The sequence below is a fragment of the Stappia sp. genome, assembly GCF_048261845.1.
Classification (GTDB): domain Bacteria; phylum Pseudomonadota; class Alphaproteobacteria; order Rhizobiales; family Stappiaceae; genus Stappia.
On the sequence record NZ_JBLXFR010000020.1, the window covers coordinates 1 to 48410 of the forward strand.

Below are 48410 nucleotides of genomic sequence, written 5' to 3' on the forward strand. Positions count from 1 at the left end.
CCGAGCCGGGCGAGGTTGTCACGGCCGGCCAGCCGGTGTTGCGCATCGCCCGCGATGCGGAGCGCGAGGTCGAGGTCGCCATTCCCGAGGCGCAGGTTGCCGCTGTTTCCCGCGCCACGCCGCGCGTCACCCTTTGGGCCGGGCCCGACCGCTCCTTCCGGGCCACCTTGCGCGAAATGTCGCCGGTCGCCGATGCGGCGGCGCGCAGTTTCACCGCGCGGTTTTCCATTCTCGATCCGGGGGCGGATGCGCGTCTGGGCATGACCGCGACCGTCCATCTCGACAGGCCGGCCGACGAGGGCGATGTCGCAGTGCCGCTCGCGGCGGTCTGGTATGACGGCAGCCAGGCCAATGTCTGGCATGCCGAGCCGGGTGCGGAAAAGGTCGAGCCGGTCGCCGTCACCGTGCGCCGGCTCGAGGCCGAGCGGGCCATCGTCTCGGGAGGCATCGCGACGGGAGAGCATGTCGTCAGCATGGGCGCGCACCGGCTTGATCCGGGGCTGCGGCTGAGGGTGGTCGTGCGCGATGCCGCCGGCCCGGTTCGCGTGGGGGCGCTGAGATGAGCGGTTTCAACCTGTCCGCCTGGGCGATCCGCCATCAGACGCTGGTCCTCTTCTTCATCTTCGTCACGGCCGCCGCCGGCATTTTCGCCTACAGCAACCTGGGCCGGAACGAGGACCCCGCCTTCACGGTCAAGGTGATGGTGGTCAGCGCCGTATGGCCGGGGGCAAGCGCGGCGGAGATGCAGGACCAGGTCGCCGACCGGGTCGAGACGCGGCTGCAGACGCTGCCCTGGCTGGCGCGGCTGGAGACCTATACCCGCCCCGGCTTCATGGCGACGCAGATCATTCTGGAGGATGCCACCCCGCCTGGTGAGGTCGAGGACCTGTGGTATCAGGCGCGCAAGAAGGTCGGGGACATTTCCTCCGAACTGCCGGCCGGCGTCCTTGGCCCCTTCTTCAACGACGAATATGCGGACGTCTACGTCCAGGTGCATGCGCTGAGTGCGCCGGATGCCACCTGGTCGGAGCTTTCCGATCTCGCCGAGATGGCGCGCCAGTCCTTCCTCTCCGTTCCCGGGGTCGAGAAGGTCCAGCTCTTCGGCGAGCAGGACCAGAAGATCCACGTGGACATCTCCTATGCCAAGCTGGCGACGCTCGGCATCCCGGCAAGCGCCATCTTCGATGCGCTGGCCACGCAGAATGCCGTCGTCCCGTCCGGTTCGGTCGATACTCCGAGCGAGACCGTGCAGGTGCGCGTCACCGGCAGCCTGAAGGGGGTCGAGGCGGGGGCCTCGGTGCCGGTCGAGGCGAACGGGCGCACCTTCCGGCTGGGCGACATCGCGACGGTCAGCCGGGGCGTGTCCGATCCGCAATCCTATGTCACCCGCTACAACGGCGAGGACGCGATCCTTCTCGGCGTTGCCATGGCCGAGGGTGGCAACGTGCTGGAACTGGGCGAGCTGCTGCATGACAAGGCGGCGGAAGTCCGGGCCCGGCTGCCGCTTGGCGCCGAGCTGCACGAGGTTTCCAACCAGCCGGACGTGGTCGAGGAGGCCGTCAGTGAGTTCCTGCTGAAGTTCGTGGCCGCGATCTCCATCGTTCTGCTGGTCTCCTTCGTCTCGCTCGGCTTCCGCACCGGCATCATCGTGGCGCTGTCCGTGCCGCTGACGCTGGCCGCGACCTTTGTCTTCATGATGCTGATGGGCATCGACCTGGAGCGTATTTCCCTCGGCGCGCTGATCCTGTCGCTGGGCCTTCTCGTCGACGACGCGATCATCGCCATCGAGATGATGGTGGTGAAGATCGAGCAAGGGTGGGACCGTGTCCGCGCGGCGACCTTCGCCTGGGAATCCACCGCCTTTCCGATGCTGACCGGCACGCTGGTGACGGCGGTTGGTTTCCTGCCGGTCGGCTTTGCCAAGTCCTCGGCCGGCGAATATGCCGGCGGCATCTTCTGGGTCGTCACCACGGCCCTGCTGGTTTCCTGGGTCGTGGCGGTGGTTTTCACGCCCTATCTCGGTCTCAAGCTCCTGCCGCGCTCGCTGGAGCGCCACGCCGCCGCACGCGGCGACGTCGACGAGGAGGCGATCTATCGCACGCCGTCCTACAACCGCCTGCGCCGCATGGTCACCGGTGCGGTGCGCTTCCGCCTGCCTGTGGTGCTTGCCACGGTCGGGCTGCTTGTCCTGGCCGGTTACGGCATGGGGCACGTCAAGAAGCAGTTCTTCCCCAATTCCTCGCGGCCGGAGGTGCTTGTCGAACTGAAGGGGCCGGAAGGCGCCTCCTTCGCAGCCACCGAACGCGAGACGCGGGAGATCGAGAAGCTGCTCGCCGAAAGTCCGCACGTCGATTACTACACCACCTATATCGGCGCCGGCGCGCCGCGCTTCTTCATCGCCTACAATCCGGCGCTTCCGAACCCGAGCTATGCACTGGTGTTGGTGCAGACCAAGGGCGGCGAGCACACCGACGCGCTGGTCAGTCAGCTGCAGAGCCGTTTCGCCGCGTCGGAAGGGGCGGTGCGCGGCCGCGCCAACAGGCTCGAGCTCGGCCCCCCGGTCGGCTACCCGGTGCAGTTCCGCGTGGTTGGCCCGGATCTCGACGTGGTGCGCGGCATCGCGGAGAAGGTGCGTGACGCGATGCGGGCAAGCCCCGACACGCGCAACACCGAACTGCAATGGGGCGAGAAGGTGAAGAGCGTTCGCCTGGAAGTCGATCAGGAACGGGCCCGTGCGCTCGGCCTGTCGACCACCGAAATCGGCCGCTCGCTGCAGACGCTGCTTGCCGGCTACGAGGTCACCTCGTTGCGCGAGGGGCGCCATGCCGTCGGCGTGGTTGTCAGGGCGGCGGAAAGCGAGCGCGCGGCCATCGGCGACATCTCCGACCTCGTGTTGCAGGTGCGCGACGGCCGGGCCATTCCGGTCTCGCAGATCGCGCGTGTCGAATATACGTCCGAGGATCCGATCCTGTGGCGGCGCAACCGGGAGACCGTGCTCACCGCGCGCGCCGATGTGGCACCGGGCCTGCAGGCGCCGGATGTCACCGCCGCACTCACGCCGGTAATGCAGGACATCGCGGCCGGCCTGCCGCCCGGCTACCGCATCGATGCGGGCGGCGCGGCGGAGGAATCGGCCAAGGCAAACACGGCGCTCGCCGCAGTGTTCCCCCTGATGCTGCTTGGCATGGCCGTCCTCATCATGCTGCAGATGCAGTCCTTCTCGAAGATGGCTCTGGTCTTCCTCACCTTCCCGCTGGGGCTGGTGGGCGCAGTCGCGGCGCTGCTCATCACGGACGCGCCCTTCGGCTTCGTCGCCATTCTCGGCGTCATCGCGCTGGGCGGCATGGTGATGCGCAACACGCTGATCCTTGCCGATCAGATCGAGCATGACCTGCAGGCGGGAGCGACCATGCGGCGGGCCATCGTGGAATCCACCGTGCGCCGCGCCAGGCCGGTGATCCTGACCGCGCTTGCCGCCGTGCTCGCCTTCATTCCGCTGACCTTCAGCATCTTCTGGGGGCCGATGGCGATCGCCATGATCGGCGGCCTGACGGTCGCCACCGTGCTGACGCTGATCTTCCTGCCGGCGCTCTACGCGTTGTGGTTTCGCCGCCGGCTCGACCGCACGGAAGCCGAGGTTCTTGCCGCGCGTGCGGGGACCCCGCCGGAGGACGCGGGCAAGGTCGATGGCGCAGCGCCGTCCGGAAGTGTTTCGTCCCGCAAGGACCCGGCCGACAAGGCAGAGAGTGCAACGGACCCCGCGCCGGCTCTGCCCCAGGCGGCGGAATGATGTCCCCCGTCATTCCGCCGCCGCCCTTTCCCCGGTCCGGTTGACGCCCGGACCGGTCCGGGCGCGGGGGGCACGGAAAACCGCCATGCGGGCCTTTCTGAGTGATAAATTGGCAACAGTCGTTTCGGAAACGAAGCGGCTGCATCTCGCTTTCTGATTGCATATTTTTTGTGCATTTGTCCGATGGCTGCGCGGGACGTTACAAAAATGTCGTCAAACATCCCGATTTGATCGTTGCCTGAAGCTTCCCTAAGGGAAGGCTTGCGCTACGGAAGCGCGTTTTGCGCCGGACTTGCATGAGCGGCTCGCACATTGTGCTGGCTTCAGCGCGATTGCGAAGCGGCGCCAACTTGCTCATCCTTGTCGAAACACCGCGAACAACGGGGCAATCGCTTCGCGGAAAGTATCGGGGAGGAGCAGGTCGAGTCATGCTTACACAAAAAGCATCCGTAATTCTTTCAGTGTCTATTGTATTCGGGCTTGTTGCATCCACATCGGCGCAGGCCGGCGGTTTTGCACTGCGTGAACAAAGTTCCTACTACCAGGGCATGTCCTTCGCGGGTTATGGCACGACGGGGCCGTCGATCTCGTCGATGTTCTGGAACCCGGCGACGATTACAGGCGCGGGCGAGGGGTTCACTTTCGAGACGCACAACACGCTGATCGTCCCCGATGTTGACATCAACGGCACGTTCACCTCGTCAGGCGCCGCGCTTCCCCCCTTCGGCGTCGTCCTGCCGAACAGTTCGGTTCCTTCCGGCGACATCGGTAACGACGCCTACATCCCGGCCTCCTACACCGCCTACAAGGTCACCGACCAGGTGTTCTTCGGCCTGGCGATCAACGCTCCGTTCGGTCTTGCGACAAAGCCGAACCAGAACTGGGCCGGCCAGTTCTATTCCCGTTCCTCCAAGGCCCAGTCGCTCAATGTGAATCCGATCATCGGCTACAAGATCAACGACAGGCTGTCGGTCGCCTTCGGCGTGCAGTTCCAGCATTTCGCGGTGTCGCTGAAGACGGCTGTCCCCAACGTGCCGGGCTTTCCGTCGGGGATCCTGGAAGGCGATGACATCGGCTTCGGCGTGACCGCCGGTGTCACCTACAAGCCGATGGAGGGCACCGAGGTCGGCCTCGGCTATCGCTCGGGCGTTACCCATACGCTCGGCGGCAGCATCCAGACCCCGGCCGGCACCAATGCCATCAACGCCAACCTGATCACGCCGGACATGGTCAACCTGTCGGTCAAGCAGCGCGTCACCGATGCCTTCCGCGTCTTCGGTACGGTCGAATGGACCAACTGGAGCCGTCTGAAATCCCCGCGCGTCACCCTGCAGGCGACCGGTGCCACGGTCCAGACCCTGCATTTCAACTATGATGACGGCTGGTATTTCGCCCTTGGCGGCGAGTATGACGTGACCGAGGACCTGACGCTGCGCGCCGGCGCAGCCTACGAACTCTCGCCGATCGACGATGCGATCCGTTCGACCCGTCTCCCGGACAATGACCGGATCTGGCTGTCGGCCGGTGCGTCCTACAAGTTCAACGAAGATCTCTCCTTCGACCTCGGCTACACCTACATCCACTCGATGGACACCGGGATCAATATCGGACCGGGGCACCAGGACTACAATCCGGCAGTCGGCACCTTTGTCGGCAACGCCGATGCCAGCGTGAACATCGTGTCGGCCTCCATGCGCTACCGCTGGGGCGGATCGAAGCATCGCGGCGAGGTCGATCCGGCGCGCGGCTACTGACCTCGCGCCTCTGGTTCCGAGCCGGAAAATTTCGATCAATTTTCGTGCAAAATTTCGAAAATCCGGGTCGGAACTTGTCGAAATTGCGCGGGGCGAAACAGCGCCGGCGGCCTCTCCGCCGGCGCTTTTTCTTGCGCTTCGCGGCTCAGAAGGCGGCCGGGTAGAGCCCGCCGTCGACGAGGATATTCTGACCGGTCACATAGCCGGCATGGACGGAACAGTAGAACGCGCAGACCTGTCCGAACTCGGCCGCCGTGCCGAAGCGCCCGGCGGGGATTTCCGCTGCCTGCGCCTGTCCGACCTCCTCGACGCTGCGGCCGGCGGTTTTCGCCGCCTGCTCCAGCCCGCCGCGCAGCCGGTCGGTGTCCATCTTGCCCGGCAGCAGGTTGTTGAGCGTGACGTTGCGTGCCGCGTAGGGACGCCCGACGCCGGCAAGAAAGGCGGTCAGCCCGGCCCGCGCGCCGCTGGAAAGGTCGAGACCGGCAAGCGGCATCCGCACCGTGATCGAGGTGATGTTGACGATGCGCCCGAACCCGCGTTCGGCCATGCCGTCGGCCACTTTCTGAATCATCTCGATCGGCGAGATCATGTTCTGGATGACACCGTCGATCATCGCCTGGCGGTCGAGTTCGCGGTAGTCGCGACGCGGCGGACCGCCATTGTTGTTGACCAGGATGTCGGGTTCCGGGCAGGCGGCCAGGAGCGCTTCCTGACCTTCACCCGTCGACACATTGGCGACGACCGGGGTCACGTCGACGCCGAAACGGGCGCGAATGTCGCTTGCCGTGGCGTCGAGGCGAACGGCATCGAGACCGTTGATGACGAGGTTGCAGCCGGCCGCTGCGAGGGCTTCGGCGCATCCGCGCCCGAGGCCCCGGCTCGACGCGCAGACGATGGCCGTGCGACCGGAAATTCCAAGATCCATGTCCGTTCTCCCTGAGTGACATGCTGCCGAGGCGGCCCTGACGGCCGCGTCCGCGGTTGCCGGGAGTGATAGCGGAGGGGGAGGGCGTGCGTCCAGCTGGACCCTGTCCGGCAGCAAGACGGGCGCGGTTCTTGCGCGGTGTCATATTTCTGAGACCGGAATCGCGCATCTAGACGCTCAAAGTCTTGTCAGGAGCATGCCATGTCCATCGAGCCGGCCCCGAGACATTACCGGGCAATTTTTCTGTCCGACATCCATCTGGGGACCCGGGGATGTCAGGCGGAGCTGCTTCTCGATTTCCTCAAGTACCACGACGCCGAGACCATCTACCTGGTCGGCGATATCGTCGACGGCTGGCGCCTGCGACGCATGTGGTACTGGCCGCAGACCCATAACGACGTGGTGCAGAAGCTGATGCGCAAGGGCCGCAAGGGCGCGCGCATCGTCTACACGCCCGGCAATCACGACGAATTCCTGCGCGATTTCCTCGGCACCCATTTCGGCGGCATCGAGGTGGTCGAGGAAACCGTCCACGAAGCGGCGGACGGGCGCCGCTATCTTGTCATTCACGGTGACCGGTTCGACGTGGTCGTGCGTCATGCCAAGTGGCTCGCCTTCCTCGGCGACTGGGCCTATGTCAGTGCACTCAATCTCAACACGGTGCTGAACGTTCTGCGGCGCCGTCTCGGGCTGCAATACTGGTCGCTGTCGGCCTGGGCCAAGCTGAAGGTCAAGAACGCGGTCAACTTCATCGGCAAGTTCGAGGAGACGCTGGCCGGCGAGGCCGAGCGGCAAGGGGTCGACGGGGTGATCTGCGGTCACATCCACCATGCCGCCGACCACAACGAGTTCGGTACCCACTATATTAACACGGGCGACTGGGTGGAGAGTTGCACGGCGGTCGCCGAGCATCATGACGGCACGTTCGAGATCATCCGCTGGGCGGAACGGGCGCGCGAACTGCCGGCTCTTGACGAGGCGCCGCGCGGCGCGCAGGCCGCCGCATGATGAAGTCGCTGCTCATCGTCTCCGACGCCTGGCACCCGCAGATCAACGGCGTCGTGCGCTCCATCGAGCGCACGGTCGAGGAGCTGCACCGCCTGGGCGTCAGGGTCGAGGTGCTGTCGCCGGCCGATTTCTACACCGTTCCGTGCCCGACCTATTCCGAGATACGGTTGACGCTGACCACGCCTGCGGCACTTCGCCGGCGGATCGAGGCCGGGGATTTCGAGCATCTGCACATCGCCACGGAGGGGCCGCTGGGTCTTCTGGCGGCGCGCGTGGCGCGCGGCCTCGGCCGGGCCTTCACGACCAGCTACCACACCCGTTTTCCCGAGTACCTTTCGGCGCGCATGCCGGTTCCGGTCTCCTGGTCCTATGCCTGGCTGCGCCGGTTCCACAATTCCGGCAATGGCTGCATGGTGGCGACACCGACGCTCGAGCGCGAGCTGCGCGCGCGGGGGTTCACCAATCTCATGCGCTGGTCGCGCGGTGTCGACCATGAGCTGTTCCGCCCACGCGAGGGCGAGCCGCGCGCCGTGGAACTCGCCAGCCGCGCCGGCCCGATCTTCATGTATGTCGGCCGGGTGGCGGTGGAAAAGAACATCACCGCCTTTCTCGATCTCGACCTTCCCGGCACGCGCGTCGTCGTCGGCGACGGGCCGCAGCTGGCGGAGCTGCGCGCCCGCTACCAGCAGGTGCTGTTCACCGGATCGAAAACCGGAGAGGAACTGGCCCGCCACTATGCGGCCGCCGATGTCGTTGTCTTCCCGAGCCTGACCGACACGTTCGGGAATGTGGTGCTCGAGGCGCTTGCCTGCGGCGTGCCGGTCGCGGCCTATCCGGTGATGGGGCCGCAGGACATTCTCGAAGGCACCGGCGCCGGCATCCTCGACGCCGATCTCGGGCAGGCGGCTCTGGCAGCGCTGGCGGTCTCCAGGGCGCGCTGCCGCGAGGTCGCGCTGACCTATCGCTGGGAGCAGAGCACCCGGCAGTTCATCGAGAACTGCAACGCGGCGGCGGCCAACGCGGCGATACCTGGCGCGGCCTGATCGGCAAAAGGCATGGCAAGCGAATGCCTTGCCCTTCTTCCGCGTTCCGCCATCGTGTACGGATAGGGTATCCCTTTTCGCTCCGGTGGAGGCTTCCATGGACAGTTTCGCAGTTGCCCCGTCCTATCAGGACATTGTCGATGCGCGGGCGCGCATTGCCGGCGAGGCGGCGCTGACGCCGCTGCTGCGCTCCGCCTATCTCGACGGGCTCGTCGGCGGCACCGTCCTGCTCAAGGCGGAGAATCTGCAGCGAACCGGATCTTTCAAGTTTCGTGGAGCCTACAACCGTCTTTCGCTGATCCCTTCGAGCGAGCGTTCACGCGGCGTCGTTGCCTGCTCCTCCGGCAATCATGCCCAGGGTGTTGCCGAAGCGGCGCGGCTTCTGGGCATGCCGGCGACCATCGTCATGCCTGAGGATGCGCCGGCGGCCAAGCTGGAGCGCACCCGGCGCTCGGGCGCCCGCGTCGTCACCTATCGGCGCGGGGAAGAGGATCGCGATGCGATCGCCGCAAGCCTCTGCGCGAAGAGCGGGGCGACACTCGTCCATCCCTACAATGATGCCGGGGTGATCGCCGGCCAGGGCACAATCGGCGCGGAAGTCGCCGAGCAGGCCGGTGCCATGGGGCTTTCGCCCGACGTGATGCTGACCTGCGTCGGTGGAGGGGGCATGACCAGCGGCATCGCTCTGGCGCTGGAAACGCTCCTGCCTGCCTGCGATCTCGTACCGGTCGAACCGGAAGGGTTCGACGATTACGGCCGCTCGCTCGTGGCTGGTGTCCGGGTTTCCAATGCACGCGCATCCGGTTCGATCTGCGATGCGCTGCTGACGCGCGAGCCCGGCGAACTCGGCTTCCCGATCACCAGCCGGCGGGCGCGCAGCGGCATTGCGGTCAGCGATGCCGAAGCAATGGCGGCCGTGGCCTTTGCGTTTCGCGAATTGAAGCTGGTCGTGGAGCCGGGCGGCGCGGTTGGTCTTGCCGCCGTACTTTCCGGAAAACTGCCGCTCGCCGGCCGATGCATAGCGTTGACGCTGTCGGGCGGCAATATTGACGCCGACATGATGGCTCGCGCGTTGGCCGACGGGTGAGCCGGGTTCTCAGTTGAAGGTTCGCTTGCCGCCTGGATGGCGCATGGTGCGGTAGCTGTACACCTCCTGGGCAACGCCCGAGGAGCCTACCCCCAGCCACTCGCAGCGGAATTTCAGGAACTTGCCATAGGTCTTGTGGCTCACGCCGGTTTCCTTCATCAGCATTGCCACCGCGCCGTCGGCCTGCGAGGCGAAGGTGTCGCGTACCGAACCGTCGCGCAGCGACAGGTGACGTGACACGAGCCAGACAATCGCGTCCATGTCCTTGCGATCGAGCAACGTCAGCAGGATGTTCTCGAAGCTGAGTTCGCCGGAGGCGATCTGGATGCGGATCTCGTGCTTCGAGAGCTGCTCGCCGCCGACCTCCAGTCCCGCGTCACGGTCGTCGGAAACGGCATGGCTGGCGATGCGGTTCAGCGTCTCGTCGTTGTCGAGGGCCTTCTCCAGTTCGGGCGGCATCAAGGGGCAGTCGGTTTGGGAAATCATGCGAAGATCTTCGCGGAAGCCCTCGTCCTGGGCGCAGCGTTGCGCCAAGGCACCGAGCAGGCGCTGGTCGGAGCCGGCGAGGATCAGCAGCGCCAGCAGGGCCCGCACCGCGAATTCCGATCCGCCGTTCTGCAGCAGGGCGTTGAGGACGGGGAAGGTGCCGCGTGCCACCAGCGAGTCGACCAGTTCCTTGGGCACGCGGATACGCCGGGCGATCGCCAGCCGGTGGTGGTCGCTGCGCTTGCGCGACACTTCGATCAGCTTCTCGGTGCTGACGACGGGAGAATGTTCCAGCACCGGCTCGCAAAGCTCGAAGGGCTCTTCGGCGAGTCGGTCGGCAAGTGGCTGGGTGATGCGCTCGGTGCGTGCCAGGCGAACGACAATGTCGAGCCGCACGGAATGTTCGAGCTGCTCGAAGACATCAAGGACGAGGCCGGAGAAGAGGTAGCGCTCCGCTTCGCTCGGCTCGCGCTCCAGCCTGTCGGCATACTGGGCACTTAGCAGGCGAACGAGTTCCGAGCGAGCCGATGGCTCACGAATACGCGCCAGTTCCTCCAGTTTGTCCCGGATCATGCCCCGTGGTCCGTTGTAATTGTTTCAATCCGAAACAGATAACGGCAAACAGGCCGTCCTCCAAAGAACAATCGTAACTTCAGATCGTTAAAATTACGTAGTATCTCTTCCCTAACGGCAGGTGCGCGACCTTCCGCGAGAGCCTTGTATTGACCTGTCCGGGAGCAGCGTCAGCTGAACAGGGACTGTTTTTCGCCCGGTGACAGCTGGTCCATCGGATCATCGCCGTCATCGTCGGGCGCGGGGCTTGCCGATTTTGCCGGCTTCGGGGCTTCTTCCGGCTCGACCTTGAACTCCGCTTCCCAGGCTGCGGTGTCCTCATCGTCGATCATGACGATGTCGTCCTGCGGGATGAAGTCGACGATGTCGTCTTCGTCCGTCGCGACGCTGGCTCCGGGACGCTCGAAGACGTCTGCTTCGGCGAAGTCGATGTCGTCGAACTCGAGGCCGGCCGTGTAGTCGGGATCGCCGGCGCCGGCATCGGCGTCGGGCGCGGTCTGGAAGACGTCGGCGGCGTCCTCGTCGGTGTTGTCGGCAGCCGCCGCGGAGGCGAACAGGGCCTCGATCTCGTCCTGCGAGGCGGTTTCCCCGGCAAAGACCGCGGCGTGGTCGTCGGCTGCGTTGTCCTGCGGATCGGTTCCGGCGAAGCCCGCCTTGTCGTCCGCGCGAGCCTCCTCGACCTCGGACTCCATGGCGCTGGCGGCCGCCTCGAACGGATCTTCTCCCGTGGCGTCAGCGTCTTCCGACAGACTGCCGAACATCTCGTCGACGGCGTTCTGGGAAACGCCCTTGCCTTCCATTTGGGGGCCGTTGAGCAGGTGCGCGTCGGGACGCTTGTCCTCGACGAATTTCGTGTCGGTGGCTGTGGCGTTTTCGATACCCCAGATCGAGATCATCAGGTTGATGCGCGATTCCAGGTACTGAAGAACCTGGACGATCTTCTGGGTGCGCTGGCCGGTCAGGTCCTGGAAGGAACAGGCCATGAAGATCTCGGTGGCACGCGCGTCGATGTCGTCGCAGCTGGCCTCGTCGGCACCGTTCTCGCGCAGTGTCCAGGCGGTTTCCTGGATGGCCTCGGCGGCGGCGAGGATCTCCTGGGTGGCGCTTTCCGTCTTGGTGACAATCGCGTCGAGTTCGTTCGAGGCCTCGATGAAGCGGTTGCCGTCTTCCTGCTCGTGCTTGATATTGGCGATCTCGCGCTTGGTGCGCTCGATGGCTTCCTGCATGTCGGCGATGTCGAGGCGGATGCGGTCGATGCTCGGCACCGCGCGCTCGCGGGTCATTGCCGTTTCCAGCCGGCCGATCGCCTCCAGCACCACCTGGGTGTCGGGCTTCTGGTTCCGTCTGGTGTATTCCTGCAGGAACCAGCGGCCGCGATCGGTATCCGTCAAGGCGGTCAGGATCGCGTCATAGTCGCTCTCCCGGATCGCGCTGGGCGTGCCAATGTCAGCCATCAATGTCGTTCCGCGTTCCTGAATTTCCCCGGTGCCGGCATGCCGACTGCGATGTCACATGCTTAATCGCCAAATCCTTAAAATAGGTATAGAACGCCAGTCCAACCGGAACACGGGTTCTCCATCCATGCCCCTGCGAGCCAGGGTTGCGGCGCTGTTCGCGGCCTATTTCTTCGGCCTCGGCCTGTTTCTCCCCTTCTTCCCGCTGGTGCTTGCCGAGGCGGGTCTGGGTGCCGGCGAGATCGGGACGCTGCTGGCCGTGCCGCTCCTGGTGCGGCTTGCGGCCAACCCGCTGATCTCCGCCGCCGTCGACCGTTTCGCCTCGCCAGGGCGGGCGATAGGACTGCTCAGCCTGTTGGCGGCAATCGCCTTTTCCGGGTTCTTCGTGGTCGAGGGTTTCCTCGCCAGCGCGCTTTTGCTGGTCGCGATTTCCATCGCCTGGTCGCCGCTGATGCCGCTTGGCGATGCGCTTGCCGCGCGGGTCGAGCGGGAGGGCGCCGGCGATTACGGCCGCATGCGGATGTGGGGATCGATTTCCTTCATCCTCGCCAACCTTGCAGGGGGCGCGCTGGTCGGGCAATGGACCGTGGAAGTTGTGGTCGGCGGTATCGTCGCAGGCCTTGCGGGCGCTGCCCTTGCCGGATGGTCCGTGCCGCTGGGGCGTGTCCGGGTCTCGGAGAACGAATCGGTGTCCATTGTTTCGCCCGACCTTGCCCTGGCCGGAGCCGAGGCGGAGGAAGCGGGCCGCCGACGCCGCCGGAGCGGCTTTGCTGCGAAGCTGAGCCTGCTGAAGGGGGAGGCGCGTTTTCTCGACACGGGCTTCCTGCTTGTCGTGCTTGCGGCGGGCTGCGTGCACGCGAGCCACGCTGCCTACTATGCCTTCAGCGCGCTGTTCTGGTCGGGGATCGGCCTTTCCGGCGCGTGGGTCGGCGGGCTCTGGGGACTTGGCGTGATCACCGAGATCGGCCTCTTTGCCATGTCGGCAAGGGTGAGGGCGACGCTCGGCGTCACCGGACTGCTGGCGCTGGGGATCGGCGGTGCCGTTCTGCGCTGGCTGCTGTTTCCGCTGGCGAGCGATCCGGTGTTCATTGCCGCCCTGCAATTGCTGCACGGGCTCAGTTTCGGCGCCACGCATCTGGGTGCCGTCGCCTTCGTCGCGCGCAATGCGCCGCCGCAATGGGCGGGAGCGGCGCAGGGCGTGATGTCGATGGTCGTCGGGGTGGTCACGGCGCTCGCCTCCACCGCCGCCGGTCTGCTCTATGCGACCGGCGCGGTCCCGGCCTTCGCGGCCATGGCCGGGCTCGCGGCGCTCGGAGGGGTCTTCCTCATCGCCGGACTGGCGGTGCGGCGCGGAGACTGAGCCCGCCTCGCGGCCGCGCCGGTGTCAGCCCCAGAGCGCCGGTTGCGGCGGATGCAGCGTGCTGCCCTCGAAAACGAGGCCCGGTTCGCGGTCCCTGGCCAGGAGCAGGGGGGCGTCGAGGTCGACATAGTCGGCCTCTTGCGCGACCAGTGTCGCAGGCGCCATGGCAAGCGAGGTGCCGAGCATGCAGCCGACCATCACCTTGAAATTCATCCGCCGCGCGGCGCGGGCCAGATCCAGCGCCTCGGTCAGGCCGCCGGTCTTGTCGAGCTTGATGTTGACCGCATCGTAGAGCGGCGCGAGCCGCTCCAGGTCGGCCGCCGTGTGCAGGCTTTCGTCGGCGCAGACCGGGATCGGCCGGTGCAAGGTCGCCAGCGCGCCGTCCGCGTCGGCGGGTAGCGGCTGTTCGATCAGCTCGACACCGGCGGCTGCGCAGGCGGCCATGTTGCGGGCGAAAAGATCCTCGGTCCAGGCCTCGTTGGCGTCGACGATCAGGCGTGCCTCGGGCGCGGCGGCGCGAACCGCGGCGATGCGCGCGTCGTCCCCCTCGCCGCCGAGCTTGATCTTCAAGAGCGGCCGGGTGCGGGCGCGGGCCGTATCGGCCGCCATCTTTTCCGGCGTGCCGAGGCTGATGGTGAAGGCCGTTGTCATCGCCGCCATCGCCGTTATCCCGGCAAGTCCGGCTGCCGGAACGCCAGCCTGTTTCGCCGCAAGGTCCCAGAAGGCGCAGTCCAGCGCGTTGCGCGCCGCGCCTGCCGGCATGGCGAGTTGCAATCCTTTCCGGTCGAGCCCGCCGGCGATCTCCGGGGCGAGGCGGGCAATGTCCTCCATCACCCCCTCCACGGTCTCGCCATAGCGGGCATAGGGCACGCATTCACCGCGTCCGCTGTGCGGCCCCGATGTCAGCGTCGCCACGACCACATGGGCGTGGGTGCGGCTTCCCCGGGCGATGGTGAAACCGCCCTCGATGGGCCAGCTGTCGGTGGCGACCGCCAGATCGACCGTCATGGCTGGCCGAACTCAGATGCGATCCGCTCGACGACGTTGTCGCAGCCGAAGCGGACGGGGTCGGTTGCGGGAAGGCCGTATTCGGCCTCCGTCTCGGCCAGCAGCCTGCGCGCCTCGTCCTCGCCAAGGGCCGCGGTGTTGATGCAGATGCCGACACAGCGGATATCCGGATTGGTCAACCGGCCGCAGGAGACGGTCAGGTCGATGACCTGCTGGATGGTCGGCAGCGGGGTCTTGACGCCGCGCATGTTGGTGCGGGTCGGCTCGTGGCAGACGACGAAGGCATCCGGCTGGGAGCCGTGCAAGAGGCCGAGCGTGACCCCGGCGAAAGAGGGGTGGAACAGCGAACCCTGGCCCTCGATCACGTCCCAGTGGTTTTCATCGGCAGCGGGAGAAATCCATTCCGCCGCGCCCGAGATAAAATCGGCGACGACGGCGTCGAGGGAGACGCCGCGGCCGGAGATGAAGATGCCGGTCTGGCCCGTGGCGCGGAAGTCCGCGTCGAAGCCCTTCGCCCGCATCGCCTGCTCGAGCGCCAGAGCGGTGTATTTCTTGCCGACGGAGCAATCGGTGCCCACGGCGAGAACGCGCTTGCCGCTGCGCTTCGTGCCCTTGCCGGTATCGAAACGCATGTCGGAATGGCGAACGTCGTGCAACTGGCGGCCGTTGCGGGCGGCCGCGTCGCGGATTTCCGGCACGGAGGCAAGCCGCATGTGCAGCCCGCTGGCGATGTCGAGGCCGGCATCAAGAGCCTCGACCACCGAGGCGATCCAATGGTCCGGCAGCACACCGCCGGCATTGACCGCACCGATGACCATCGTCCTGACGCCGGATTTGGCGGCTTCCTGCGGTGTCATGTCGGGCAGTTTGGCGTCCGCCTTGCACCCGTCCAGACGGAGCTGGCCGTAGCACCAGTCCCGGCGCCAGTCGACGATGCCGAGGCCGGTCTTGGCCGCCAGCGCATCCGGCACGTCGCCGAGAAACAGCAGATAGGGATGGGCGATTTCCATCGGGTGCTCCTGATACCTGAAGAATGTCCGGCCGGAACGGTCGGGAGAGGGCGCGTGTCCGGCGAGGGCTGCATGTCGCCGGCCCGCACGGCTGGACGCTTGCATCGGGGTCAAGGTATACGTGGGCGAGAGGAGGCTCGGCAAGGGGGTGCGGCGGCGGCGCGGCAAACCCTGCGGCAGCTTCCGCCCTTTGCCCGGCGGGGACCCGCCGAGATGGCATCCACGACAATGGCAGAGGCGGATGACGGTCCAGGCGGCGCAGGATTTTCCACGGATTTCGATCAGCGAACGGGAGGGCGACTGCCGGATCGTGGTCGAGGGGCCGTGGACGATCCGCAACAGCGAGGCGATGGAGCAGGCGATCGCGGGGATCGGCCTTCCGCGGGAGAACCAGGTCAAGCTCGACCTTTCGCAGATCAAGGGGCTGGATACGGCCGGAGCGTGGCTCATCCACCGCTTGCAGGCGGATATCGAGTTTCACGGAGGGCGGGTCGAGCGGACCGGCGTTCGCAGTTCCTATGAATCCCTGATCGGCGAGGTCGAGCAACACCACCCGCCGGCATGGAAGCCGGAACGCCACCCCCTGTCGCTGCTCGGTATCCTGGAGAAGACCGGGCGCGAGGTCGTCAATATCGGCACTGACGTCAAGGCCGTGCTGCATATTGTCGGGTCGCTGGTCAGCGTGCTTTCCGGGGTTTTCCTGCGGCCGCGCTGCCTGCGCCTCGTGTCGGTGGCAACCCAGTTCGACCGGGCCTGCATCGGCGCGGTGCCGATCGTGCTGCTTATGAGCTTCCTGATCGGGGCGATCATCTCGCAGCAGGGCGGCTTCTACCTGCGCCAGTTCGGTGCCGACATCTATGTGGTCGACCTTGCCGGCGTGCTGGTGCTGCGCGAGATCGGCGTCATCCTGACCGCGATCATGGTTGCGGGCCGGTCCGGGTCGGCCTTCACCGCCGAGATCGGCTCGATGAAAATGCGCGAGGAGATCGACGCGCTGCATGTCATCGGCCTCCGGGTGACGGAAGTCCTGATCCTGCCGCGCCTCTTCGCCCTGATCCTGGCCCTTCCGGTGCTCACCTTCCTGTCCAACCTGGCGGCGCTGTTCGGCGCCGGGCTGGTGAGCTGGATCTATCTCGACATTGCGCCGCGCGTCTTCATCGACCTGATGCAAGTGGCGGTTACCGTCGACACGCTGATGGTCGGAATCATCAAGGCGCCGTTCATGGCGCTGATCATCGGCCTGGTCGCCTGTGTCGAAGGCATGAAGGTGGAGGGGTCGGCAGAATCGCTCGGGCATCACACGACGATGTCGGTGGTCAAGGCGATCTTCATGGTGATCGTGGTGGACGGGCTTTTCGCAATCTTCTTTTCCTCGATCGGAATCTGAATGCAACCGGCAAGCGACAGCCCTTCCTTGCACAGGCCGACAACAACCGGCCACGAGAGTGCGCGCGAGGTCATCCTGAGCGCCCGCGGGGTTACCGTCGGGTTCGGCTCGACCATCGTCCTCCAGGATCTCGACCTGGACGTCAACGCGCGCGAAATCCTCGGCTTCGTCGGCGGGTCGGGCACCGGCAAGTCGGTGCTGATGCGCGCGATTCTCGGGTTGACGCCCAAGCGCGCCGGCACGATCGAGGTGTTCGGTGTCGACCTGCAGAAGGCAACGCCCGACGAGCGGCAGGACGTCGAGCGGCGCTGGGGGGTTCTTTTCCAGCAGGGTGCCCTGTTTTCGTCGCTCACGGTCCGGCAGAACATCCAGGTGCCGATGCGCGAGCACATGCGCATGTCGCAGCGACTGATGGACGAACTGGCGCTGCTGAAGATCGAGATGGTCGGCCTGCCACGCTCGGCCGCAGAGAAGTTCCCTTCCGAACTGTCCGGCGGCATGATCAAGCGGGCAAGCCTTGCCCGATCGCTGGCGCTCGATCCCGATCTCGTCTTTCTCGACGAGCCGACCTCCGGCCTCGACCCGATCGGTGCGGCCGCCTTTGACGATCTTGTGCGCAAGTTGCGTGATACGCTCGGGTTGACGGTCTACATGGTGACCCACGATCTCGACAGCCTGCATTCCATTTGCGACCGCGTCGCGGTATTAGGAGAGAAGAAGGTGCTCAGAGTCGGGACCATTGACGAGCTGATGAAGTTCGACAACGCTTGGGTCCAGTCCTACTTCAATGGCGAGCGGGCGCTGCGGCGGGTATGAGCAGGGACTGAAAAAGCATGGAAACCCGCGCGAACTACATTGCCATCGGTGCGTTCGTCTTCGCGACGCTCATCATCGGATTCGTTTTCATCTATTGGCTGGGAAGTCGCGCCGAAGGGCCCCGCGCCCTGCCGGTGAAGGTGATCTTCAACGGGGCGGTCACCGGCCTTTCGGTCGGCGGGGCGGTCAATTTCAACGGCATCAAGGTGGGCGATGTCGGTGACCTCGGCTTCGATCCCAAGGATCCCAGCGTCGTCATCGCGACGATCCGGGTGCGCCCGTCGACGCCGCTGCGCCGCGACGTCAAGGCTACGCTCGGCTTCCAGACACTGTCCGGCATCGCCTATGTGGATCTTTCCGGCGGCACCACCGATGCACCGCTGCTGCTCGATCCCGACGCCGACGAACCGCCGGTGATCCACGCCGAGCGGTCCGCCTTCGAGGACATTGTCGAGGGAGCACGCGATATCCTCACCCGCGCCGATACAACGCTCGCGGCCGTGGAGAAGGTTGTCATGGACAACCGTGATGAGGTGCACGAGATCATCGTCAATGCACGCGTGTTTTCCGATGCGCTGGCCAAGAATGCCGATGGCGTCGACAAGTTCATGTCGAGCGTGGCGAGCACAGGCGAGGCGTTGCAGAGCCTGTCCGGACGGCTCGAGGGGCTCGTCGACAGCGCCACGGCAATTGTCGATGCGGTGCCGCCCGAGAAGGTGACACAGGTCGTCAACGATGCGGCATCCGTCACCTCGAAGGTCGCCAATGCCGCCGACGGGTTTGTCGGCCTGGTCGGCGATGCCCAAGAGGCGGCGGAGGAACTGAAGCAGTTCGCCATGGGCCTGACACGCAGCCTTGGCGAGTTCGACAAGGTCATTGCCGCAGTCCGTCCCGAGGCGATTTCCGAGATTGTCGACGGGGTCGCGGCTTTCACCACGATCCTCAAGGACCGCTCCGACGATATCGACCGGCTCGTCGTCTCGACGACGCGCACGATGGAGAATTTCGAGAGCGTCAGCTCGGTCGCGGTGGAAAGCGAGGAGGACATCCGCAAGGTGCTCGCCGACGCGCGCGTGCTGGGCGAACAACTGGTCGAGACCGTCGGGCGGATCGACCGGATTGTCGCTGCCGTCGACCCGCAGAAGGTGGCGAGCGTCGTCGCCTCGGTCGAGGAACTCTCGGATGGGCTTGCGACGCGCACGCAGACCATCACGACCGCCATCGACAAGGCGGGCGAGGCGGTCGACAACGTGACCGAGTTCTCGCAGTCGCTGAAGGGGCGCGGACCGGAGATCGACCAGATTCTGGCCGATGCGCAGGAGCTTGCCGCAAAGCTCAATGCCACCGGCACCCGGATCCAGAGTGTCGTCGACAAGGTCGATGCCATGGTCGAGGGCGATGGCGAGGGGCTGGTCGCGGAAGCAACGCAGGCCGCTGCCTCGATCCGCAAGGTCGCCGACGTGCTGGCCGAGCGGGTCGGGCCGGTGACCAGCGGGCTGGAGCGGTTCACCACGCGCGGGTCGGCCGATTTCTCCAGTGCGATGGCACAGCTCAGCCGGACGCTGGTCGAGATCCAGCGCACCGTCGCCGATCTCAACCGCGATCCGCAGCGTGTGATTTTCGGTGGCGACGACAAGCCCACCTTCGGCGGGGCGCAAAGGCGATGAGAATGCAGACGGGGTGGGGCATGCGATTGGATGACGTTCGGCGTGGCGGCCTGAGGCGCGCCTTCTCGATGATCAGCCTCTCGCTGGCGCTCGCCGTTGCCGGTTGCGCGGGGTCGAGCGCGCCCGATGCCTATTACGGACTGACCACGCCGGCGGCGGCGGAGGCAGGCCGCGCGGGCCGCGCCGCTCGCGTGCAGGTGCTTGTTCCCGCGCCGCGCGCGCTGCAGGCGCTCGATACGTCCTCCATCGCGGTCGTCGATACGGGGCCGGTCTATACCTATTTCCCGAAAGCCGCGTGGACCGACACGCTGCCCAAGGTGGTGCAGGCGAAGATCGTCCAGTCGCTGGAGAACACGAGGGGCCTTCGCGGTGTCGGCCTGCCGGGCGAGGGGCTTCTCATCGACTATCAGCTGCAAAGCGACCTGCGCGCCTTCGAATTGCGCATCGACGGACAGGACCGCGCCGTCGTGGAAATGATGGTTCGCCTCGTCAACGACCGCAACGGCCGCACCAAGGCCTCCCGCATCTTCCGCACGGAGGTGCCCGCGAAGAGCACCAGCGTCACCGATGCGGTGGCGGCGATGAACGCGGCCGCCGACGCGGTGCTGCGCGAGATTTCCGCCTGGGTGCTGTCCAACGTCTGATTTTGCCGGCACCGGGAATGCCGGAAACGGGCGCCGGCGAAGATCTTCCGCCGCGCCCATTGTTTCTGGCAGTCCGTCCGGGTCCCGCCGACGTCATTTATTCCGCCGGGGCCGCCTCCGCGCGGCGCCAGAAGACCGTCACCTCGTTGCCCTCGGCGGGATCGTCCGGCACCAGCCGCGACAGGACCAGGCTGACGCAGGCCATCGCCGCGCCGATCAGGAAGACGGCGGCCGGCGAGACGAGCCAGATCAGGCCGAAGAGGGCCGGAATGAAAACGGCCGCGATGTGGTTGATGGTGAAGGCGACGCCTGCGGTCGGGGCGATGTCGGCAGGGTCCGAGATCTTCTGGAAATAGGTCTTCATGGCGATGGCGACCGCGAAGAATGCGTGGTCGATGACGTAGAGCGCCCCGGCCAGATGGGCGTTGGTGACGAAGGCATAGGTCACGAAGACGCCGATCAGCCCGATATATTCCACCGTCAGCGCGGTCTTCTCGCCGACCTTGCCGATCCATGAACCGATCTTCGGCGCCAGCAACATGTTGACCGCGCCGTTCAGCAGGAACAGGCCGGCCACCTCGTGCACGTCGTAGCCGAAGCGCTCGACCATCAGGAACCCTGCGAAGACGGTGAAGATCTGCCGCCGAGCCCCGCCCATGAAGGTCAGCGCGTAATAGAGCCAGTAGCGCTTGCGCAGCACCAGCTGCTTGCGCTGGGGCACGCCTTCGCGGAATTGCGGGAAGGCGATGACGAGGAAGGCGAGAACCACCAGCGTCAGCAGTCCGGCGATCAGGAAGACGGTGGCGAAGCTCAGGTTGAAGGTCTTCCAGGCGAGCAGGATCATGCCGTAGGCGACAAGCTGGGCGAAGGCGCCGACGGACAGGATCTTGCCCATGCCGGCCGCCGCCTTTTCCTTTGGCAGCCATTGCAGCGACAGCGACTGGTTCATCGTCTCGTAATAGTGGAAGCCGACCGACATGACGAAGGTGGTCATGTAGAAGCCCCAGGTGCTGGGGAAATAACCGGTCGCGGCCACGCCGATGCCGAGCAGGGCAAGAGACAGATAGGCGAGCGTCTGCTCGCGCAGCACGAGCAGCAGGTAGATGGCGGTGAAGGCGAGGAAGCCGGGGATCTCGCGGATCGACTGCTGGATGCCGATCTCGCGGCCCGTGAAGTCGAGCTCGTGGACCGCGAAATTGTTCATCAGGTTCCACCAGGCGGCAAACGAAAGCTGCATCGCCGCCGCCATGATCATCAGCAGAACCAGCGGCGAGCGCCAGCCCGTGCCGGTCGGCACGCCGGAGCGCGGCGGCGTGGCGGGCACGGCGGCACCTTCCTCGCTTGCCGCAAAGGCGGGTGTCGGCTCCGCCGCAACGGTGGAGGAGGTGCTGGGGGAACGGTCTGGCATCGGGGTCATCCGCAACAGAAGAAGAGGCAGCGCGATGTCGCGCCGGGGTCGGCTACGCTCGCGACGGGTGCCGGCCAGGAAGGGCCATGCCGCCATGTTGCCGTTTCTCTACCGCGAAAGGCTGCGTGCGTGTTATCGCTATTTTGACAATTTATGTTGGTGAAACGACGAATTCCTGCCCCCACCGCAGGATCCGGAAAGCTCCGGCAGTTTGCGGCGGGGGCAGGCTCTCGCGAAAGTTCGCCTGGTGTGTCAGGCGCCGGCGGCTTCCGCTGCCGTGCCTTGAGCCTTGGCGTCGACGCCGGCGATGACCGTGATCGCCGCCAGCACCAGCACGGAGCCGCTGGCGAGGAACACGCTCTGGACGCCGCTCAGGTCGAGGACCAGCCCGCCAATTGCCGCGCCGAGTGCGATGGCGAGATTGATCGCGGCGACCAGCAGGCCGCCGGCGCTTTCCGCTTCATCAGGCCCGGACCGGGCGATCCACGCGGACCAGGCCACCGGAACCGTGCCGAAGGCGAGACCCCACAGGGTGATCAGCACCAGATCGGTGGCAAAATTGCCGCCGATCGTGGCGAGCAGGAAGGCAAGCACCGCGATCGTCAACGGCGTGATGGCAAGCGTCATCAGCAATGAACGGGCGACCAGCATGCTGCCCAGATAATTGCCGATGAAGTTGGCGATGCCGAAGGCGAGCAGCGTTCCGGAGATCGCCGTGATGCCGATGCCGGTGACGGTTTCCAGAAACGGCCTGATATAGGTGAAGAGCGACATGTGGCCGCCGAATACCATGAGCACCGCCAGCATGGCGAGCGCGACCCGCTTGCGCGAGATCAGCTCGACCAGCATGCCGAAACGCGCCCGTCCGCGCGCCGGCAGCGAGGGCAGCGTCGCGAACTGGAATGCAAAGACGGCAAGACCGAGCCCCGCCGCGCCCGCAAAGGCGACGCGCCAGCCGAACATGTCACCGACATAACTGCCGACAGGTGCCGCGAAGATTGTCGCGGCGGCAACGCCGGAGACCATGATCGACAGGGCCTTGGGGACATTGGCCTCGGGCACAAGCCGCATCACGACGGCGGTCGAGAGAGACCAGAAGCCACCAAGTGCGGCGCCCAGCATCAATCGGCCGATCAACAGGATCTCGACGCTGGTCGAGAAGGCAACGACAAGGTTTGAAAGGACCAGCAGGGCGGAGAAGCCGAGCAGCACCCGGCGCCGGTCGATCGACCGGGCGAGGGCGGCGACGGAAAGGCTTGCGATGACGCCCATTACCGCGGTTGCCGTCACCGCCTGTCCCGCAAGGCCCTCGGAGATGCCAAGATCCTGGGCCATGTCCGTCAGCAGACTGGCCGGCAGGAATTCCGCGCCGACAAGTCCGAAGACCCCGAGGCACATGGAAAAGACAGCGGCCCAGGCAGCCGTCAGGGTTGCCACCGGAGCGCCGGCAGCAGTGTGTTCGCGATTCATTTGAAGTCCCCATCTTAGGAGCGAGATGGCTGATAGATGGGTAGCAATCCCGGACGATCCATGACACATATTCTGAAGTTATTGACCGAAAGTCCGGAAGTGTAACCGACATGACCAATTCATCGGACCCGATCGGCGAGTTGCTGATGGGCATGCGCATGCGCGGCGCGAGCTACGGCAAGTTGCATCTCCTGCCGCCGCTCGGAGCCGGGTTCTCGGCGTCGGCGGAGGCCCGCTTCCATTTCATTGCCGGCGGAAGAGGCTTGCTGCGGTCGCCTTCGGGAGAGCTGATTCCGCTTTCCTGTGGCGATGCGATCCTGCTGCCTCGAGGTGACGACCATGCCCTCGTCTCGAGACCGGACGCGGAGGTTCGTCCCATCGAGGCCTTTCGCACCGTTCCGCTCTGTCCGGGAATGTGTTCTTTCGAGGCGGGGGATTTGGAAACGTGCCCGGAGAAGGGCGTCCTTGTCTTTTCCGCCGCGATGCAGTTCGAACTGGACACGTTGCATCCGCTGATCGAGCTGATGCCATCGGTCCTGTGTGTCAGCTCCGTCCCGGGCATGGAGCCGGAGGTGCGGCCCCTGCTTGACGCCATGGAGCGCGAAATGACGGGGAGCCGTGCCGGAACCGCCGGGATCCTGGCAAGACTGGCGGAGGTGGTCGCCGCATCCGTGATCCGCAACTGGGTGGAATGCGGCTGCGGTGATGCCAGCGGCTGGGTGGCGGCGCTGCGCGACGAGCGGCTCGGGCGGGTGCTCGCAGCCCTGCATCGCGATCCGGGGCGCGAGTGGACGCTTGCCGAGATGGCGGGTGCGATGGGCAGCTCCCGCTCCGTCTTCGCCGAACGGTTTGCCGCTGCGACCGGCACCACGCCCTTGCGATACGTGGCGACACTGCGCATGCGACTTGCGGCGCAGTGGCTGTCGCGGGACCGGATGTCGATCGACCAGGTCGCCCGCCAGTTGGGTTACCAGTCACAGGCCGCCTTCAGCCGGGCCTACAAGCGCGTCACCGGCCAGTCGCCGGGCCAGGCGCGAAAGGTGCGTTGAGAGAGGAGACGGGTCATGCCGTTGCCTGCCGAATATTCGAATGCGTCGGCCGTGTTAGACCGGTTTCTGGAAGACGCGAGGAAATGACCGGCCAGGTGCAGGCCTTGCGGCGACATCGCAATTTTGCGCCTGATACGGCGATTGCCGGCGTCGCATGCGCAGTTCGCAGCCATGTCGAGGGGCAGGCTTTCGACCGGGCGCCTGCCGGCCTTCCCGCGGAGGCAGCCGAATTCTGGGCGGTGTCCGATTGAATGCGGCACCGGCTGACGTGTCCGCTTGCCTATGAGGAGGCCGGCTCCTCGTAGGCCCATACGCGGAACTCCTTCAGGATATGGGGCCCAAAGGAGTTGATGAGGGGTATGTCGGCCGCATCCCGGCCTCGGGCGACAACCACGCGGCCGATACGCGGAATGTTGTTGCGCGGATCGAACGTGTGCCACTCTCCCTCGAGAAACACTTCGATCCAGGCACTGAAGTCCATCGGATCGACCACCGGCACGCCGATGTCGCCAAGATAGCCGTTGACGTAGCGGGCGGGAATATTGAGGCACCGGCAGAATGTCAGGGCGAGGTGGGCATAGTCACGGCAGACGCCGACACGCTCGTGAAACGCTTCGAAGGCGGTGCGGGTTGCTCTGGCCTGCATGTAGTCGAAGCGCAGGTGATCTTGCACGAAGTCGCAGATTTCCTGCACCCGCCCCCATCCCGGAGATACGGATCCGAACCTGTCCCAGGCGATCTGGCTGAGCTGGTCGGTTTCGCAGTAGCGGCTGCCCATGAGATAGGCGAGGCAATCGTCGGGCAGTTCCTGGACCGGCAGTTCGCGGGCGTCATGGAATGCCCTGTCGGGGAGACCGGTGTCCTTGACGCTTGCTTCGCCGCCCAGCGTCAGTTCGCCGGCAGGTGCAACGAGCCGGCGGCAGCGGTTTCCGAACAGGTCGCGATAGGTACTCGTTGCCAGCTGGGGAGAGGTGAAGAAGGTCTCTGCTCCCCTGATATCGGGCGCCCGCGCCGCGTCGATCGACAGCAGGCATACCAATGCTGTCTGCTGTGCGAATTCCAGCCTGATGTCGAAACCGCAGCGAATGAGCATTGCCAGGATCAGTCCCTTCTACCGGAAGTCCGCGGCGTTCAGTGTGTAGGAGGTGCGGCGACGGTTGGTGTGAACCTCCCGCGCGACGTCGTGAATAGCGGTGCGACGCCGGTCGAAGGCCGACAGGCAACCGGCTGGTGACGTGTCGAGCCGGCCGGTTTCGCTGCCCAGCTTCTCCAGCGCGTCGGCTTCTATGAAGAAGGGGACCTCGAACACGCCGTCATGGCCGATGAAGCGCACGCCTTTGCGACCTTCGTCGAAGCTCCGGCTGGGATTGGGAAAGCTCAATGTCATGAGAGACCTCCGGTCCTTCGCCAGGTCGCCAGCAGGAATGCCGAAAGCCCGCGCCGCGGCTTTGCTTGCGCGGCGTGGCGATGAGCGCGGTTTCTGGTGTTGCGATCATTGAGGAACAGCATGCCGTCGGTCGCATCGGAATGACTGAGACCGGTCATGTTCCGGCCGTTGGAAGTCGCCGGGATCCCTGTGTAGACGTGATAGATTGTCCAGGTCCGGTCCTTCTCGATCCGTCTGCCGAAATGCTGGTCCATGCGGGCGGGCCGGGATGCGCCACCCTCGTTTTCCCAGATGGCGATGGCCGCCACGTTTGGCTGGCGGTCGGGCTCATGTTTCACGGTTTTCATCATTGTCATTCTCCGGTTGGCCGTGACTGTTGCTGAAAAGGCAGGAATGAAGCGCCGCGCCCCCGGCTTCGGTGATCGTCATGCCGTCCGGTCGCTGCGGCATTCCGAGCGTATCGAGCAGGCGTCCGGCGATCGCGATCGCATCGTCCCGATCCACGGCATCCACCGTCTCGCGCCCGACAACGGCATGCGCCTTGTCCGTGTCGCGGACCCGGAAGAATTCAATGACGACTTTCATTGCCTGCTCCTGAAACGGCCGACCGGACCTTCAGGCCTTGCTCTTTTCGCGCTGGCCGGTCGAGGCCGAGATCACCGAGAGCTTGATCCGATTGGCAAATGGCGCTTCCGGTTTGGCTTCCGTCTTCGTCTGCTTCGGTTTGCGGATTTCCCGGTTGCTACGCTTTTGTCCCTTGGCCATGCCCAAACGTCCTTTCCATCAAGGTTGCCTTCGCGTTGAGGCCTGCCGTGTCGACGAGCTCCAGCTCGTCCTGGAGCGCCACCCGCTCGTGATTTTCCTCGGCATTGCGGATCCGGTACTGCGGGGCGCCGGCGGATGCCGGCATCATGCCGGTGATGCGGTAGACCTGCGTCTGTCCGGTCGTGTTGCCTATCGCGCTTTTCAGGCGGACGGACTGCCCGATACTCAGGAGATGCTCTCCTGCATCACCCGCGGACTGGCTGGCATGGCGTTGCCGAAAACTTGCCGTGGTCATTGTGGATCGTCCTTTTCACTTATGGCATCGACAGTTGCGGGATCGACCCGCACCATCTGTTGCGTTGTTGCCTTGGCGCCGATCGCCGGCAAATGGATGAAGGTTCCGACCCTGCGCCAGGCGGTCCAGGAAAGTCCCTCGATCAACTCGTCCTCCCGGTCGATCCGGTACTCGCCGGGCGGTTGGGCGTCGGCAAAACCGTCGAGCCGAAAAGGGGTCGGGAAGTGGAGGATGCATTGCGTGGTGCGGGTGGTCATCTTGTCGACCTTCAGGGTGCCCGCAAAGAACGAGTCCGGTCCCCTCCCTTGCGAGCGGGCGGACAGGAAGCGCTCGCCGTGTCAGCGGCGAATTCGCTGTTCTTTTTCGGGGTTTTATTTTTAATTCTTCGATTTCTATTATGATTTAGAATTAAGCCTTAAATGAGGCGACTTGATAATTCTTTCTTTTATTGGGGTTTCACTTTGAGTTTTTCTTTTCTTGAAGAGTGCAGTGCGATTTTTCCGTGTGTCGCCTCCGGTTTGCCGGATCGCGTTGCAAGCGGCGCCGCGGACGGGGCATGGCACGGCCGGGACGTTGCCTGTATGCTGGCACCCACCGGTGTCCCGGTACCTGAGGTCCCCAGATGCCTACGGTCCCATGATCCATCCATTGCGACAGACGAAGTTCCCGGAGGAACATCCGGACCCGATCATCTCCTATGTGGGGACGGAGCCGGCCGGCGCGGTGACAAGGCCCCATGCGCACGGGCGGGCACAGCTCTTCCATATCCTGCGCGGCTCGGTGACTGTGGCGACGCAAGGGGGCAGTTTCGTTGTGCCGCCGGAGCGGGCGATCTTCATTCCGCCGGGCGTCCTGCACCACTCCAGCTATCACACGGAGACGGAAGTCCGTTTCCTGTACATGCGTCCCGAAGGGCTTCCGGCGATGCCGGAGGAGCCGTTCGTGGTGCAGGTGACGGCGCTGCTGCGGGAGCTGATCCTCGCTTTCATGGCCTGCGCACCGGACTATGACACAGGCGATGCGACCGGGCGGCTGGCCGCCGTTCTGGTCGACCAGATCGCCGCCTCCCATGTGGCGCCGCTGCATCTGCCGATCCCCGAGGAGCCGCGTTTGCGCGAGGCGATCCGGCCATTGATCGAGAACCCGGCGGCCGGTCTTTCCGCCGCAGACCTGGCGGGACGGGCAAATCTTTCGTTGCGCTCTTTCGAGCGGCATTTCCCGGCTGCGACGGGACTTTCCTTCCGCGCCTGGCGACGGCAGGCGAAGCTGATGAAGGCGGTCGAGTGGTTGTCGCAGGGAATGGCGGTCGGGGAGGTGTCGGACAGGCTCGGCTACGAGGGGCCGAGCGCTTTCGTCGCCACGTTCAAGAAATCCTTCGGGGTAACACCGGGACGTTATTTCAGCCGCTGAAGCAGGCATGGAAGGGCAGTGAGAGCGGAGACCTTGCCGCCTTGAGCCATTCGCCGATGGTGCCGGAACTATTTCCGCAGAAGGTTGCAAGAAGCCGTGCCGGGGTTGCCGGAATGTCGGTTCCCGCGGATCCCGTCGCCAGATCACGCGGCCGTCGGTTCCATTCAGCCTGCCGGTGGATTCGTCTCCAGCCTGACTAGGCGGAGGGCTCCCGCGAGGCGGTCTTTTCCAGCAGATAGCTTTCCAGCGTCCTGCCGGCATCCACGATATGCCGGGATGTTTGCTGCAGGGCGGCTTCCGTGTCGCGGCGATAGCAGGCATCGAGGATGGCTTGATGCTCGTCCGACGATTTCACAAGGTAATCCAGCCGTGCCAGCGTGAAGCGCATGTAGCGGTCGGCGACATCGTGCAGGCTCGAGATATGGGCAAGCAGACGGGGTCTCTCGCACGGCGCATAGAGCGTGAGGTGGAACGCCTTGTTGAGGCGCCCGAACTCGGCAAGGCCAGCGTTGGCGATCCGGTCCTGCAGCGCCGCGGCCTTGTCGATCTGCGCGTTGGAGAGATGCGGAAGGGCGAGGCGCATGGCCAGCAACTCGGCCGCCTCGCGCATCTCGAAATTCTCCCGCAACTCGTCCGCGTCGATCGGGGCGACGATGGCGCCGCGATTGGGCGCCAGTTGAACAAGCCCCTCGCCGGCCAGCACGCGCAAGGCCTCCCGGATGGGCATCCGGGAGGTGCTGTAGGTCCTGGCGAGTTCTTCCTGGCGCAGGGTGCTGCCCGGCTTCAGCTCGCCGGCGATGATCGCCTGGCGGATTTCCGTCACCAGAAGCTCGGTCCGGTCGCCTTTTCGTGTGTCGCTGCTCGTCATGCGGCAAAGGCCTAGCAGGCGCATGATTGACAGACAAGACGAGATCATGCATGTCATGTCGATATCTTGGATCCAAGATGGAGTCTTGTATGACTGTATCTCGACTTGCGCACATTCCCGGCATCGGTGTCGACAGAATGGGAAATGCGGCGGATGCCGCCGGGGCCGTTGAAATGCTTCGGCTGGAAAATCTCGACACCGATATCGCGCCGCCGCAAGCGGCCATCGAGGCGACGCTGGCGGCTGTCCGCCGGGACGACGCAAACAGCTATCTGCCGTTCCTCGGCATTCACGACCTGCGCCGGGCTGCGGCACGGAGGGTCTCGGCGACGGCCGGGCGCGATTACGACCCCGAGAGCGAGTGCATCGTTTCGGCCGGAGGCCTGTCCGGCGTGCTCAACGTGCTCCTGGCAGTGCTGGAGCCGGGCGACGAGGTTGTCATCACGGACCCGGCCTATGCCGGTCTTCTCAATCGCATCAGGCTTGCGGGCGGGGTGCCGCGTCTGGTGCCGCTTCAGGTGGAGGACAGGCGCTGGCGACTGGACCTGGAAGCCTTGCAGGCGGCGGTCAACGGCAGGACGCGGGCGATCCTCACGATGAGCCCCTCGATGCCGAGCGGCATCGTGCACACACATGAGGAATGGACGGCAATTGCGGCGGCTGCCGAGCGTGCCGGCGCGTGGATCATCCACGACGCGGCGATGGAGCGGATCCTCTTCACCGGCGAACCGGTGATGCACCCGGCATCCTTCGGCAATGTTGCGGAGCGGGTGATCACCATCGGCTCCGTTTCGAAGGAGTACAGGATGATCGGCTGGCGCGTCGGCTGGATCGTCGGGCCGGCACCGATCATGAAGGATGTCGGCCTTGTCAGCCTGAGCAATGTCGTGTGCCAGGTGGGCATCGGCATGCCGGGGGCAGCCGCCGCGCTCACGGCGGAGGACGATGGTGTTGCCGCCGCGACAGCCGAATGGCAGGCGCGACGCGACGCGATCGTCGGCGAACTGGCGGACCTGCCGGTGGTCATACCGGACGGGGGCTGGTCCTTGTTGATCGACACCAGGGCCCTCGGCATGGATCCGGCCGATGCCTCCGCGCGTCTCTTCCGTGACGGGGCCATCGCCGCGACACCGATGACCGGCTGGGGCGAGGAGAACAGCGCCGGGCGCTATCTGCGTTTCGTCTATGCCAACGAACCGGTCGCCCGGTTGCGGGGCTTGCGCGAACGGGTTCGCAAGGCGTGGCTCCTGTGAGCGTGCGGCGCATCGAGGCGGGAGCAAGAATGAGCCAGGCCGTGGTGGCGGGCGGCTTCGTCTTTCTCAGCGGGCAGGTCGGGGAGGGCGCCGACGCCCGCGAGCAGACAAGGAATATCCTGGACGGGATCGACGGCTTGCTCGATCGTGCGGGCACCAACCGTGCGTCGATCCTTTCGGCCAATATCTGGCTTGCCGACATGGCGGATTTCGATGCGATGAACGCGGTGTGGGATGCCTGGGTGCCGGATGGGGGGGCTCCTGCCCGTGCCTGTGTGCAAGCCGCTCTCGCCTCGCCGCGGTTCAGGGTCGAGATCGCGGTGATTGCGCTTGACAGGGAGGTCTCGACATGACGGCTCAATCCGTGTCCGAGCGGTTTCCCTGGCTTGCGGGTGCGCCGGTCTGCGACGGGCTTTGGCCCTGGTCGTCGGCGTTCCTGCCGCCGGGGGCCGATCTTGCGGCCCAGATCGGACGGTATCGTGCCGCCGGTTTCACACATGCCTCCTTCACCGTGTCCAGTGGTCGGGAGACGGAGGTCGACGCGCTGACCAATCTCGGCCGGCTTTCTGGCGAACTGGCAGCGGCGGGTGTGACAGTCGCGCATGACCGGGCTGCGATCCGGGCGGCGCAGGCAGAAGGCCGGTTCTCGGCCTCCTTCCACTTCCAGTCAGCGACGCCTCTTGCCCGTTCGCCCGATCTCGTCGACGCCTTCCTTGCTGCGGGCGTCCAGCGTTCGATCCTCGCCTATAACGAGGCCAATCTTTTCGCCGACGGGTGCCATGAGCCACGCAATGCGGGGCTGTCGGCGGCGGGACGCGATCTCATCCGGCGTATGGACCTTGTCGGAATGCGCGTCGACCTCAGCCATTGCGGCGCACGCACCACCTTCGATGCCCTGGAAGCGGGCTTGCGCACGCCGCCGCTCTTTTCGCATTCGAACGCGCGGGCGTTGTTCGATCACGAGCGCAACATCACCGACGACCAGATCCGCGCGGCGGCAGAGGCAGGGTCCTATATCGGGATCAACGGGGTCGGTTTTTTCCTCGGCGCGCAAGGGGCGGAAATCCCGCGAGAAATGGCCCGTCATGCGGCGCATGTGGCGGAGATCGCCGGCTCGGCCGAACGTCTCGGGCTGGGTCTCGATTTCATGTATCTGGAGGGAAGCGATTATGGCTTCTACCACGCGGCCCGTGCACGCTGGCCACGTGGCTATCCCGAACCGCCCTGGAGTTTCTTTCAGCCGGAACAACTCGGCGACCTCGTCGCGGCCCTTCTCGCGGCCGGGTTCACTCAAGATGAGGTGCGGGGACTCCTGGGCGAGAACTATCTCCGTCACGTCGTAGGCGGTTGATCCCGGGGCCGTGACCGTCAGCATTCCGCAACCCGGACCTTGCGGGGTGCGACGGGGGCTGCCCGGACATGTCCGGGCAGCCCTTGGCTCTTTCAGGCGATGCAGGCGACGGTCAGGCGCTCCGGACCTGCTGCAGGAACCGGGCCACTTCCTTGCGCAACAGTTCGGCTTGCCCCGTCAGGTCATCGGCCGACGAGAGCAGCCGTCCGCCGGCATTGCCCGTTTCCTCGGCGGCGGCACTGACGTCCGCTATGTTGCCGGTGACGTCCTGCATGCCGACGGCCACCTGCTCGATGTTGCAGGCGATCTCGCGCGTCGCGGCGCCTTGCTGGATGACGGAGGTGGAGATGGAGGTCGCGACCGAGCGGATTTGCGTGATCGTCTCGCTTATGGCCTTGACCGACCCGACGGTACACGATGTCGCGCCCTGTATCCCTTTTACCTGAAGGCGGATGTCCTCGGTTGCCCGCGCCGTCTGGTTGGCGAGGCTTTTCACTTCGGCGGCAACCACTGCGAAGCCCTTGCCGGCCGCCCCTGCACGGGCGGCCTCGATGGTGGCGTTGAGGGCCAGAAGGTTGGTCCTTTCGGCAATATCGGTAATCAGCGCGATGACCTCTCCGATCCTTTCGGCTGCCTGGGCCAGTTCCTTCACCCGGGAGTTGGTCGCCGAGACATTGTCCACGGCGTGTTGCGAGATCGTCTGGGAATCCGAGACCTGGCGGTTGATCTCGGCGATCGAGCTGGAAAGTTCCTCGGCGGCGCCGGAGACGGCCTGGACGTTGGCCGAGGCCTCTTCAGCCGCCGATGCGACGATGGCCGAGCGCTCGGATGTCCCGGAGGCGGCGGTGGACAGGGTCCGCGCGGCGGTCAGCATCTCGGAGGCCGCCGAGGCAACGGAGTTGACGATGCCGCCGACCGCTTCCTCGAAGTCGAGCGCGAGTTTCTCTCGCACGACCCGCCGTTCATTGGCACTGCGCGCCTCGGCCTCCGCCTGGGCGGCCTCGAGCCTCTTCATTTCCAGGGTGTTGTCCTTGAAGACCTGCATGGCTGCTGCCATGTCGCCGATTTCGTCTCGACGTCTTGTATAGGGGACCTGTGTCGCCAGGTTGCCGTCGGCAAGCTGACGCATTGTTGCGCTCATTCGGCCGATCGGACCGGAAATGGTCCGCGCGAAGAAGAAGCCGATGACAGTCATCACCACCACGATCGCGATGCCGGCGAGCAGCAGTCGTTGCTCCATGGCGTCGACAGGCCGCTGGATCTCCGACTTGTCGATTTCTGCAATGACCGCCCAATTCGCGTCCTGAAAGTGGAGAGGCATATAGGCCGTGAGTATCGGTTCGCCGCGAGCATTCGTCGACGAGGCGATGCCGGTTTCCCCGGCTAGGGCGGCCATCACCGGAGCCGTTTCGGCCGTGCGCGCGAGGATCGTCGTCGGCTCCCCCTCAGTGCGGAACCGACTTTCGGAGCGAACGAGGAAGTCCTCGCCGACAAGATAGGTTTCGCCCGTTTCGCCAAGCCCGGCTGAACGGCTCATGATCTCGTTGATCCGGTCGACAGGCATCTGGAGAATGAGCGCGCCTTCCAACTTGCCCCAGTCTCCAATAACCGGCATGGCGATGAAACTGGCCGGCTGGTTGTCCACGGGCTCATACGGGGCAAAGTCCGAAAAGGAAATCTGACCGGCCTTGGCGCTGCCGCGAACCTTGCGGAATGCCGAGGCGATCGCGGTGTCACGCCACTCTCCCGATCTCAGGTTTGTCCCGAAGTCACCGTGTTTGGCGACAGAATAGACGACATTGCCGGAGGCATCCGCCAGGAGCAGGTCCCGATATCCGCGACGCTGCATGAAATCACGAAACCAGGGGTGGTAGATCGCGTGCAGGTCGGAATAGGCGCTGCCATCCTCCGCCTTGTCGAGTTCAAGCCGCTTGTGTTCGGTTGCCGCCGATCCGCTTCCATAGGCATCTCGCAGCGCCTTGTTGGGACCTCCGAGCGAACCTCCCGCGGTTTTTTCGTAGGCATCGCCGAAACCGGCGATTGCGTCCCGTACCATTGTGTTCGCGGCCATGATCTGGAGATCGTCCTCGATGCTGGCCAGATATTCGTGAAGTTCGCCATGATGCGTCGTGACAACCGTTGCAAGGGCCTGACGTGAGGTGTTCTGCAGCTCCGTGCGAAACGCCTGATAGCCCAGAATGCCGGAGGCGAGAGCGGCAACAGCAACCGAGGCCGCAATCAGACCAGGTACCTTTTGGGAGATTCGTAAGGAAATCATTGGGCGAAGGTCCGTGTGCTAAGGGATATGCGCGGACCTTGGATTTTTCAGGTAAAAATACAGTCAATGATCTTGTCATCAAACTGTCAAACTTCTTCAAACTCAAAATTGTTGTAGTATTATAATGTATATTATCTGGTTAATTTGTGTGACAATTACTTTGTACTTCAAAGCGCCCTTTTGTTGTCTGCTTAACGCGCCAGTTCCTTCATCGCGGCCTCAAGCCCTTCCAGGGTCAGGGCGTAGTGGCGCCCGTCCATCAACTCGCGGATCATCCGGATCGAGTTGGTATAGGCCCAGTGCCGCTCGGCAACGGGGTTGAGCCAGACACTTCTGGAGTAGTGGTCGGTGAGGCGTTTCATCCAGACGGAACCGGCCTCCTCGTTCCAGTGCTCCACCGAGCCCCCGGCATAGGCAATCTCGTAGGGGCTCATCGAGGCGTCGCCAACGAAAATCAGTTTGTAGTCGGGCCCGTATTTGTGCAGCACGTCCCAGGTCGGAAGCCGCTCGGAATGGCGTCGCGCGTTGTTTTTCCAAAGGTATTCGTAGGGGCAGTTGTGGAAGTAGAAATACTCCATGACCTTGAACTCGGTGCGGGCGGCCGAGAACAACTCCTCGCAGACGCGGATGTGATCGTCCATCGATCCGCCGATGTCGAAGAACAGAAGCACCTTTACCGTGTTGCGGCGCTCCGGGCGCATGTGGATGTCGAGCAGGCCGCGATGCGCGGTGGCGCGAATCGTGTGATCGAGATCGAGCTCCTCGGCCGCGCCCTGACGGGCAAAACGGCGCAGGCGCTTCAGGGCGACCTTGATGTTGCGGGTGCCCAGTTCCACCGTGTCGTCGAGATCGCGAAAGGTGCGTTTGTCCCAGACCTTGACGGCGCGCCGGTGGCGGCTCTCGTCCTGGCCGATGCGGATGCCTTCCGGGTTGTAACCATAGGCGCCGAAGGGCGAGGTGCCGGCCGTGCCGATCCATTTCGATCCGCCCTGGTGACGGCCCTTCTGTTCCTTCAGTCGCTCGCGCAGCGTTTCCATCAGCTTGTCGAAACCGCCGAGCGCCTCGATCTGCTCTTTTTCCTCTTTCGTGAGGTGCTTTTCCGCGAGTTTTCTCAGCCATTCCTCCGGCAGTTCCCGCGCCTCGGTGCCGGTGCCGCCGGCGCCCAGGTCGAGCCCATTGAAGGTCTGGCCGAACACCCGGTCGAACTTGTCGAGATTGGCCTCGTCCTTGACCAGGCAGGTGCGGGCGAGGAAGTAGAAATCCTCGACCTGCTTGCCGGCAAGGTCGGCCTTCAGCGCCTCGAGCAGCGTCAGGTATTCACGCAAGGAAACCGGCACGCCGGCGCTGCGCAGATTGGCGAGGAAGGTCACGAACATGGCGGGAGATTAGGGGCGCGGCCGACGGATGTCGAGATGGCGCGGGCGACTTCGGCAGTCGCGGGCCGGTCCCGCGCGCCAGCGGGGCGCGGGACCGGATTGCAGGGCGCTACAACGCCTGCTTGCCGATTTCGGCAATGACGCCGGCGAGGTTCGTCGACGGCAGTTTCAGGGACACCTTGCCACCTGCCCCTTGCAGGGACTTGAATGTCATTCCGAGGCGGGTTTCGCCGATGATCGAGGCCAGTGTTCCCACCGATACATCGTTCACCTCAATGCTGAACTCACCGTCGAAGGCCGCCGGGTCGACCTTGTGGACACTCGATTCACACCACTTGGTGCATGCCCCGGTGCCGTGGTTGTAGATCGCGCCGCAGCCGCCACTGCAGGAAATGGAGCAGCCGTGTCCGGCATCGCAATCAGCCATGTCATCGTCCCCCTTGAGATGTCTTTGTCAAAACGCTTTGCACAAAAGTCTGCGATGTCCGCCAAGCCAACGGACCACAATACGACCGAAAATGGTCGCCTGCTTAAAATACACTATAAACGTGCTGTTGAGAAGTTTTTGACCCTGCGTAAGCCTCGCGGAGGCAATGCGGCATGACACGCGCCTTGCAGACAGGAACCAACGCGTCAGGCGGTCTCAAGGCTCTCGACCGGGGCGCCGCCCCTGCTCGTCGAGTCTTTCTTCGCACTTCTTGTCATATCGAACGCCATCCCCGTCAATTCTACGGGGTCCGGTTGCGCGAGGTATCGGGCGCCTTGCCCGACGCAGTGTCGAGAAGCGCGCGGGTCTCCGGGTCCGACTTGAAGAGTTCTCCCATGACATCGGAGACACTGGGACCGCCACGGTCGATGAAGGGAGCCGGGCGGCAGACCTCGATCGCGGCAATGCCGACGCGGGCGGTCAGCAGCCCGTTGATCACGCCTTCGCCAAGGCGGGCGGAGAGGCGGGCGGCCAGTCCGTGACCGAGGAGTTGCGAGACGAGACTGTCACCGGCGGCCATGCCTCCGGTCATTGCCAGATGGGTCCCGACATGTCGCGCGAGCCGCAGGAAGCCGATCAGACCCGGCCTGCCGCCATAGAGCGCCGACAGGCGGCGCATGATGCGCAAGTTCTCGATCAGCACCACGGCCAGGTCGAGGGCGGCGCGCGGCGAGACGGCGGTGACGACGGAGACACGTTTGACGCTTTCCTTGACGATGCGCACGGCGCGCGCGTCGAGCGCTTTCAGGAGATCGCGCTCGGCCAGAAGCACAAGATCGCGTCCGTCGATCACTTCGCGCACGTGACCGGCGAGCGCCGCGCGGCCATGCGCGGTGTCGGGTCGTTCGGCATAGAGCGCAATCAGGTCGCGAATGCCGGCACGTCCGGTCTCGCCATCGTCGCGGGCGGCGGCATCGGCAAGGGTCGCGCGCAGGCTTTCGATGCGTTTCAGCCGGAAGATGCCGATGATCTCGCGCAGCACGAGGCCGATGGCGGCGGTGGCGGCGAGTGCGGCAAGGGCCAGGCCCAGCCATCCGAGCCAGTCGGTGCGGGCGAAAAGGTCGCGGATCAGGGCATCCACCGACAGCCCGACGGCAAGCGAGACGAGCCCGCCCAGGCCGATGGAGAACCAGCGTCCCCAGCGCGGACCCTTGCGTGTTGTCGCAGAGGGTGGCAGCGGGGCCTCGCCTGTCTCGCGCTGCGGAACGATGCGGGCTTCCGAGGCGCCGGCCACGCCTTCGTCATCGGGATCCATGCGCACGCGCGCATCGTCCAGACGGAACGCGGCGGGCTTGCGGGGGGAGCGCGGCGTATTTCCGGGGCTGGTCATGCGAGCCGGTCTCCGATCAGGAACTGCAGGGCCCGGTCGAGCCGGATGTGCGGCAGGGAAAGCTTGATCCCCTCCGCCGTCACCTGCAATTCCGGCGGGCGGAAACGGACGAAGCGAACGCCGCCCGGGGCGGTCTGCGCATCGAAGATGGCCGAAGGATCGTCCGGCAGGTCACCGGGAAACAGCGCGATCTCGGTCTTGCCGTCATAGACTTCGCCATTGACCCTTTCACCGGAAAGCGGGGTGCCGAGGATCGCGGGCATGGTCTCGCCGGCATGCGAAAGGCTTGCCTCTCGTGTTGCGCGGATGGCGGCAAGCGCGAGCACGTCCACATCGGCGCCGCTGTACTCGGCCCGTTCAATGGCGCGCGCGACAAGCCGGCGCAGGATCGCCTCCAGCCGGTCGTGGTCCGACCGGTTGAGATGATCGGCCTTGGTCGCGGCAAAGAGGATGCGGTCGATCCGGCGGGTGAATATGGAAAACAGGCGGGAGACCTTGCCGGGCCGGAAGGCGGCCAGGATCTCGGCAAGCGCGACCTCGAGATCGGCAAGCGCCTCGGGACCGGCGTTGAGTGCGTTAAGCGCGTCGACCAGCACGATCTGCCGGTCGAGACGGGCAAAGTGGTCGTGAAAGAACGGGCGTACGACGTGCTTCTTGTAGGCCTCGAAGCGCCGCTCCATCATCGCCCCCAGGGATCCGGGCCGGAGCGGGCCGTCATGATCGGCGAGGTCGAGCGGGGCAAAGGTGAGGGCGGGCGACCCTTCGAGATCGCCGGGCATGAGGAAGCGGCCCGGCGGCAGCATGGAGAGCGCGCGTTCGTCTTCCCGGCAGGCGCGCAGGTAGGTGGTGTAGAGGCCGGCGAGCCGACGCGCCTCCTGTTCCTCTGCCTCGGCCGCCGGGCCGGTCTCGGCGAGTGCCGCGAGATAGTCGGCGGCAATCGTTGTGCGGCCGGCCTCCCGTGCACGGGCGAGCGCCTCGGCAGAAAAGGTCCGGAAGTCCTTGTCGAGCAACGGCAGGTCGAGCAGCCATTCGCCCGGATAGTCGACAATGTCGAGATGCAGTTTGCCGCGTCCCAGCGTGCGCGACAGGAAATGAGCGGATTCGAACTCGATCGTGAGCCGCAATTCGGAAACCTGCCGCGTCGATTGCGGCCAGACCCGCTCCTTCAGCAGCGTGTCGACATGCGCCTCGACGTCGAAGCGCGGGACGTTGTCATCGGGCTGGGGCTCGAGATAGGCGCGGGCAAGGCGACCGCCGGCGGCAGCTTCCAGAAGCGGCAGCCTGCCGCCATGGACCAGATTGTGCACGAGCGCAGTGATGAAGACGGTCTTGCCGGCACGAGACAGGCCGGTCACGCCGATGCGCAGGGTTGGCGTCCCGAGCGACCCGGCGGTCTCCGCGAGGTTGTCCAGGGAATAGCGCACCTCGTCCGTGAGGCGGTTCAGCAGGCTTTTTGGCGTCACGTTCTTTCTCCGCACGCCCATGTGGGGAGAGGGGAGAAGGCATGCAAGCGCGGGCATGCCGGCGGCCGTCTCATGCCTCCGGCTTGGGGGCGCCGTCATTGGCGGCCGCAGGCACTGCCGACAGCGTGGTCGCCCCGGCCAGCAGGCGGGGCAGGCAGAACGCGACGACGCGACCGAGGCCAGGCTCTATGGCCGACCAGTGCTTGGCGTCGAAGTCGATGACGGTCAGGGCGGCTGTCGGATATTTTTCGGAGATGGCGGTCTTGAGCGCGGGATTGCCGCCGCCGATCAAGTCCAGCGCTGTCTCCTGGGTGGCCGGATTGTGGCCGACGACCAGAAGGGTGCGACTGCCTTCGCCGGCTGTCCGGATCGTCTCCAGATAGTCATAGTCGGACTCGTCATAGAGTTTGCGCGTCAGCCGGATGTCGATCTCGCCCTGCAAGGAGGGCAGGATGAGGGCCAGTGTCTCCCGGGTGCGCTGGGCCGAGGAACACAGGATGCGATCGGGATTGAGCCCGTGCCGGGCCATGTGCGCTCCGACCTCGGGCGCGGCCTGCCGGCCGCGATCATTCAGGGGGCGCTGGAAGTCGGACAGGCCGGCCTGGCCCCAGTCGGACTTGGCGTGTCTCAGCAATAGCAGGCGCAGCATGTCAGGCAGATTCCCCGGACGCGGTTTCGATGACCGATTTTAATCACATGCGGGCGTCCGCGTCCGGGGAAGTTTGATGTCCTGAGACGCATGGTTGTCATGCGATCTCATCGTCGGCATTCCGGAACTCCAGAATGTCGCCGGGCTGGCAGTCCAGCACCTCGCAGATGCGCTCCAGCGTGTCGAAGCGCACACCCTTCACCTTGCCGGATTTCAGCAGGGAGACGTTCTGCTCGGTGATGCCGATGCGTTCGGCGAGTTCGCGCGAGCGCATTTTCCGGCGTGCCAGCATGACGTCGAGATTGATCACGATCGGCATGTCTGCGGCCTCATATGAACTGGCGGTTTTCATCCGCGACGATGGCTGCTTCCTCAAGGATCCAGCCAAGGACAACAAGCAGCAGACCGAAGACAAGGACGGTGAGGTCGTCTGCATGCAGACCGACGGCCATCTCGCGCTTGCCGGGGGCATTGGCCCAGGAAACGACAATGCTGCCAAGAATGCCGATCACGATCGTTGTCGGAGCGAATGCGGCGACGACGATGCCGATCCGCTTGAGCCTCTGTCCGCTTTCGGGGGCAAGGGCAGCGCCCCGGGCAAATCCCTGGAACAACCGGTGCAGAACGAACAAGGCGGTGATCACGAGAGCGAGGGGAACCAGGGACAGGAGGATCGCCAGCACGCGGGTGATCGGCGTCAGGACTGCCTCACGCGATGTCGACAGGCCCTCGATCAGCATCCGGTCGAGATTCGACGGGTCGAACAGGATGAGGCCGAGGACGGCGGCCGGGCCGGCAATCATGAGGAACAGGGTCAGCCAGGACAGCGCGCGGCTGACCCTGGCAACTCGTTCGAGACGGGGATTGTATCCGGTGCGAAGTGCGGGTTGAAACGTCATTCGATAATTCCTTCACAATTCAGTTTACAAACTTAATGTTACACAATAAAAAATGCGCGTCAATCGTGAAAGTGATTTCTTCCTTTCAGCACCGGAGCTTCCATGCGCAAACATCACCTTCTTCCCCTGAATGCCCACAAGGTCGCTCTCCTGGCGATCATTCTCGTCGCCGCCTCGCTGGCGGCCTCCTGCGGGCAGGTTCCGCTGGCCAGCCTGATCGGACTGCGCAGCTTCGATCTGGAGACGACCGATCCGGCCCGTCTGCGTATCGCGGTGCGACATCCCGACTGGATCGAGGTGCCATCCGAAGGTGCCGTCATGCACATCGAACAGCGCAGCAAGGCGTCCGGAGCGCTCATCATGAGCGAGCAGATTGTGTTTCGGCACAGCGTGGCGGACGAGGACCTCGCATCCCTTGGGAGCGAACGTCGACGCGGCAGCGTCATTCGGGTCTTCCGGGTTGCGCCGCGTGATGTGGAACGGATGCGGGCCGTGCAGAAGGCGATCCGCGACCGGTCGAACGACAAGACATCGGGGGTGGAGGGGCGTCTCAGCGTGGCTGTCACAGGCTGCCGGTTGGGACCCATGCCCGAGGGGGAGGTCAAGGTGTCGACCTATCTGGCCGCAAGCGAGCTTGACGGGTTCCTGCCGCTGGCCAGGGATTTCGACCTGCGGTCGTCGATGATCGACGCCGGTGCACCGCAAGACGACCCGATCGCTCCCTGTCCGCAGGCACGGGAGAAAGCCTGACCGGGCTTCCGCTCACGGCGGGGCGCTGGAGGGGTCAGGGCGCTTTTTCGGCGAGCAGTTCGGCAAAGGCGGTGACCAGCGGGCCAATGGCCTCAGCCTGGCCGGGGAGCGAGTAGGCGATCCACAACGTGTAGTCGGTGTTGCTCGTGCGAAACCGCCACAGGCTCTCGCAGCGACTGGCGCCTTTCTCCTGCCCGGTCAGGAAGGAGATGGCGGCGGAGGCGGCTCCGGTTGTCTTCAGCAAGGGGAAACCGGCCGCGATGTAGCGCTCCCGAAAGGCCCGTGCGGCGATCGCGCCATTGCCGGAAGGATGGCTGCGCACGATGGCCGAGATGCCGGCCGGATTCTGGTAGATGCAGCCCGCGACCCGGTCGGACGAGCCGGAAAGGATGCGGATGCGATTGAGGCTTGCCACCTGGTCAGGGCAGGTCAGGCCGGTGAAATGGTGCATGCCGCGGGTCACCACTTTCCAGCCGGCTTCCGTCGAGCGCTGCTGGGCAAGCGCCGGAGGCGGGGATGCTGCGACGGCAAGGGCAAGGACGAGAACGCCGGCGGAGAGGAACCGGGGGAGCATGCGCGAAGACGCGGGCCGCCTCCTGGTTCTGCCGGGTCCCCTTGTCCGCATTGCCGCTAGCGCCCCTCGCGCCGGTTGAGAAAGGCCAGTCGCTCGAAGAGATGGACGTCCTGCTCGTTCTTCAGAAGCGCGCCATGCAGCGGCGGGATGAGCTTGCGGGCGTCGCGTTCGCGCAGGTCGGCAGGGTCGATGTCCTCGTTGAGAAGCAGCTTGATCCAGTCGAGCAGTTCGGAGGTCGAGGGTTTTTTCTTCAGTCCCGGCGTGTCGCGCACATCGTAGAATATCCTGAGCGCCTCGCGCAGCAGTTCCGCCTTGAGGCCCGGAAAGTGGACCTCGACGATGTCGGTCATCGTGTCTGCATCGGGAAAGGTGATGTAGTGGAAGAAGCAGCGGCGCAGGAAGGCGTCGGGCAGCTCCTTCTCATTGTTGGAAGTGATGATCACCACCGGGCGCTGCCGCGCGCTCACCATCTCGCCGGTCTCGTAGACATGGAACTCCATGCGGTCGAGTTCCTGCAGAAGATCGTTGGGGAACTCGATATCCGCCTTGTCGATCTCGTCGATGAGAAGGACCGGACGACGGTCGGCGGTGAAGGCCTCCCAGAGCTTGCCCTTGCGGATGTAGTTGGAGATGTCGTGCACCCGGTCGTCGCCGAGCTGGCTGTCGCGCAGGCGGGAGACCGCGTCGTACTCGTAAAGCCCCTGCTGGGCCTTGGTCGTCGACTTGATGTGCCATTCGATCAGGTCGGCATCGAGAGCGCCGGCGATCTCCTGGGCGAGAACCGTCTTGCCCGTGCCCGGTTCGCCCTTGACCAGAAGCGGCCGCTGCAAGGCGACAGCCGCGTTGACCGCTATCCGCAGGTCCTCGGTGGCGACATATCCGGACGTACCCTCAAAACGCATTGAAATCCCCGCATCACGACTTTCTTGCGCTGCACAGTATGAGGCGGGCAGGGCATGCGCAAGACCTGCCCGGAACAGCCCCCGGCCCGGCATTTGTTGCCGAGGTGAGAGGGACAAAGCTGCCGCCGCGACGCCGGATGCTTGCCGTCCCTTGTTCTTGGGGCAAGCAAAATCAATGGCTTGTGGGTCTTCGTGAAACTGGCACGTTGCTTGCCAGCAACAATCGCGAGACCGGTGTCCGCTGTGGCGCCGTCATGCCATCCGATCCGTCTGGAGGTTCACATGGGTGTTTTTGGTGCATTGAACGCGGCCGTGTCCGGCCTTTCCGCGCAGGCCTATGCGCTGGAGAACATCTCAGGCAACATCGCAAATTCGGCGACCGTTGGTTACAAGCGGCTCGACACGTCCTTCTCGGATCTTGTCGGTGGTGGTCGCGGGTCGCAGCCGAGCCAGCTCGCCGGCACGGTGTCGGCCAGTTCCCGGGCGACGAACGGGATTCAGGGCGACCTGCAGCAGAGCCAGGTCGACACGTACATGGCCATCAACGGCAGCGGCTATTTTGTCGTTCAGGGCCGCGCGGGCGAGGTCGACGGACGGTCGATCTTCACCGGCAACGATCTCTACACACGCCGTGGCGACTTCGAGGTCGACAAGGAAGGCCGTCTGGTCAATGGCGCCGGCTACTATCTGATGGGCCAGCCGATCGACCCCGTCACCAAGAACGTTGCCGGTTCGGTGCCTTCGATCATGACCATCGACAGCTCCGTCATTCCCGCCGTTGTCACCGATCGCATCAAGTACGAAGGCAACCTGCCGACAACGCCGCAGACCAGCACCAAGCTGGCCGGCGGAGCCGATACGCTCGACCCGTCGCTGACCAAGGCCTCGACCGGCGCGGCTCCGGATGCCGCAGCAGTCGGCCAGACGGTCGGTGCCGATGCGATCTCCGCCGATGACGAGGTGACCTTCCTCAACAGCTCGATCGCGGGCGAGGCGATCACGGTCTACAATTCGAGCGGCACGCCGGTGAACGTGCAAATGCGCTGGGCCAAGACCTTTGAGGATGACGGAGCCCAGTCCGACACCTGGTCGCTCTACTACCTCTCCGATTCCAAGGCGACCGGTGCAGGTGCGAAGTGGAGCAAGGTGTCCGACGCCCAGTTCGGCACCGACGGGCGCATGACGCTGCCGGCGACGGACTCCATGGCCCTTACCGGCCTCACGGTCGACGGACAGACGGTCGGTAACGTGACGCTCGACTTTGGCACGGGCGCGCTGACGCAGTTCGCGGATGCCAACGGCAATGCCAAGATCTCCAAGCTGACCCAGAATGGCTATCCGGCCGGTGACCTGGCCGGCATTTCGGTCTCCGAGGCCGGCCGTCTCGTTGCCTCCTACTCGAACGGCCGTACCCGCGAGCTCTATGAGATCTCGCTGGTTTCCTTCTCGGGCGAGGCGTGGCTGGAGCGCGTCAATGGCGGCGCCTTCGAGGTGACGCCGGAATCCGGCGAGCCGATCTCCGGTGCGCAGGGCAATATCGTCGGCAAGCGTCTCGAGGCGTCCAATACGGACATCGCCGACGAGTTCTCGAAGCTGATCGTGACCCAGCAGGCCTACTCGGCCAACACCCGGATCGTCAGCTCGAGCGACGAAATGCTCCAGGAAGCGATCAACATGATCCGCTGACGCGGGTCGCGAACTGACCGGCCGGCGTCTCGCCGGCCGGCCGTCCTTTCACGTCGACGCGAAAGCCGGGCAAGGCCATGGGACTGGGTAGCGTTCTCAATACCGCACTGATCGGGCTCGGTTACAACCAGCGACAGCTGGATGTGACGGCGGGCAACATCGCCAATGCGGACACTGTCGGCTACACGCGCAAATCCCTGACCGCGTCGGTCAGTTACGACGGCAACGGCCGGGTGACCGGCCTTGATGCCGACAGCATGCGCCGCTACCTCGACCTTGCGGTGCAGACCCAGTACCGCACCTCGCTGGCGCAGAACAACTACGCCTCGGTTTCCCAGCAATACACCGCCCGGCTCGATACGCTGTTCGGAACCATCAAGGATGACGGTTCGCTGCCGAACACGGTGAATTCCTTCATCTCGTCCATGTCCAACCTCGTGTCCGGCCCGGAGGATTATTCCAACCGGCTGGAAGCCTTGCGCACGGCCCAGGCGATGGCCAGCAAGATCAACGCCATGTCCCAGGAAATCCAGGACATGCGGCAGGAGGTTGAATACCAGATCTCGGACCAGGTCGACCGGGTCAACGAGCTGCTCACCAACCTGCAGGCGATCGACCGCAAGGTGGTCAGCAACTCGCAGGACGGCGACATGCCCGTCGGCCTGATGGATCAGCGCGACATGATCCTGGAGGAGCTGTCGGGCTATATCGACATCACGGTCAAGCCGACCGAGCAGGGCGGCGTGCGCGTTCACATGGGTGGCGGCACGCTGCTCTACGACGTCGACGTGATGAAGCTGAAGTTCGATGCGCGCGGCAATGTCAACGCCAACGCGCTCTACTCGATCGACCCGGCCGACCGCGATGTCGGCACGCTGGTGCTCGAGAATTCGGAAGGCAGCCAGATCGACCTGCTGGCGACGCGCACACTGCGCACGGGCTCTCTTGCCGGTCTCGTCACCATGCGCGACGAAACCCTGACAAATGCGCAGACGCAGCTCGACGAACTTGCCGGTTCCCTCGCACGGGCCTTTTCCACCCATGTGCAGGACGGCACTGCCTATCCGTCCGCCGGCACCCAGACGGGCTATGAGCTCGATCTTGCCAACATGCAGCCCGGCGACAGCCTGACGTTCGATGTCAAGGACATCGCCACCGGGCGCACCAAGTCGGTCACCATCTACCGAAGCGACGGGCCCGAGCCTCCGGCGCTGACGGCGACCAAGGATTCCAACGACATCTTCCTGGCCGTCGATTTCTCGAGCGGTAATTACGGCACGATTGCCGCGAACATCCAGAGTGCGCTCGACGGGGATCCGCGCATCGGCGCCGGCGTCTTTGCCGCCGCCAATCCGGGTGGGTCGACCCTTCGGCTGGAGAGCACGGCGCCTGGCGCGACGCGGATCGAAAGCCTGTCGGCGAACGAGACGATCTCCGACCTTTCCGCGCATGGCGACGCCTTCGCGCTGTTCGTCGACGATGACGGCAGCCCTTTTACCGGCATGGCCGACGGCCGGCCGAACACCACGGGATTTGCCTCACGCATCCGGGTCTCCGAGGCGCTGCTCAACGATTCCTCGTTGCTGGTGGAGTATGCGCCAGGTGTCGCCAATGGCGATCCGACACGCCCCCAGGCCGCCCTCGACAAGCTGAAAAACACCAAGGTCGCGTTTTCGCCCGGTACCAGGATCGGCGGATCGAACGCGGTCTATACGGGATCGATCAGCGACTTCGTAACGGCTGCGGTCACTCACCAGAGTGGCCGGGCGGCGCAGGCGAAGGCAACGCTGGCCGGTCAGGAAGTGGTGACCTCCAACCTGAAGACACGTCTCGACAACGCCTCGAAGGTCGATGTCGACCAGGAACTGGCGCAGCTTGTCACGCTGCAGAACGCCTATGCCGCCAACGCACGGGTCATGCAGGTGGTGCGCGAATTGTACGATATCCTGATGCGGAGCTAGCGAGACGCGATGTCGATCAATCCCTATGGCAGCCTCAATTCTCCGCGCTTGGTCAATTACCTGACCAGCATGCGTGCGCAGATGGACGACCTTCAGCGGCAGCTGGGCACCGGCCTCAAGTCGGAGACCTATGGCGGCCTCGGCTCCTCGCGCGTTCTCGACCTGCAGCTCAAGCAGCAGCTCTCGGAGGTCGGCGTCTACAAGCAGACGATCCAGATCGCCGGCTTGCGGCTCGACACGATCGACAAGACCAGCGAGCGGCTGGAGGAGATCCGCATCGAGGCGAAGGCGACGACCGATCAGAACAATTTCGAACTGTTCAGCAATGGCCGTACCTCGTCCCAGACGGCGGCGGAAATCTCGCTTCGCGAGTTCATGTCGCATCTCAACACCGATGTCGGCGGACGCTACCTGTTCTCGGGAAAGACCGCCGATACCCTGCCGGTGCAGAGCCTCGACCATATTCTTGCGGGCGACGGCAACTATGCTGGCCTGAAAACCGTCGTCGGGGAATACAACCAGGCGGACCTTGGAGCGCTTGGCAACGGCCGCATGACAACCGCGCAGGTCGGCACGCAGGTAACGCTTGCCGAGGACGGAACGCATCCCTTCGGCTTCAAGATCGACAATGCCTCGTCGGGCCTCAGCAACGTGAATGTCACGCAGAATGCCGGCCCGCCACCCTCAATGGATGTCGACTTCACCGGGCAGCCGCAACCGGGCGAGGCGATCCGCGTCTTCCTGACATTGCCGGATGGATCCCGGAGCGAGATCACGCTCGGGGTGGACGGCGGACAGGACGATCCGGAGTTCACCTTCTCGCGGGGCGCGACACCGGCCGACACCGCGGCCAATTTCAAGACCGCCCTCGACGGTGCCTTGCAGAAAGCGGCGAACACGGAACTGAAGGCCGCCTCGACGACACGCGCCTCCGAAGCCTTCTTCGACACGGCGCCAAAGTCTCCGGTGCCGCCGGGCTACCTGCCGCAGGCACGGGTGGTGCCGAATGCCGGCGACTTCACCACCGCGACCACCTTGCGCGACGGAACGGCGGACACAGTTGCCTGGTACACGGGCGACAACTCGCCCGGCAATCCGCGCAAAGACTCCAGTGCGACGATCGACGAGAACCTGAAGATCAACTATGGCGCCCGTGCCAACGAGGATGGCTACCGCCTTGTTGTCCAGTCGCTTGCCGCCTTCGTCGTCTCCGACTTCTCCAGCAACAGTCCGGACAACCAGGCCTTCTACGAACAGATGGCGCAGCGGTCCTATGGCGGACTGACGCCGGCCGGTGCCGAAGCATCCGGCATTCGCCAGAACCACATGGAGTTCGCCGCGGCACAGCGCACACTCAAGGATGCCGAGACCCGGCACCGGGTGGAGGAGGGGTCGCTCAAGGCCTTTGTCGACGAGATCGAGGGCATCAACCAGGAAGAGGTCGCGGTCAGGCTGCTGACGCTCAGGACCCACCTGGAAGTGAGCTACCAGGCCACCAGCATGACACTGCAACTGTCCCTGTCCAACTATCTGTAGGCGCTGAATCGGTCGGGAAAGCCGGCGTCCAGCTTGCCCTTTCTCTTCTGTTCTCCACCATATTCAAGCGGCCCGGCGGGATCTTTCTTCGCCGGGCTTTTCCGTTCGGCTGTCGCCAGGAGGCGGTGTGTCGTCGGCAACGGGCAGCATTTGGTGTGTGGTTTCAGGCCAACGCAGAACGCCGGCACGAGGGCCGGCGTTTCAAGTGCTCTTGGCGCTGTTCCGGAGCGTCCGGCCGCGCTTCGTCTTCAGGTGCCGCGCAGGCCCTGGGCGATGTTGCGGTTGATCTGGATCAGCGTTGTCAGGCGATCCGGGCTCGGGTTGGTCATCACGTCAAGCGTATGCTTGAGGATGAAGGCTCCCAGGGAACCGAGGTTCTGCTTGATCTCGATGGGCAGCGGATTGTCGTTGCTTGTCACCGACGTGGCCAGGATCGTCCACAGGCGGCGATTGTAGGACAATGCCTCGTCCAGCGTTACCGGGCTGTCCCCGCCCCAGTCATCCTTGACCGCCTGAAGCCGCGCTGCTGCCTTGAGCAGCAAGGTCGCCTCCAGCTCCCTCGGGTTCACGGTCGATTGCGTCGTCTGCTGATATGCTGCGTTGGCCAGATTGTGCATGTTCGATCAGTTCCCGTTCGTACTCGACCAGTTCCCTCGCTCGTCTCAAGGCAGCATAGAGAGAGCCGGTTAAGATCTCATTGTTGACAGCGTCCACAAGGCCGATTGTGCTGGGTGCAGCCTGGATGAAGTCATTGACAAGCTCGAAGTAGACTTTCCGGTGTCGCTCAATGTCCTGATTGAGGTACATGAGCTGAACTGCCAAGTAGATCCGCTTCGCGGGCGTGTTCGCCGTTTCCGCTGTGTAGATATCTTTCTCGCGAAGAATCGGTTCCTTGCCCTCAATGAAGATATGCGTGCGATGATCCCCGTTTGTTATCACGGTGGATCCGACGATGAACCGTTCCTTGGGTCTCAGTTCGATCTTCAGTGCCATGAATAAATACTCTCACAAGGTTATGATTCAAGCAACAAGTAAGTGCTCTCAAAATAGAAAGGGCGGCGAGTTTTCTCGCCGCCCGGAAATATTTGCCTAGTATTTCTACTAGAACAGACGCAGGACCGCCTGGTCGGCCTCGGAGGACAGCGACAGGGCCGTGGTGGACAGCTGCTGGCGTGTCTGCAGGGCGAGGAGGTTGGCGCCTTCCTCGTTGGTGTCGGCGAGCACCAGGTTGTCCGCACCCGTCTGCAGGGT

47 protein-coding genes are annotated in these 48410 nt (G+C 64.7%); 20 read left to right on the forward strand and 27 right to left on the reverse strand.

Annotated features, from left to right (window positions below; genetic code table 11):
* From ACN0T5_RS10275 to ACN0T5_RS10285, 3 genes are all read left to right on the forward strand, one after another.
* On the forward strand, window positions 1–563 hold a 563-nt coding region (locus ACN0T5_RS10275; RefSeq protein ID WP_417768539.1), incomplete at its 5' end, for an efflux RND transporter periplasmic adaptor subunit.
* On the forward strand, window positions 560–3790 hold the full coding sequence (locus ACN0T5_RS10280; RefSeq protein ID WP_417768540.1) for an efflux RND transporter permease subunit: 3231 nt from the start codon (window positions 560–562) through the stop codon (window positions 3788–3790). The genes ACN0T5_RS10275 and ACN0T5_RS10280, both read left to right, overlap by 4 nt.
* A 461-nt stretch (window positions 3791–4251) precedes the next feature.
* Window positions 4252–5544 carry an OmpP1/FadL family transporter gene (locus tag ACN0T5_RS10285; RefSeq protein WP_417768541.1) on the forward strand — a complete coding sequence of 431 codons (1293 nt, stop codon included), beginning with the start codon at window positions 4252–4254 and terminating at the stop codon, window positions 5542–5544.
* A gap of 145 nt (window positions 5545–5689) precedes the next feature.
* Here the strand turns inward: ACN0T5_RS10285 and ACN0T5_RS10290 are convergent, their stop codons facing one another.
* Window positions 5690–6469, reverse strand: coding sequence for an SDR family oxidoreductase (locus ACN0T5_RS10290; RefSeq protein ID WP_417768542.1), 780 nt, complete (start codon window positions 6467–6469; stop codon window positions 5690–5692).
* A gap of 201 nt (window positions 6470–6670) precedes the next feature.
* On the opposite strand from ACN0T5_RS10290, the gene ACN0T5_RS10295 reads away from it, so the two are divergent.
* The 3 genes from ACN0T5_RS10295 (at window position 6671) to ACN0T5_RS10305 (ending at window position 9607) form a co-directional block, all read left to right on the forward strand.
* Window positions 6671–7477: a UDP-2,3-diacylglucosamine diphosphatase gene (locus tag ACN0T5_RS10295; RefSeq protein ID WP_417768543.1), complete on the forward strand. Its 807-nt coding sequence runs from the start codon at window positions 6671–6673 to the stop codon at window positions 7475–7477.
* A complete protein-coding gene (locus ACN0T5_RS10300) occupies window positions 7477–8520 on the forward strand; it encodes a glycosyltransferase family 4 protein (protein ID WP_417768605.1) in 1044 nt (347 codons plus the stop codon). The genes ACN0T5_RS10295 and ACN0T5_RS10300 overlap by 1 nt, the downstream gene beginning before the upstream one ends.
* A gap of 97 nt (window positions 8521–8617) precedes the next feature.
* Complete coding sequence (locus tag ACN0T5_RS10305) at window positions 8618–9607, forward strand: threonine ammonia-lyase (RefSeq protein ID WP_417768544.1); 990 nt, start codon at window positions 8618–8620, stop codon at window positions 9605–9607.
* Between the two features lie 9 nt (window positions 9608–9616).
* Here ACN0T5_RS10305 and ACN0T5_RS10310 read toward each other — a convergent pair whose 3' ends face one another.
* Together ACN0T5_RS10310 and ACN0T5_RS10315 are read right to left on the reverse strand one after the other, a co-directional pair.
* Window positions 9617–10666 carry a DUF2336 domain-containing protein gene (locus tag ACN0T5_RS10310; protein ID WP_417768545.1) on the reverse strand — a complete coding sequence of 350 codons (1050 nt, stop codon included), beginning with the start codon at window positions 10664–10666 and terminating at the stop codon, window positions 9617–9619.
* Between the two features lie 170 nt (window positions 10667–10836).
* Window positions 10837–12120 carry a protein phosphatase CheZ gene (locus tag ACN0T5_RS10315; protein WP_417768546.1) on the reverse strand — a complete coding sequence of 428 codons (1284 nt, stop codon included), beginning with the start codon at window positions 12118–12120 and terminating at the stop codon, window positions 10837–10839.
* A 127-nt stretch (window positions 12121–12247) separates the two neighbouring features.
* Between ACN0T5_RS10315 and ACN0T5_RS10320 the strand changes: the two genes are divergently transcribed.
* Entirely contained in the window at window positions 12248–13480 is a 1233-nt protein-coding gene (locus ACN0T5_RS10320; protein WP_417768547.1) for an MFS transporter, read from the forward strand.
* 24 nt (window positions 13481–13504) lie between these two features.
* Here ACN0T5_RS10320 and dgcA read toward each other — a convergent pair whose 3' ends face one another.
* Window positions 13505–14488 (reverse strand): N-acetyl-D-Glu racemase DgcA, encoded by a 984-nt coding sequence (dgcA, locus tag ACN0T5_RS10325; RefSeq protein WP_417768548.1) that lies wholly within the window; start codon window positions 14486–14488, stop codon window positions 13505–13507.
* The gene (gene dgcN / locus ACN0T5_RS10330) at window positions 14485–15498 is read right to left on the reverse strand and encodes an N-acetyltransferase DgcN (protein WP_417768549.1); all 1014 of its coding nucleotides are present in this window, start codon (window positions 15496–15498) and stop codon (window positions 14485–14487) included. The genes dgcA and dgcN overlap by 4 nt, the downstream gene beginning before the upstream one ends.
* A 241-nt stretch (window positions 15499–15739) precedes the next feature.
* Here dgcN and ACN0T5_RS10335 point away from each other — a divergent pair, with 241 nt between their 5' ends.
* Genes ACN0T5_RS10335 through ACN0T5_RS10350 form a run of 4 tightly spaced genes read left to right on the forward strand, consistent with a single transcriptional unit; the run spans window position 15740 to window position 20012 of the window.
* Window positions 15740–16885, forward strand: a complete 1146-nt coding sequence (locus tag ACN0T5_RS10335; RefSeq protein ID WP_417768550.1) for an ABC transporter permease — start codon at window positions 15740–15742, stop codon at window positions 16883–16885.
* Entirely contained in the window at window positions 16886–17701 is an 816-nt protein-coding gene (locus tag ACN0T5_RS10340) for an ABC transporter ATP-binding protein (RefSeq protein WP_417768551.1), read from the forward strand.
* A gap of 17 nt (window positions 17702–17718) precedes the next feature.
* Window positions 17719–19368, forward strand: coding sequence for an MlaD family protein (locus ACN0T5_RS10345; RefSeq protein ID WP_417768552.1), 1650 nt, complete (start codon window positions 17719–17721; stop codon window positions 19366–19368).
* 20 nt (window positions 19369–19388) lie between these two features.
* Window positions 19389–20012, forward strand: a complete 624-nt coding sequence (locus ACN0T5_RS10350) for an ABC-type transport auxiliary lipoprotein family protein (RefSeq protein WP_417768553.1) — start codon at window positions 19389–19391, stop codon at window positions 20010–20012.
* 97 nt (window positions 20013–20109) lie between these two features.
* Here ACN0T5_RS10350 and ACN0T5_RS10355 read toward each other — a convergent pair whose 3' ends face one another.
* The gene (locus ACN0T5_RS10355) at window positions 20110–21420 is read right to left on the reverse strand and encodes an MFS transporter (RefSeq protein ID WP_417768554.1); all 1311 of its coding nucleotides are present in this window, start codon (window positions 21418–21420) and stop codon (window positions 20110–20112) included.
* Window positions 21421–21672: 252 nt separating this feature from the next.
* Window positions 21673–22890: an MFS transporter gene (locus ACN0T5_RS10360; RefSeq protein WP_417768555.1), complete on the reverse strand. Its 1218-nt coding sequence runs from the start codon at window positions 22888–22890 to the stop codon at window positions 21673–21675.
* A 110-nt stretch (window positions 22891–23000) separates the two neighbouring features.
* Here ACN0T5_RS10360 and ACN0T5_RS10365 point away from each other — a divergent pair, with 110 nt between their 5' ends.
* On the forward strand, window positions 23001–23939 hold the full coding sequence (locus tag ACN0T5_RS10365) for an AraC family transcriptional regulator (protein ID WP_417768556.1): 939 nt from the start codon (window positions 23001–23003) through the stop codon (window positions 23937–23939).
* A 280-nt stretch (window positions 23940–24219) separates the two neighbouring features.
* On the opposite strand, the gene ACN0T5_RS10370 is transcribed toward ACN0T5_RS10365, so the two are convergent.
* From ACN0T5_RS10370 to ACN0T5_RS10400, 7 genes are read right to left on the reverse strand one after another with little or no spacing between them, the layout of a single operon-like run.
* A complete protein-coding gene (locus ACN0T5_RS10370; protein WP_417768557.1) occupies window positions 24220–25032 on the reverse strand; it encodes a transglutaminase-like domain-containing protein in 813 nt (270 codons plus the stop codon).
* Window positions 25033–25050: 18 nt separating this feature from the next.
* Window positions 25051–25326, reverse strand: a complete 276-nt coding sequence (locus ACN0T5_RS10375; RefSeq protein ID WP_417768558.1) for a DUF1488 domain-containing protein — start codon at window positions 25324–25326, stop codon at window positions 25051–25053.
* Window positions 25323–25676: a hypothetical protein gene (locus ACN0T5_RS10380; protein WP_417768559.1), complete on the reverse strand. Its 354-nt coding sequence runs from the start codon at window positions 25674–25676 to the stop codon at window positions 25323–25325. The genes ACN0T5_RS10375 and ACN0T5_RS10380 overlap by 4 nt, the downstream gene beginning before the upstream one ends.
* Window positions 25654–25911: a hypothetical protein gene (locus ACN0T5_RS10385; RefSeq protein WP_417768560.1), complete on the reverse strand. Its 258-nt coding sequence runs from the start codon at window positions 25909–25911 to the stop codon at window positions 25654–25656. Before ACN0T5_RS10385 ends, ACN0T5_RS10380 begins: the two co-directional genes overlap by 23 nt.
* A 30-nt stretch (window positions 25912–25941) precedes the next feature.
* Window positions 25942–26091: a hypothetical protein gene (locus ACN0T5_RS10390; RefSeq protein WP_306029805.1), complete on the reverse strand. Its 150-nt coding sequence runs from the start codon at window positions 26089–26091 to the stop codon at window positions 25942–25944.
* The gene (locus ACN0T5_RS10395; protein WP_417768561.1) at window positions 26069–26386 is read right to left on the reverse strand and encodes a hypothetical protein; all 318 of its coding nucleotides are present in this window, start codon (window positions 26384–26386) and stop codon (window positions 26069–26071) included. Before ACN0T5_RS10395 ends, ACN0T5_RS10390 begins: the two co-directional genes overlap by 23 nt.
* Window positions 26383–26643, reverse strand: a complete 261-nt coding sequence (locus ACN0T5_RS10400; protein WP_417768562.1) for a hypothetical protein — start codon at window positions 26641–26643, stop codon at window positions 26383–26385. Before ACN0T5_RS10400 ends, ACN0T5_RS10395 begins: the two co-directional genes overlap by 4 nt.
* Before the next feature lie 391 nt (window positions 26644–27034).
* Between ACN0T5_RS10400 and ACN0T5_RS10405 the strand changes: the two genes are divergently transcribed.
* A complete protein-coding gene (locus ACN0T5_RS10405) occupies window positions 27035–27796 on the forward strand; it encodes an AraC family transcriptional regulator (protein ID WP_417768563.1) in 762 nt (253 codons plus the stop codon).
* Window positions 27797–27992: 196 nt separating this feature from the next.
* On the opposite strand, the gene ACN0T5_RS10410 is transcribed toward ACN0T5_RS10405, so the two are convergent.
* Entirely contained in the window at window positions 27993–28664 is a 672-nt protein-coding gene (locus ACN0T5_RS10410) for a GntR family transcriptional regulator (RefSeq protein WP_417768564.1), read from the reverse strand.
* Between the two features lie 89 nt (window positions 28665–28753).
* Between ACN0T5_RS10410 and ACN0T5_RS10415 the strand changes: the two genes are divergently transcribed.
* The 3 genes from ACN0T5_RS10415 to ACN0T5_RS10425 are packed head-to-tail and all read left to right on the forward strand — an operon-like array spanning window position 28754 to window position 31268.
* Window positions 28754–29917 carry a pyridoxal phosphate-dependent aminotransferase gene (locus tag ACN0T5_RS10415; protein WP_417768565.1) on the forward strand — a complete coding sequence of 388 codons (1164 nt, stop codon included), beginning with the start codon at window positions 28754–28756 and terminating at the stop codon, window positions 29915–29917.
* Entirely contained in the window at window positions 29914–30270 is a 357-nt protein-coding gene (locus ACN0T5_RS10420; protein WP_417768606.1) for a RidA family protein, read from the forward strand. The genes ACN0T5_RS10415 and ACN0T5_RS10420 overlap by 4 nt, the downstream gene beginning before the upstream one ends.
* Window positions 30267–31268, forward strand: coding sequence for a dipeptidase (locus ACN0T5_RS10425; protein WP_417768566.1), 1002 nt, complete (start codon window positions 30267–30269; stop codon window positions 31266–31268). Before ACN0T5_RS10420 ends, ACN0T5_RS10425 begins: the two co-directional genes overlap by 4 nt.
* A gap of 112 nt (window positions 31269–31380) precedes the next feature.
* Here ACN0T5_RS10425 and ACN0T5_RS10430 read toward each other — a convergent pair whose 3' ends face one another.
* The 8 genes from ACN0T5_RS10430 to ACN0T5_RS10465 form a co-directional block, all read right to left on the reverse strand.
* Window positions 31381–33546, reverse strand: coding sequence for a methyl-accepting chemotaxis protein (locus ACN0T5_RS10430; protein ID WP_417768567.1), 2166 nt, complete (start codon window positions 33544–33546; stop codon window positions 31381–31383).
* Between the two features lie 191 nt (window positions 33547–33737).
* A complete protein-coding gene (locus ACN0T5_RS10435) occupies window positions 33738–34922 on the reverse strand; it encodes a vWA domain-containing protein (RefSeq protein ID WP_417768568.1) in 1185 nt (394 codons plus the stop codon).
* A 109-nt stretch (window positions 34923–35031) separates the two neighbouring features.
* Window positions 35032–35349: a hypothetical protein gene (locus ACN0T5_RS10440; protein ID WP_417768569.1), complete on the reverse strand. Its 318-nt coding sequence runs from the start codon at window positions 35347–35349 to the stop codon at window positions 35032–35034.
* 301 nt (window positions 35350–35650) lie between these two features.
* Window positions 35651–36739: a YcjF family protein gene (locus ACN0T5_RS10445; protein WP_417768570.1), complete on the reverse strand. Its 1089-nt coding sequence runs from the start codon at window positions 36737–36739 to the stop codon at window positions 35651–35653.
* Window positions 36736–38202, reverse strand: coding sequence for a YcjX family protein (locus ACN0T5_RS10450; protein ID WP_417768571.1), 1467 nt, complete (start codon window positions 38200–38202; stop codon window positions 36736–36738). The genes ACN0T5_RS10445 and ACN0T5_RS10450 overlap by 4 nt, the downstream gene beginning before the upstream one ends.
* 70 nt (window positions 38203–38272) lie before the next feature.
* Window positions 38273–38851 (reverse strand): SixA phosphatase family protein, encoded by a 579-nt coding sequence (locus ACN0T5_RS10455; RefSeq protein WP_417768572.1) that lies wholly within the window; start codon window positions 38849–38851, stop codon window positions 38273–38275.
* 97 nt (window positions 38852–38948) lie between these two features.
* Window positions 38949–39170 carry a helix-turn-helix domain-containing protein gene (locus tag ACN0T5_RS10460; RefSeq protein ID WP_417768573.1) on the reverse strand — a complete coding sequence of 74 codons (222 nt, stop codon included), beginning with the start codon at window positions 39168–39170 and terminating at the stop codon, window positions 38949–38951.
* A gap of 10 nt (window positions 39171–39180) precedes the next feature.
* Window positions 39181–39750 carry a DUF2975 domain-containing protein gene (locus tag ACN0T5_RS10465; protein WP_417768574.1) on the reverse strand — a complete coding sequence of 190 codons (570 nt, stop codon included), beginning with the start codon at window positions 39748–39750 and terminating at the stop codon, window positions 39181–39183.
* 102 nt (window positions 39751–39852) lie between these two features.
* On the opposite strand from ACN0T5_RS10465, the gene ACN0T5_RS10470 reads away from it, so the two are divergent.
* Complete coding sequence (locus tag ACN0T5_RS10470; RefSeq protein WP_417768575.1) at window positions 39853–40500, forward strand: hypothetical protein; 648 nt, start codon at window positions 39853–39855, stop codon at window positions 40498–40500.
* A 34-nt stretch (window positions 40501–40534) separates the two neighbouring features.
* On the opposite strand, the gene ACN0T5_RS10475 is transcribed toward ACN0T5_RS10470, so the two are convergent.
* Both ACN0T5_RS10475 and ACN0T5_RS10480 read right to left on the reverse strand, forming a co-directional pair.
* Window positions 40535–41074 (reverse strand): hypothetical protein, encoded by a 540-nt coding sequence (locus tag ACN0T5_RS10475; RefSeq protein WP_417768576.1) that lies wholly within the window; start codon window positions 41072–41074, stop codon window positions 40535–40537.
* A gap of 56 nt (window positions 41075–41130) precedes the next feature.
* Window positions 41131–41976 (reverse strand): AAA family ATPase, encoded by an 846-nt coding sequence (locus ACN0T5_RS10480; protein WP_417768577.1) that lies wholly within the window; start codon window positions 41974–41976, stop codon window positions 41131–41133.
* Between the two features lie 282 nt (window positions 41977–42258).
* Between ACN0T5_RS10480 and ACN0T5_RS10485 the strand changes: the two genes are divergently transcribed.
* The 3 genes from ACN0T5_RS10485 to ACN0T5_RS10495 all read left to right on the forward strand — a co-directional run bounded on the left by ACN0T5_RS10485 (window position 42259) and on the right by ACN0T5_RS10495 (window position 47159).
* Window positions 42259–43662 carry a flagellar hook protein FlgE gene (locus ACN0T5_RS10485; protein WP_417768578.1) on the forward strand — a complete coding sequence of 468 codons (1404 nt, stop codon included), beginning with the start codon at window positions 42259–42261 and terminating at the stop codon, window positions 43660–43662.
* Between the two features lie 77 nt (window positions 43663–43739).
* Window positions 43740–45623 (forward strand): flagellar hook-associated protein FlgK, encoded by a 1884-nt coding sequence (flgK, locus tag ACN0T5_RS10490; RefSeq protein WP_417768579.1) that lies wholly within the window; start codon window positions 43740–43742, stop codon window positions 45621–45623.
* A 9-nt stretch (window positions 45624–45632) separates the two neighbouring features.
* Window positions 45633–47159, forward strand: coding sequence for a flagellar protein (locus ACN0T5_RS10495; protein ID WP_417768580.1), 1527 nt, complete (start codon window positions 45633–45635; stop codon window positions 47157–47159).
* 248 nt (window positions 47160–47407) lie between these two features.
* Here the strand turns inward: ACN0T5_RS10495 and flaF are convergent, their stop codons facing one another.
* Together flaF and flbT are read right to left on the reverse strand one after the other, a co-directional pair.
* The gene (gene flaF / locus ACN0T5_RS10500) at window positions 47408–47776 is read right to left on the reverse strand and encodes a flagellar biosynthesis regulator FlaF (RefSeq protein ID WP_417768581.1); all 369 of its coding nucleotides are present in this window, start codon (window positions 47774–47776) and stop codon (window positions 47408–47410) included.
* Window positions 47658–48152 (reverse strand): flagellar biosynthesis repressor FlbT, encoded by a 495-nt coding sequence (gene flbT, locus ACN0T5_RS10505; RefSeq protein WP_417768582.1) that lies wholly within the window; start codon window positions 48150–48152, stop codon window positions 47658–47660. Before flbT ends, flaF begins: the two co-directional genes overlap by 119 nt.
* Between the last annotated feature and the right edge of the window lie 258 nt (window positions 48153–48410).

Bases quoted from the DNA above. Each gene is read 5' to 3' on its own strand.
- flaF (WP_417768581.1), bottom strand. From the start codon at position 47,776: ATGCACAATCTGGCCAACGCAGCATATCAGCAGACGACGCAATCGACC.
- ACN0T5_RS10315 (WP_417768546.1), bottom strand. From the start codon at position 12,120: ATGGCTGACATTGGCACGCCCAGCGCGATCCGGGAGAGCGACTATGAC.
- ACN0T5_RS10360 (WP_417768555.1), bottom strand. From the start codon at position 22,890: ATGAATCGCGAACACACTGCTGCCGGCGCTCCGGTGGCAACCCTGACG.
- ACN0T5_RS10295 (WP_417768543.1), top strand. From the start codon at position 6,671: ATGTCCATCGAGCCGGCCCCGAGACATTACCGGGCAATTTTTCTGTCC.
- ACN0T5_RS10495 (WP_417768580.1), top strand. From the start codon at position 45,633: ATGTCGATCAATCCCTATGGCAGCCTCAATTCTCCGCGCTTGGTCAAT.
- dgcA (WP_417768548.1), bottom strand. From the start codon at position 14,488: ATGACGGTCGATCTGGCGGTCGCCACCGACAGCTGGCCCATCGAGGGC.
- ACN0T5_RS10440 (WP_417768569.1), bottom strand. From the start codon at position 35,349: ATGGCTGATTGCGATGCCGGACACGGCTGCTCCATTTCCTGCAGTGGC.
- ACN0T5_RS10365 (WP_417768556.1), top strand. From the start codon at position 23,001: ATGACCAATTCATCGGACCCGATCGGCGAGTTGCTGATGGGCATGCGC.
- ACN0T5_RS10355 (WP_417768554.1), bottom strand. From the start codon at position 21,420: ATGCCAGACCGTTCCCCCAGCACCTCCTCCACCGTTGCGGCGGAGCCG.
- ACN0T5_RS10370 (WP_417768557.1), bottom strand. From the start codon at position 25,032: ATGCTCATTCGCTGCGGTTTCGACATCAGGCTGGAATTCGCACAGCAG.
- flgK (WP_417768579.1), top strand. From the start codon at position 43,740: ATGGGACTGGGTAGCGTTCTCAATACCGCACTGATCGGGCTCGGTTAC.
- ACN0T5_RS10485 (WP_417768578.1), top strand. From the start codon at position 42,259: ATGGGTGTTTTTGGTGCATTGAACGCGGCCGTGTCCGGCCTTTCCGCG.
- ACN0T5_RS10425 (WP_417768566.1), top strand. From the start codon at position 30,267: ATGACGGCTCAATCCGTGTCCGAGCGGTTTCCCTGGCTTGCGGGTGCG.
- flbT (WP_417768582.1), bottom strand. From the start codon at position 48,152: ATGGCACTGAAGATCGAACTGAGACCCAAGGAACGGTTCATCGTCGGA.
- ACN0T5_RS10380 (WP_417768559.1), bottom strand. From the start codon at position 25,676: ATGATGAAAACCGTGAAACATGAGCCCGACCGCCAGCCAAACGTGGCG.
- ACN0T5_RS10335 (WP_417768550.1), top strand. From the start codon at position 15,740: ATGACGGTCCAGGCGGCGCAGGATTTTCCACGGATTTCGATCAGCGAA.
- ACN0T5_RS10475 (WP_417768576.1), bottom strand. From the start codon at position 41,074: ATGCTCCCCCGGTTCCTCTCCGCCGGCGTTCTCGTCCTTGCCCTTGCC.
- ACN0T5_RS10300 (WP_417768605.1), top strand. From the start codon at position 7,477: ATGAAGTCGCTGCTCATCGTCTCCGACGCCTGGCACCCGCAGATCAAC.
- ACN0T5_RS10390 (WP_306029805.1), bottom strand. From the start codon at position 26,091: ATGGCCAAGGGACAAAAGCGTAGCAACCGGGAAATCCGCAAACCGAAG.
- ACN0T5_RS10280 (WP_417768540.1), top strand. From the start codon at position 560: ATGAGCGGTTTCAACCTGTCCGCCTGGGCGATCCGCCATCAGACGCTG.
- ACN0T5_RS10410 (WP_417768564.1), bottom strand. From the start codon at position 28,664: ATGACGAGCAGCGACACACGAAAAGGCGACCGGACCGAGCTTCTGGTG.
- ACN0T5_RS10460 (WP_417768573.1), bottom strand. From the start codon at position 39,170: ATGCCGATCGTGATCAATCTCGACGTCATGCTGGCACGCCGGAAAATG.
- ACN0T5_RS10415 (WP_417768565.1), top strand. From the start codon at position 28,754: ATGACTGTATCTCGACTTGCGCACATTCCCGGCATCGGTGTCGACAGA.
- ACN0T5_RS10465 (WP_417768574.1), bottom strand. From the start codon at position 39,750: ATGACGTTTCAACCCGCACTTCGCACCGGATACAATCCCCGTCTCGAA.
- ACN0T5_RS10310 (WP_417768545.1), bottom strand. From the start codon at position 10,666: ATGATCCGGGACAAACTGGAGGAACTGGCGCGTATTCGTGAGCCATCG.
- ACN0T5_RS10435 (WP_417768568.1), bottom strand. From the start codon at position 34,922: ATGTTCGTGACCTTCCTCGCCAATCTGCGCAGCGCCGGCGTGCCGGTT.
- ACN0T5_RS10430 (WP_417768567.1), bottom strand. From the start codon at position 33,546: ATGATTTCCTTACGAATCTCCCAAAAGGTACCTGGTCTGATTGCGGCC.
- ACN0T5_RS10350 (WP_417768553.1), top strand. From the start codon at position 19,389: ATGCGATTGGATGACGTTCGGCGTGGCGGCCTGAGGCGCGCCTTCTCG.
- ACN0T5_RS10455 (WP_417768572.1), bottom strand. From the start codon at position 38,851: ATGCTGCGCCTGCTATTGCTGAGACACGCCAAGTCCGACTGGGGCCAG.
- ACN0T5_RS10385 (WP_417768560.1), bottom strand. From the start codon at position 25,911: ATGAAAGTCGTCATTGAATTCTTCCGGGTCCGCGACACGGACAAGGCG.
- ACN0T5_RS10340 (WP_417768551.1), top strand. From the start codon at position 16,886: ATGCAACCGGCAAGCGACAGCCCTTCCTTGCACAGGCCGACAACAACC.
- ACN0T5_RS10345 (WP_417768552.1), top strand. From the start codon at position 17,719: ATGGAAACCCGCGCGAACTACATTGCCATCGGTGCGTTCGTCTTCGCG.
- ACN0T5_RS10445 (WP_417768570.1), bottom strand. From the start codon at position 36,739: ATGACCAGCCCCGGAAATACGCCGCGCTCCCCCCGCAAGCCCGCCGCG.
- ACN0T5_RS10375 (WP_417768558.1), bottom strand. From the start codon at position 25,326: ATGACATTGAGCTTTCCCAATCCCAGCCGGAGCTTCGACGAAGGTCGC.
- ACN0T5_RS10305 (WP_417768544.1), top strand. From the start codon at position 8,618: ATGGACAGTTTCGCAGTTGCCCCGTCCTATCAGGACATTGTCGATGCG.
- ACN0T5_RS10470 (WP_417768575.1), top strand. From the start codon at position 39,853: ATGCGCAAACATCACCTTCTTCCCCTGAATGCCCACAAGGTCGCTCTC.
- dgcN (WP_417768549.1), bottom strand. From the start codon at position 15,498: ATGGAAATCGCCCATCCCTATCTGCTGTTTCTCGGCGACGTGCCGGAT.
- ACN0T5_RS10320 (WP_417768547.1), top strand. From the start codon at position 12,248: ATGCCCCTGCGAGCCAGGGTTGCGGCGCTGTTCGCGGCCTATTTCTTC.
- ACN0T5_RS10480 (WP_417768577.1), bottom strand. From the start codon at position 41,976: ATGCGTTTTGAGGGTACGTCCGGATATGTCGCCACCGAGGACCTGCGG.
- ACN0T5_RS10400 (WP_417768562.1), bottom strand. From the start codon at position 26,643: ATGACCACCCGCACCACGCAATGCATCCTCCACTTCCCGACCCCTTTT.
- ACN0T5_RS10395 (WP_417768561.1), bottom strand. From the start codon at position 26,386: ATGACCACGGCAAGTTTTCGGCAACGCCATGCCAGCCAGTCCGCGGGT.
- ACN0T5_RS10290 (WP_417768542.1), bottom strand. From the start codon at position 6,469: ATGGATCTTGGAATTTCCGGTCGCACGGCCATCGTCTGCGCGTCGAGC.